At 64.8% G+C, this 57671-nt stretch carries 45 protein-coding genes and 1 tRNA gene (2 of these 46 cut by a window edge); 30 read left to right on the forward strand and 16 right to left on the reverse strand.

Annotation, left to right across the window (positions count from 1 at the left end; all coding sequences use genetic code 11):
• The 5 genes from KY379_RS01550 to KY379_RS01570 all read left to right on the forward strand — a co-directional run.
• Positions 1–1641, forward strand: the 3' portion of a protein-coding gene (locus KY379_RS01550) for a Lon protease family protein (RefSeq protein WP_261240173.1). Its footprint begins 798 nt before the window's first position; only the last 1641 of its 2439 coding nucleotides appear in the window; the start codon falls outside the window, past its left edge; its stop codon occupies positions 1639–1641.
• 157 nt (positions 1642–1798) lie between these two features.
• A complete protein-coding gene (locus tag KY379_RS01555; protein ID WP_085673987.1) occupies positions 1799–2137 on the forward strand; it encodes a hypothetical protein in 339 nt (112 codons plus the stop codon).
• Between the two features lie 81 nt (positions 2138–2218).
• Positions 2219–2707, forward strand: coding sequence for a TIGR00645 family protein (locus KY379_RS01560; protein ID WP_133331171.1), 489 nt, complete (start codon positions 2219–2221; stop codon positions 2705–2707).
• 128 nt (positions 2708–2835) lie between these two features.
• Positions 2836–3141 carry a DUF6482 family protein gene (locus KY379_RS01565; protein ID WP_133331173.1) on the forward strand — a complete coding sequence of 102 codons (306 nt, stop codon included), beginning with the start codon at positions 2836–2838 and terminating at the stop codon, positions 3139–3141.
• A gap of 86 nt (positions 3142–3227) precedes the next feature.
• On the forward strand, positions 3228–3845 hold the full coding sequence (locus tag KY379_RS01570) for an FKBP-type peptidyl-prolyl cis-trans isomerase (RefSeq protein WP_261240168.1): 618 nt from the start codon (positions 3228–3230) through the stop codon (positions 3843–3845).
• 109 nt (positions 3846–3954) lie between these two features.
• Here the strand turns inward: KY379_RS01570 and KY379_RS01575 are convergent, their stop codons facing one another.
• The 3 genes from KY379_RS01575 to KY379_RS01585 all read right to left on the reverse strand — a co-directional run bounded on the left by KY379_RS01575 (position 3955) and on the right by KY379_RS01585 (position 5753).
• A complete protein-coding gene (locus KY379_RS01575) occupies positions 3955–4200 on the reverse strand; it encodes a hypothetical protein (RefSeq protein WP_133331177.1) in 246 nt (81 codons plus the stop codon).
• 80 nt (positions 4201–4280) lie between these two features.
• On the reverse strand, positions 4281–4622 hold the full coding sequence (locus tag KY379_RS01580; protein WP_133331179.1) for a zinc ribbon domain-containing protein YjdM: 342 nt from the start codon (positions 4620–4622) through the stop codon (positions 4281–4283).
• Positions 4623–4784: 162 nt separating this feature from the next.
• Positions 4785–5753 (reverse strand): polyprenyl synthetase family protein, encoded by a 969-nt coding sequence (locus KY379_RS01585; protein WP_133331181.1) that lies wholly within the window; start codon positions 5751–5753, stop codon positions 4785–4787.
• 244 nt (positions 5754–5997) lie between these two features.
• On the opposite strand from KY379_RS01585, the gene rplU reads away from it, so the two are divergent.
• The 5 genes from rplU (at position 5998) to KY379_RS01610 (ending at position 9685) form a co-directional block, all read left to right on the forward strand.
• Positions 5998–6312: a 50S ribosomal protein L21 gene (gene rplU / locus KY379_RS01590; protein ID WP_133331183.1), complete on the forward strand. Its 315-nt coding sequence runs from the start codon at positions 5998–6000 to the stop codon at positions 6310–6312.
• Positions 6313–6350: 38 nt separating this feature from the next.
• Positions 6351–6608 carry a 50S ribosomal protein L27 gene (rpmA, locus tag KY379_RS01595; RefSeq protein ID WP_003247464.1) on the forward strand — a complete coding sequence of 86 codons (258 nt, stop codon included), beginning with the start codon at positions 6351–6353 and terminating at the stop codon, positions 6606–6608.
• 188 nt (positions 6609–6796) lie between these two features.
• Positions 6797–8023: an Obg family GTPase CgtA gene (gene cgtA, locus KY379_RS01600; protein ID WP_133331185.1), complete on the forward strand. Its 1227-nt coding sequence runs from the start codon at positions 6797–6799 to the stop codon at positions 8021–8023.
• An 85-nt stretch (positions 8024–8108) separates the two neighbouring features.
• Positions 8109–9227, forward strand: coding sequence for a glutamate 5-kinase (gene proB, locus KY379_RS01605; RefSeq protein ID WP_133331187.1), 1119 nt, complete (start codon positions 8109–8111; stop codon positions 9225–9227).
• Positions 9224–9685 (forward strand): CreA family protein, encoded by a 462-nt coding sequence (locus KY379_RS01610; RefSeq protein WP_133331189.1) that lies wholly within the window; start codon positions 9224–9226, stop codon positions 9683–9685. Before proB ends, KY379_RS01610 begins: the two co-directional genes overlap by 4 nt.
• Positions 9686–9822: 137 nt before the next feature.
• On the opposite strand, the gene mksF is transcribed toward KY379_RS01610, so the two are convergent.
• The 3 genes from mksF to mksB are packed head-to-tail and all read right to left on the reverse strand — an operon-like array spanning position 9823 to position 14625.
• Entirely contained in the window at positions 9823–12654 is a 2832-nt protein-coding gene (gene mksF, locus KY379_RS01615) for an Mks condensin complex protein MksF (protein WP_261240167.1), read from the reverse strand.
• Positions 12651–13358: an Mks condensin complex protein MksE gene (mksE, locus tag KY379_RS01620; protein WP_133331193.1), complete on the reverse strand. Its 708-nt coding sequence runs from the start codon at positions 13356–13358 to the stop codon at positions 12651–12653. The genes mksF and mksE overlap by 4 nt, the downstream gene beginning before the upstream one ends.
• Complete coding sequence (mksB, locus tag KY379_RS01625; RefSeq protein WP_133331195.1) at positions 13348–14625, reverse strand: Mks condensin complex protein MksB; 1278 nt, start codon at positions 14623–14625, stop codon at positions 13348–13350. Before mksB ends, mksE begins: the two co-directional genes overlap by 11 nt.
• A 302-nt stretch (positions 14626–14927) precedes the next feature.
• Here mksB and KY379_RS01630 point away from each other — a divergent pair, with 302 nt between their 5' ends.
• The 3 genes from KY379_RS01630 to KY379_RS01640 all read left to right on the forward strand — a co-directional run bounded on the left by KY379_RS01630 (position 14928) and on the right by KY379_RS01640 (position 16814).
• Positions 14928–15716, forward strand: a complete 789-nt coding sequence (locus tag KY379_RS01630; protein ID WP_261240164.1) for an energy transducer TonB — start codon at positions 14928–14930, stop codon at positions 15714–15716.
• A complete protein-coding gene (rimI, locus tag KY379_RS01635) occupies positions 15713–16168 on the forward strand; it encodes a ribosomal protein S18-alanine N-acetyltransferase (RefSeq protein WP_133331199.1) in 456 nt (151 codons plus the stop codon). The genes KY379_RS01630 and rimI overlap by 4 nt, the downstream gene beginning before the upstream one ends.
• Positions 16169–16232: 64 nt before the next feature.
• Complete coding sequence (locus KY379_RS01640) at positions 16233–16814, forward strand: D-Ala-D-Ala carboxypeptidase family metallohydrolase (protein ID WP_261240161.1); 582 nt, start codon at positions 16233–16235, stop codon at positions 16812–16814.
• 56 nt (positions 16815–16870) lie between these two features.
• Here the strand turns inward: KY379_RS01640 and KY379_RS01645 are convergent.
• Both KY379_RS01645 and KY379_RS01650 read right to left on the reverse strand, forming a co-directional pair.
• Positions 16871–16947 (reverse strand) — tRNA-Met (locus tag KY379_RS01645).
• Positions 16948–17042: 95 nt separating this feature from the next.
• Entirely contained in the window at positions 17043–17978 is a 936-nt protein-coding gene (locus KY379_RS01650) for a FecR family protein (protein ID WP_261240158.1), read from the reverse strand.
• Positions 17979–18156: 178 nt separating this feature from the next.
• On the opposite strand from KY379_RS01650, the gene KY379_RS01655 reads away from it, so the two are divergent.
• The 5 genes from KY379_RS01655 to KY379_RS01675 all read left to right on the forward strand — a co-directional run bounded on the left by KY379_RS01655 (position 18157) and on the right by KY379_RS01675 (position 25253).
• Positions 18157–19371 (forward strand): MFS transporter, encoded by a 1215-nt coding sequence (locus tag KY379_RS01655; RefSeq protein WP_133331203.1) that lies wholly within the window; start codon positions 18157–18159, stop codon positions 19369–19371.
• A 333-nt stretch (positions 19372–19704) separates the two neighbouring features.
• Complete coding sequence (locus KY379_RS01660) at positions 19705–20865, forward strand: MFS transporter (RefSeq protein ID WP_261240157.1); 1161 nt, start codon at positions 19705–19707, stop codon at positions 20863–20865.
• A gap of 101 nt (positions 20866–20966) precedes the next feature.
• On the forward strand, positions 20967–21593 hold the full coding sequence (locus KY379_RS01665) for a DNA-3-methyladenine glycosylase family protein (RefSeq protein ID WP_133331207.1): 627 nt from the start codon (positions 20967–20969) through the stop codon (positions 21591–21593).
• Positions 21594–21741: 148 nt separating this feature from the next.
• Positions 21742–22794, forward strand: coding sequence for a bifunctional DNA-binding transcriptional regulator/O6-methylguanine-DNA methyltransferase Ada (ada, locus tag KY379_RS01670; protein WP_261240193.1), 1053 nt, complete (start codon positions 21742–21744; stop codon positions 22792–22794).
• Positions 22795–22850: 56 nt separating this feature from the next.
• Positions 22851–25253 (forward strand): DUF3772 domain-containing protein, encoded by a 2403-nt coding sequence (locus KY379_RS01675; RefSeq protein ID WP_261240155.1) that lies wholly within the window; start codon positions 22851–22853, stop codon positions 25251–25253.
• 46 nt (positions 25254–25299) lie between these two features.
• Here the strand turns inward: KY379_RS01675 and KY379_RS01680 are convergent, their stop codons facing one another.
• The 7 genes from KY379_RS01680 to ehuB form a co-directional block, all read right to left on the reverse strand.
• A complete protein-coding gene (locus KY379_RS01680; protein ID WP_261240154.1) occupies positions 25300–26730 on the reverse strand; it encodes an aldehyde dehydrogenase family protein in 1431 nt (476 codons plus the stop codon).
• 12 nt (positions 26731–26742) lie between these two features.
• On the reverse strand, positions 26743–28242 hold the full coding sequence (locus KY379_RS01685) for a purine-cytosine permease family protein (protein ID WP_261240153.1): 1500 nt from the start codon (positions 28240–28242) through the stop codon (positions 26743–26745).
• A 94-nt stretch (positions 28243–28336) separates the two neighbouring features.
• Entirely contained in the window at positions 28337–28726 is a 390-nt protein-coding gene (locus KY379_RS01690; protein ID WP_261240152.1) for a YybH family protein, read from the reverse strand.
• A gap of 183 nt (positions 28727–28909) precedes the next feature.
• Entirely contained in the window at positions 28910–29704 is a 795-nt protein-coding gene (ehuA, locus tag KY379_RS01695; RefSeq protein ID WP_165976111.1) for an ectoine/hydroxyectoine ABC transporter ATP-binding protein EhuA, read from the reverse strand.
• Positions 29705–29760: 56 nt separating this feature from the next.
• Positions 29761–30417: an ectoine/hydroxyectoine ABC transporter permease subunit EhuD gene (gene ehuD / locus KY379_RS01700; RefSeq protein ID WP_133331219.1), complete on the reverse strand. Its 657-nt coding sequence runs from the start codon at positions 30415–30417 to the stop codon at positions 29761–29763.
• Positions 30414–31073, reverse strand: coding sequence for an ectoine/hydroxyectoine ABC transporter permease subunit EhuC (ehuC, locus tag KY379_RS01705; protein WP_133331221.1), 660 nt, complete (start codon positions 31071–31073; stop codon positions 30414–30416). Before ehuC ends, ehuD begins: the two co-directional genes overlap by 4 nt.
• A gap of 62 nt (positions 31074–31135) precedes the next feature.
• Positions 31136–31984, reverse strand: a complete 849-nt coding sequence (ehuB, locus tag KY379_RS01710) for an ectoine/hydroxyectoine ABC transporter substrate-binding protein EhuB (RefSeq protein WP_196172227.1) — start codon at positions 31982–31984, stop codon at positions 31136–31138.
• 241 nt (positions 31985–32225) lie between these two features.
• Here ehuB and KY379_RS01715 point away from each other — a divergent pair, with 241 nt between their 5' ends.
• From KY379_RS01715 to ppk2, 8 genes are all read left to right on the forward strand, one after another.
• Positions 32226–33620, forward strand: a complete 1395-nt coding sequence (locus KY379_RS01715; RefSeq protein WP_133331372.1) for a PLP-dependent aminotransferase family protein — start codon at positions 32226–32228, stop codon at positions 33618–33620.
• A gap of 132 nt (positions 33621–33752) precedes the next feature.
• Positions 33753–34724: a hydroxyectoine utilization dehydratase EutB gene (gene eutB, locus KY379_RS01720; RefSeq protein WP_133331225.1), complete on the forward strand. Its 972-nt coding sequence runs from the start codon at positions 33753–33755 to the stop codon at positions 34722–34724.
• A 32-nt stretch (positions 34725–34756) separates the two neighbouring features.
• Entirely contained in the window at positions 34757–35749 is a 993-nt protein-coding gene (eutC, locus tag KY379_RS01725) for an ectoine utilization protein EutC (RefSeq protein ID WP_133331228.1), read from the forward strand.
• Positions 35750–35785: 36 nt separating this feature from the next.
• Entirely contained in the window at positions 35786–36976 is a 1191-nt protein-coding gene (gene doeA / locus KY379_RS01730) for an ectoine hydrolase DoeA (RefSeq protein ID WP_133331230.1), read from the forward strand.
• 2 nt (positions 36977–36978) lie between these two features.
• Positions 36979–37998, forward strand: a complete 1020-nt coding sequence (gene doeB / locus KY379_RS01735) for a N(2)-acetyl-L-2,4-diaminobutanoate deacetylase DoeB (protein ID WP_133331232.1) — start codon at positions 36979–36981, stop codon at positions 37996–37998.
• A gap of 36 nt (positions 37999–38034) precedes the next feature.
• Positions 38035–39501, forward strand: a complete 1467-nt coding sequence (locus tag KY379_RS01740; protein WP_196172230.1) for an NAD-dependent succinate-semialdehyde dehydrogenase — start codon at positions 38035–38037, stop codon at positions 39499–39501.
• A 12-nt stretch (positions 39502–39513) separates the two neighbouring features.
• A complete protein-coding gene (locus KY379_RS01745; protein WP_133331236.1) occupies positions 39514–40899 on the forward strand; it encodes an aspartate aminotransferase family protein in 1386 nt (461 codons plus the stop codon).
• A gap of 74 nt (positions 40900–40973) precedes the next feature.
• The gene (ppk2, locus tag KY379_RS01750; RefSeq protein ID WP_133331238.1) at positions 40974–41792 is read left to right on the forward strand and encodes a polyphosphate kinase 2; all 819 of its coding nucleotides are present in this window, start codon (positions 40974–40976) and stop codon (positions 41790–41792) included.
• Between the two features lie 15 nt (positions 41793–41807).
• Here the strand turns inward: ppk2 and KY379_RS01755 are convergent, their stop codons facing one another.
• Positions 41808–43529, reverse strand: coding sequence for a SulP family inorganic anion transporter (locus KY379_RS01755; protein WP_261240151.1), 1722 nt, complete (start codon positions 43527–43529; stop codon positions 41808–41810).
• A gap of 169 nt (positions 43530–43698) precedes the next feature.
• Here KY379_RS01755 and KY379_RS01760 point away from each other — a divergent pair, with 169 nt between their 5' ends.
• The 4 genes from KY379_RS01760 to KY379_RS01775 form a co-directional block, all read left to right on the forward strand.
• Positions 43699–43917, forward strand: a complete 219-nt coding sequence (locus KY379_RS01760) for an MbtH family protein (protein WP_133331242.1) — start codon at positions 43699–43701, stop codon at positions 43915–43917.
• A 41-nt stretch (positions 43918–43958) separates the two neighbouring features.
• On the forward strand, positions 43959–44936 hold the full coding sequence (locus KY379_RS01765) for a TauD/TfdA family dioxygenase (RefSeq protein WP_133331244.1): 978 nt from the start codon (positions 43959–43961) through the stop codon (positions 44934–44936).
• 69 nt (positions 44937–45005) lie between these two features.
• Positions 45006–51527, forward strand: coding sequence for a non-ribosomal peptide synthetase (locus KY379_RS01770; RefSeq protein WP_261240150.1), 6522 nt, complete (start codon positions 45006–45008; stop codon positions 51525–51527).
• A protein-coding gene (locus tag KY379_RS01775) for a non-ribosomal peptide synthetase (RefSeq protein WP_261240149.1) crosses the window boundary here: on the forward strand, positions 51527–57671 show its 5' portion. Its footprint extends 287 nt past the window's final position; only the first 6145 of its 6432 coding nucleotides appear in the window; its start codon is at positions 51527–51529; its stop codon lies off the right edge, out of view. Before KY379_RS01770 ends, KY379_RS01775 begins: the two co-directional genes overlap by 1 nt.

Below are 57671 nucleotides of genomic sequence, written 5' to 3' on the forward strand. Positions count from 1 at the left end.
GTGTGCGCTTACCTGCAATCGGTGCAGTTGAACCTGCTGCGCACCGTGGTCGAACAACTGGTCGACGACAGCAAGACCGATGCCGCGGCGCGCAAGCTGCTCGAAGAGCAGTACGCCCCGAGCCTGGTGGTCGGCCACCACGCCGATGGGGGTGCCCCGGTGGTATTCGAGCCGCACCCGACCTACGACAACCTGTTCGGGCGTATCGAATACAGCACCGATCAGGGCGCGCTGTACACCTCGTACCGGCAACTGCGACCCGGCGCGCTACACCGGGCCAACGGTGGCTTCCTGATCCTCGAAGCGGAGAAGATGCTCGGCGAGCCGTTCGTCTGGGACGCGCTCAAGCGCGCCCTGCAGTCGCGCAAGTTGAAGATGGAATCACCCTTGGGCGAGCTGGGTCGTGTCGCCACGGTGAGCCTGACGCCACAAGTGATCCCGCTCAAGGTCAAGCTGGTGATCATCGGCTCGCGCCAGTTGTACTACGCCTTGCAGGACCATGATCCGGACTTCCAGGAGATGTTCCGGGTGCTGGTCGACTTCGACGAAGACATGCCGATGGTCGACGAGAACCTCGAACAATTCGCCCAGCTGTTGCGCACCCGCACCAACGAGGAGGGCATGGCGCCGCTGACCAGTGACGCCGTGGCGCGGTTGGCGACCTACAGCGCCCGCCTGGCAGAAAACCAGTCGCGGCTGTCGGCACGGATCGGCGACCTGTTCCAGCTGGTCAGCGAAGCCGATTTCATCCGTCAGCTGGCCAGCGACGAAATGACCGACGCCGGTCATATCGAGCGGGCGCTCAAGGCCAAGGCCACACGCACCGGCCGAGTCTCGCAGCGGGTGCTCGACGACATGCTCGCCGGCATCATCCTGATCGATACCGAAGGCGCGGCCATCGGCAAATGCAATGGCCTCACGGTCCTCGAAGTCGGCGACTCGGCGTTCGGCATGCCGGCGCGCATCTCGGCCACCGTCTATCCCGGCGGCAGCGGCATCGTCGACATCGAGCGCGAGGTCAACCTGGGGCAACCGATCCACTCCAAGGGGGTGATGATCCTCACCGGTTACCTGGGCAGCCGTTATGCCCAGGAATTCCCCCTGGCGATCTCGGCGAGCATCGCCTTGGAGCAGTCCTACGGCTACGTCGACGGCGACAGTGCGTCGTTGGGTGAGGTCTGCACCCTGATCTCGGCCCTGTCGCGTACCCCGCTCAAGCAATGCTTCGCCATCACCGGCTCGATCAACCAGTTTGGCGAGGTCCAGGCGGTCGGTGGGGTCAACGAGAAGATCGAAGGCTTCTTCCGCCTTTGCGAAGCACGCGGGCTGACCGGCGATCAGGGCGTGATCATTCCGCGTGCCAACGTCGCCACGCTGATGCTCGACGAACGTGTGCTGCAAGCGGTCGAGGCGGGGCAGTTCCATGTCTATGCGGTCAAGCAGGCCGATGAGGCCCTCAGCCTGCTGGTGGGCGAGGAGGCCGGTGCGCTGGACGACAAGGGCCAGTTCGCCGAAGGCAGTGTCAACGCTCGAGTGGTCGAACGGCTGCGAGAGATCGCCGAGATGATCAGCGAAGAAGAGATCAAGGAGGCGGAAAAAGAGCGCCTGGAAGAAGTCATTGCCCAGGCCAAACCTGCCTGAGTCAATAACCCGGCGCTGGCGGTCATGGCTACCGTTCAGCGCCAGTTTTCCAGCTTCTGCCGGCGGTCTTCTATGCTGGAGCGTAAGGACAGTACGGTCAGGATGAAAACAGCCTGTACGTTCAGGCTGAACATCGCTTTGTGGAGGGGACGCGGCCATGCGCAACCTCAGCCTTACCCGCCAGTGCCTTGGCCTGGTGACACGCATCGAATGCAGCATTCGTCCCTTGGCCGGCGACAATGGCATGTGGACGTTGCTGTTCGCCGCCGGCATGGCCGGTGAACAACCGTCCGCGATCAAAGCTCAGGGGCCGTTCCATGGCCCGATGGTGGCCGAGTCGGTGCTCAACGCCATCGTCGACAGCCTGACCCTGCATGGCTACCAGGTGGCCGAAGACCCGCAGATCTGGTGCCTGCACCTGCAAGCACAGCTGCGGCGGATCAATGGCGAGCGCTGCCGCAACCTCGGCGATTATCAGTTCCATCCTGAAACCTGAGGGGCCGTCGAGACTGTTGCTGACCCAGGTGGCTGGCTATACTCGCCGTCGTTTTTACCACCTGATGAGTCTCGACCCTGCATGGAACGTTTTCTCGAAAATGCGATGTATGCCTCGCGTTGGCTGCTCGCACCCATCTACTTCGGTCTGTCCCTCGGCTTGCTGGCCCTGGCGCTGAAATTCTTCCAGGAAGTGGTGCACGTGCTGCCCAACGTCTTCGCCTTGAGCGAAGCCGACCTGATCCTGGTGATCCTTTCCTTGATCGACATGTCGCTGGTCGGCGGCCTGTTGGTGATGGTGATGATCTCCGGCTATGAGAACTTCGTCTCGCAACTGGACATCGACGACAGCAAGGAAAAGCTCAACTGGCTGGGCAAGATGGACTCTTCATCGCTGAAGATGAAGGTCGCGGCGTCGATCGTTGCAATTTCGTCCATTCACCTGCTGCGCGTGTTCATGGACGCGCAGAACATCTCCACCGATTACCTGATGTGGTACGTGATCATCCACATGACCTTCGTCGTCTCGGCGTTCTGCATGGGCTACCTGGACAAGCTGACCAAGCACTGATTCCTTGTTGGCCCCTTCGCGGGCAAGCGCCGCTCAACTGACGAGCGGCGCCTGCAATGCCTTGTGTAATTCCTCGCTCTGTACAAAAAATGAACACTCATGCGTGATCCCCAGCGCGAGGTGGTTCCATGAACCTGCACCAGCTCAACACCGAGGCCCGGGCGGGCCATGTCGACGAACTGAACCTGATCGCCATCGAAGGCGGTGACTACCTGCTCGAAGCCCGGGTCAGTGGCCGTCCCCATCCCCTTGACGACAACCGTGGCAAGCGCCTGCGGGTGCACTCGATCGAAGATGCGCGGTTACTGCTGGAGTCCATTCCGCTGATGTCGATGAACCTGGTGCATTGGTCGGTTCAGGACGAGATGTGCGGGATGGGCACTCATCCGGAAGAAGACCTCAAAGTGCCGATTTCCCAGCGTTCGGCCTGGTAGCTGCTCCCAGGCGTCCCAGTGTGCTAGGCTGCTCGCCCTTTTCATCAAGGGCGCGGCTGCACTGCGCCCTGCAGTGGAGCACGACCATGTCCGATATCAACCTGTCCACCGACGAAACCCGCGTCAGCTACGGCATCGGCCGTCAGCTGGGCGGCCAGCTGCGCGACAACCCGCCACCGGGCGTCAGCCTGGAAGCCATCGTTGCCGGCCTCACCGACGCTTTCAACGGCGTCGAAAGCCGCGTCAGCGAAGCCGACCTTTCGGCCAGCTTCAAGGTCATCCGTGAAGTCATGCAGGCCGAAGCCGCTGCCAAGGCAGAAGCTGCTGCCGCTGCCGGTAAAGAATTCCTGGTCGAGAACGGCAAGCGTGAAGGCATCACCACCCTGGCTTCGGGCCTGCAATACGAAGTGATCACCGCAGGCGAGGGCGCCCAGCCGACCCGCGAAAGCAACGTGCGCACTCACTACCACGGCACCCTGATCGATGGCACCGTGTTCGATAGTTCCTACGAGCGTGGCCAGCCTGCCGAATTCCCGGTCGGTGGCGTGATCGCCGGCTGGACCGAAGCCCTGCAGCTGATGAACGCCGGCAGCAAATGGCGCCTGTACGTGCCGAGCGAGCTGGCCTACGGCGCCCAAGGCGTCGGCAGCATCCCGCCGCACAGCGTACTGGTGTTCGACGTCGAGCTGCTCGACGTTCTGTAATGCCGTCGGGGCCGCTTTGCGGCCCATTCGCGGGACTAGCCCGCTCCTACAGCGATCGTATGCCCTGTGGGAGCGGGCTTGCCCCGCGAAGAGGCCGGCCTTGCCAGCCTCAATTCCAGTCTGTTCCCCCGGGGCGCAACGCCCGCGCATAGCAGAACAGAAACAGGTTTCTCACCAGTTCCTTGAGCACGATCGGTTCACTCGAATTCAGCCCGTTGAGGTCCAGGTCACCCAGGTCGCGCAGTTCGTCCAGGGCTTCTTCCTCGAGCACCGCGCACACTTCGCCGGTTTCCCGGTGCAGGATGCGCAGGTAGGGATGGGGACGGTCCAGCCAGGCGTCGATCAGATAAGTCATGGCTATTCTCCTTGAGTAGCGCCCCAATGAGAATAATTCTTATTATCAGAATAGCAAGCGCCAATTGCCGGATTTTGTCATCAGACCTTACGCACGAACTCGGACTTCAGCTTCATGGCGCCAATGCCGTCGATCTTGCAGTCGATATCGTGGTCGCCATCGCACAGGCGGATGTTCTTGACCTTGGTGCCGACTTTGACCACCAGGGACGAGCCCTTGACCTTGAGGTCCTTGATCACGGTGACAGTGTCGCCGTCCTGCAGAACGTTACCGACCGAGTCCTTCTTCACCACATCGTCGCTGGCCGCTTCTGGCTCACCGCTGGCCGACCACTCGTGGGCGCACTCGGGGCAGATCAGCTGAGTGCCATCCTCGTAGGTGTATTCGGAGTTGCATTTGGGGCAGGGTGGCAACGTGCTCACTTCGGTTCCTTAAACTGACGGGTGGTTAAAAACCCACATTGTATAAGGTTTTGCTGTCGATGTGTTTTGTCCGGACAAAAGCATCGCGGGCAAGCCCGCTCCTACAGGGATCACGCAATCCTGTGGGAGCGGGCTTGCCCGCGAAGAATCCGGCTCGGTCTGTCAGTGTGTACGCGCGACCGCAAACTCGCTCAACTCAACCAACGCATCGCGATACTCGCTGGCTGGCAGCACTTCCAGGCAGTCGATCGCACGCTTGACGTAGTCGCGCGCCAGTTGGGCGGTGTAGGCCAGGGCGCCGGAGGTCTTGACGGCCTCGCGAATCTGCTCGAGGTCTTCCAGACCACCTTTCTGGATCGCCTGGCGCACCAGTGCGGCCTGCTCCGGTGTGCCTTCGCGCATGGTGTAGATCAGCGGCAGGGTCGGCTTGCCTTCGGCCAGATCGTCGCCGACGTTCTTGCCCAGGGCCTCGGCATCACCTTCGTAGTCGAGCAGGTCGTCGACCAGTTGGAAGGCCACGCCCAGGTGGTCGCCGAAGGTGCGCAGGGCTTCGCGCTGGGCCTCGGTGCCGCCGGCCAGGGCCGCGGCGCTGTGGGTCGAGGCCTCGAACAGCATCGCGGTCTTGCCGCGGATGACGTCCATGTAGATCTCTTCGGTAGTGCTGGCATCGCGCACGCGCGACAGCTGCAGTACTTCGCCCTCGGCGATCACCCGGGTGGCCTTGGAGAGGATCTGCATGACCGGCATCGAGCCGAGTTCTACCATCATCTCGAACGAGCGCGAGTACAGGAAGTCGCCGACCAGTACGCTGGGCGCGTTGCCCCACAGGGCATTGGCGGTGGAGCGACCGCGGCGCATGCCCGACATGTCGACCACGTCGTCGTGCAGCAGGGTGGCGGTGTGCAGGAACTCGATGGTCGCGGCCAGCAGGCGCAGATCATCGCCCTCACGGCCCAGGGCCTTGCCGCAGAGCAGTACCAGCAAGGGGCGCAGGCGCTTGCCGCCGGCGGACGTGATATAGTCGCCGATCTTCGATACCAGCGGCACGCGCGAGGTCAGCTGCTTCTTGATGATCTCGTCGACGGCGCTGAAATCGTCAGCTACCGCGCGGTAGAAGGTTTGGGGTTGCATCGGCTGCTCCATTCAGGTTGCGCGGCATGCTAGGTCGCGGGTACCGGTGTGTCAAGGCGCGCTGCCCGTGGGCCGGGGGCGCCACTTGCAAGCGAAACCCGGGTTGCGTACAATCGCGCACCCTAACTTCCTGGGCAGCACCTGCCTTACGCAATTGCACCGGGCCGTTCCAGCCCTGTGCAGCCATGCCAGCCAATACTCATCATATAAAGCGCTGGGTGAGCAGGATTATCGGAGAAATACCATGTCTTACGCAGTAATCGTTACCGGCGGCAAGCAGTACAAAGTCGCTGAAGGTGAATTCCTCAAGGTCGAGAAGCTGGAAGTCGCCACCGGCGAATCCGTGACTTTCGACCGCGTTCTGCTGGTTGCCAACGGTGACGACGTCACCATCGGTGCACCAGTCGTCGCCGGCGCTAAAGTGGTTGCCGAAGTCGTTTCGCAAGGCCGTCACGATAAAGTACGCATCATCAAGTTCCGTCGTCGTAAGCACCACATGAAGCGTATGGGCCACCGCCAGTGGTTCACCGAGATCAAAATCACCGGTATCCAGGCTTAATCCCCTAGATCCCCTGAATTTATTTGGAGAATTGAACCATGGCTCACAAAAAGGCTGGTGGTAGTACTCGTAACGGTCGCGACTCAGAATCGAAACGCCTTGGCGTGAAGATGTATGGCGGCCAGGTTATCAAGCCAGGCAACATCATCGTCCGTCAGCGCGGCACCGAATTCCACGCTGGCTACGGCGTTGGCATGGGCAAGGATCACACCTTGTTCGCCAAGATCGAAGGCGTGATCAAGTTCGAGAAAAAAGGCGAGTTCATGCGCCGTTACGTGAGCATCGTCGCCGCTTAATCGCGACGTCGCTCCAGAAGCCCCGTCATGCGACGGGGCTTTTTCGTTTGTGGTGAGCCTCTTGCAAAGCTGTTCGTATGGGCTGCCGGCGTTGGTTTCTACGGTCGTACGGGGCCGCCGCGCTCATTTTTGCAAGAGCCTCAGGGTTTGTGTCATTCAGCTCGTCGGTCGACGAGAGGCGGTTTTAGATGAAGTTTGTTGATGAAGTATCGATTCGGGTAAAGGCCGGTGACGGCGGTAACGGGTGCATGAGCTTCCGCCGCGAGAAGTTCATCGAGAACGGTGGTCCCAACGGCGGTGACGGTGGTGACGGCGGCTCGGTGTACATGGTCGCCGACGAAAACCTCAACACCCTGGTGGACTACCGCTATACCCGCCACCACGAGGCCCAGCGCGGCGCCAACGGCGGCAGCACCGACTGCACCGGCAAGAAGGGTGAAGACCTGTTCCTGCGCGTGCCGGTGGGCACCACGGTGATCGATGCCACCACCCAGGAGGTGATCGGTGACCTGATCGCCCCTGGCCAGAAGCTGATGGTCGCCCAGGGCGGCTGGCACGGGCTGGGCAACACCCGCTTCAAGTCCAGCACCAACCGCGCGCCGCGCCAGACCACCCCAGGCAAGCCGGGCGACCAGCGTGACCTGAAGATGGAGCTGAAAGTGCTGGCCGATGTCGGTCTGCTGGGCTTGCCTAACGCCGGCAAGAGCACCTTCATCCGATCGGTCTCGGCAGCCAAGCCGAAAGTCGCCGACTATCCGTTCACCACCCTGGTGCCGAACCTGGGTGTGGTCAGCGTCGACCGCTGGAAGAGCTTCGTCATTGCCGACATCCCTGGTCTGATCGAGGGTGCTTCCGACGGCGCCGGTCTGGGTATCCGCTTCCTCAAGCACTTGGCCCGTACCCGCGTGCTGTTGCACCTGGTCGACCTGGCGCCGCTGGACGACAGCGACCCGGCCGATGCCGCCGAAGTCATCATCAACGAGCTGGCGCAGTTCAGCCCGTCACTGATCGAGCGTGAGCGTTGGCTGGTGCTGAACAAGTGCGACATGCTGATGGATGACGAGCGCGACGAGCGGGCCAAGGCGGTGATCGAGCGCCTGCAGTGGGAAGGTCCTGTCTACATGATCTCGGCCATTGCCAAGCAGGGTACCGAGCAGCTCAGCCACGACCTGATGCGCTACCTCGAAGAGCGCGCCGACCGCCTGGCCAACGACCCGGCCTACGCCGAAGAACTGGCCGACCTCGACCAGCGTATCGAAGACGAAGCCCGTGCCCAGCTGCAGGCCCTGGACGACGCGCGTACCTTGCGTCGTACCGGCGTCAAGAGCGTGCACGACATCGGCGATGACGATGGTTGGGATGATGATTTCGAGGACGACGAAGACGGCCCGGAAATCATTTACGTGCGCGACTGATCGGTTGCAGTACACTAAACGCCGCTCCTCGGAGCGGCGTTTTTGTATCTACGGTATCTACAGATTCGACATAGGTTGGAAGAAGATGCGAAGCAAGGTGACAGGCGCCAAGCGCTGGGTCGTGAAGATCGGCAGCGCCCTGCTGACGGCCGATGGCAAGGGCCTCGACCGCGGCGCCATGGCCGTTTGGGTCGAGCAGATGGTGGCATTGCGGGAAGCGGGCGTGGAACTGGTGCTGGTCTCCTCCGGGGCCGTGGCCGCGGGCATGAGCCAGTTGGGCTGGACCTCGCGACCGAGCGCGATGAACGAGCTGCAGGCCGCCGCCTCGATCGGCCAGATGCGCCTGGTGCAGGCCTGGGAGTCGAGTTTCGGCGAGCACGGCAAGCACACCGCGCAGATCCTCCTGACCCATGACGATCTGTCCGACCGAAAACGTTACCTCAATGCCCGCAGCACCCTGCGCACCCTGGTCGACCTGGGCGTGGTGCCGGTGATCAACGAGAACGACACGGTGGTCACCGACGAGATCCGCTTCGGCGACAACGACACCCTCGCCGCGCTGGTGGCCAACTTGGTCGAAGCCGATCTGCTGGTGATTCTCACCGACCGCGATGGCATGTTCGATGCCGACCCGCGCAACAACCCCGAGGCCCAGTTGATCTACGAGGCCCGCGCCGACGACCCGGCGCTGGACGCCGTGGCGGGCGGCACCGGTGGTGCCCTGGGCCGTGGCGGTATGCAGACCAAGCTGCGCGCTGCGCGTCTGGCGGCCCGTTCCGGTGCCCACACCATCATCATCGGCGGGCGCATCGAGCGTGTGCTCGATCGTCTCAAGGCCGGCGAGCGCTTGGGCACCTTGCTGTCGCCCGAGCGCGGCATGCTGGCGGCGCGCAAGCAGTGGCTGGCTGGCCACCTGCAGACCCGCGGCACCTTGGTGCTCGACGCCGGTGCCGTGCAGGCCCTGCGTCAGGCCAACAAGAGCCTGCTGCCGGTTGGTGTGAAGACCGTGCAGGGCAGCTTCCGGCGTGGCGAGATGGTGGTCTGCGTCGGACCGGACGGGCTTGAGGTCGCACGCGGCCTGGCCAACTACAGTGCGCTGGAAGCGCAGAAGATCATCGGCCAGCCGTCGGACGCCATCGAGGGCGTGCTGGGCTACATTGCCGAGCCGGAGCTGGTGCACCGCGATAATCTGGTGCTGGTATGAGTGTGCTGAAGCAGGCGCTGGGTATCCTGGCGCTGGCATTGCCGATAGTCGCCGGGGCCGAGGAAATCGGCCAGGTTTCCACCGTGTTCAAGTTCCTTGGGCCGAACGATCGCATCGTCGTCGAGGCGTTCGACGATCCCAAGGTAGAAGGTGTGACCTGTTACCTGTCGCGGGCCAAGACCGGTGGCGTGAAAGGTGGGCTGGGGTTGGCCGAGGACCGGGCGGAGGCGTCGATCGCCTGTCGCCAGGTCGGACCGATCAATTTCAAGGGTGAACTCAAGGATGGCGAGGAGGTGTTCAAGGAGCGCACCTCGCTGGTGTTCAAGACCATGCAAGTGGTGCGTTTTCTCGACAAGAAGCGCAATACGCTGGTGTACCTGGTGTACAGCGACCGCATGATCGAAGGCAGCCCGCAGAATGCGGTGACGGCGATTCCGATCTTGCCTTGGGCTCAATGATCGCCTGGTAGATTGCAGGGAGGCCTTTGGCCTCCATTCGCGGGGCAAGCCCGCTCCCACAAGTACCGCGCTGCCCCGTATCTGTAGGAACGGGCTTGACCCGCGAAAGGGCCGCAAAGCGGCCCCCATACAACGAATCAGGCCAGCTCTTCGGCCTCATCCTCACGCACGATCGCCTTCACTTCATCGCGGCGGCTGATGAACTTCCAGTCCGCTTCATCGATGTAGATGCCGTTCGGCCCGCTACCCCCTTCCAGGTCGATCGCCACGCGCGCCGACACCTGCGGCTTGACGCTGGCCAGGATCGGTACGAAGCCCAGCTGCAGACTGGTTTCCAGCAACGCCGCCTGGTTGCGCTCGTCGATGTCCGCCGCCTCGTCGAGGTAGTAGGGCAGACGAATGCGCCCTGCCAGGTCGCGGTCCATCAGGTGCAGCAACAGATACATGTTGGTCAGCGCCTTGATGGTCATGGTGGTGCCGTTGGACGCGGCGCCATCGATGTCGGCATGGATCACCGGCTGGCTGTTGATCTTGGTGATCTCGAAGGCCAGCTCGAACAGGTCCTTGAGGCCCAGCTGGTTGTGGTTGGCTGCCACCAGTCGTGCCAGGTATTCCTTGGCTTCTTCGTTCTTGTGATCCTGCTCGGCGCTCTGAGTCAGGTCGAACACCGACAGTGTCTCACCTTCCTCGTACTGGCCGGCGCTGTGGATGATCTGGTCGATGTGCTTGAGCGCTTCCTTGTTCGGCGCCAGGACCACGCGGAAGCTTTCCAGGTTGGACACCTGGCGCTTGTTGATCTCGCGGTTGAACAGGGCCAGCTGGTGTTCGAGGCTGTCGTAGTCGCTGCGGATGTTGCGCAGGGTCCGGGCGATGTCGGTCACCGCAGCACGGCGTGCCTTGGCCAGGGTCAGGGCCTCGTCGGTGCGGTGCGCATAGGCGTTCACCAGCAGCTGCAGGCGGCGCTCCATGTCGTCTTCGCTGTCGAACTTGGCCACGCCCTTGAGGCGAACCTGGGCATACAGCGCCTCGATCTGGTTGTCGACCCGCTGCAGGCTCTGCCACGCATCCTGGTAATCGTTGAGTAGCGGCAGCAGGTTGTCCATCGAGTCGTCGACCGCGTCCATGAACGGCGTGCCGAACGGCAGGTCGGCCGGTAGCAACTGGCGGCGGCGCAGGGCGTCTTCGAGGGTGCGCTGCTTGGCTTCGAGGTCGGCGATCTGGCGGCCGACCAATTGCAGTTTGGCCGACAGCTGCTGGACGCGTTCGGTGAAGGCATCACTGGAGCGCTTGAGCTCGTCCTGGGCCGCCTCCAGCTGCGCCAACTGTTCCAGTTTCTCCGGCTCTTCGGCGCTCAAGGTCTCGCTGCGGCGGTAGTCTTCCAGGGCCTTCTGAGCATCCAGCACCTGCTGGTACAGCGCCTCTGTCTGCGCCTTGGAGGCGCTGCGGTCGGCGGCGACCGATTGTTGGGTCTTGAGCTGCTTGAGCTCTTTCTCCAGGCGCTCTTTCTGATCGCGCAGGGCGGCTCGGTCGGCCAGGGCCTGCAGTGCCGGTGGGTCGATGTGCGACAGGTCGATGGAGATGCCTGGCGCTTCGAAACGCTCGCCCTTGAAGCTGTCGAGCACCGCCTCGAGGGATTTCACCCACAGGTCGCAGTCGTCCAGTTCGATGCCGCGCTCACCCAGCGGCAGGCTGAACAGCGCTCCGTTGAACAGGCGCATCAGGCGGTCGACGTCCTGTTGCGAGAACTCCTCGCGCAGGCGGGCGTAGCTGTTGTTGTCGGCGTGGTCGAGCTGTTGCTTGACCTGCTTGAGGCGTTTTTCCAGATCGCGTACACGCTCGTCGAGGTCTTCGGCGGAGAACTGCCGGGACTGGGCCAGGGCGCCGGCCAATTCGTCGTGAGCATCCTTGGCCGCCAGCAATTGCTGTTCCAGCACCTTGGCGTCCTCGACCAGGGCGAAGCGGTGCTTGAGCACCGACAGCTCGCCCAGCCAGCGCTGGATGCCGGTGATCTCGCGTTCAAGGCGCATCAGCTCCTGGGTGCCGCTGCGCTGGTCGTTCTGCAGGCTGTCCTGCTCGCTGCGGTAGTGCTCGGCCTGGATCACCAGTTCTTCCTTGCGCGCCATGGCGTATTCCTGCCAGGTGCCCAGCAGGTTGTCGAGCAAAGGCGAAAGGCGGTGCAGCTTGCCGCGCAGGATGTCGCGCTGGGCTACGCCACCGGCCAGGGCTTCGACCAGCGGGCCGGCGGCGACCAGGGCGTTGTAGTCCTGCTCCATGCGGCGCACGTCGCGGAAGGCTTCTTCGCAAGCGGCGATGTAGTCGACGCTGCCCGAGCGCAGGCTGTGCTCGAAAGCGTCGAGGAACAGCTGTTTGAGCTTGGCGGCGGTGATCTCGCGCATGTGCAGCAGGTTGATGAACAGGGCGCGGAAAGTTTTCAGGCTCTGCTCGCTGGTCGAGCGCAGCGGAATCAGGGTCAGGTCCAGCGGTACCGAGGTGTGGCCACCGACCAGCAGCCGGCGTAGCTCGTCCGGTTTGAGTTCGTAGGCCTTCAGGCCCAGGCGCTCAAGGTTGGTGAACAGCTCTTTCTGGCGCAGGCAGGTGTCGTTCTTCTGGTAGTGGGCCAGGTCCAGCTCGCCCGTGTAGGCGAAGAACTGGTGGCCGAAACCACCGCCGGGACCGCGACCGACCACGCCGACCACGTGTGGGCCGTGGGGCAGGTTCAGTTCGCAGAGAATGTACGAGGTGTCGCTGGCGAAGTAGAACCGGCGCGACTGCTCCAGGCTGTATTTGCCGAAGCTCATGTCGGACATGCGTGCCAGGATCGGGAACTGCAGGGCGTTGATCGACGCCGATTTACCCAGGTTGTTGGCGCCATAGACCGACAGCGGGTGTTCCAGGGGGAACAGGCCGAGGCTGTAGCCGGCGGTGTTGAGCAGTGCGAAGCGGCGGATGCCGTAGCGTTCCTGGCTCATGCGTCAATCTCCTGTTGCTCTTCGCGGATGGCCCGGGCCAGGGCGTCCTCTTCGCTTTCCTCGCCGTCGAATGGCGTGAGGTCGAGCGGATCGTCGGTACGGTTGAGTTCTTCCGGGCTTTCTTCTTCGACCAGTACCGGGGTCGGCAGCGGCAGGTCGCTGTGCAGGCTGGCGGCCAGGTCGCGGTCCTGTTGTACCGACAGGCACACGTCGAGGAAGCGGTGCATCGGCGGCAGGAAGCGGTAGATGCCGCCTTCTTCATGGGCGAAGCCGAGCTGGGTCATGCGGCGCATGATCTTTTCTTCGAGCTCGTCGACGGTCTGCACTTCGGCCTGCAGGAACAGGTCGCGGTACTTGTCCAGCAGCGACGGCAGCTCGTCGCGGCCGATGCTGCCGCCATCGAGCACGGCCATCGGGTCACGGCCCTGGTCGGCCAAATGCTCGACCAGGATGAAGGTGAACAGCGACAGGCGCTGGGCGGTCTTGTTGACCTGCGCGGCGGCCTGTTCGGGGACGAAGTAATAGAACCCGCGGGTGTCGCACACCAGCTCGAAGCCCAGGGCTTTGAACAGGGTGCGGTACTGGTCCTGGAAGTTCGACAGCTGCGCGTACATCTCAGGGTCGCGGCGGCTGACGTGGAAGCCCTTGAACAGCTCGCGGAAGATCGGCGCGAGCTGGGACAGTTCGGAGAGATCAAGATGCATTGGCTGGGCTCGCGTTGGTGTCAGGTTGCGCTTGGCGGGTGGACGTCAGGGCGAACGAGCGCAGGCTGACCAGATGTTCCTGGGTGCTGTACTCGCGGCGCTCGAGGCGTTCGCGCTTGAAGCGTTTTTCCCGCGAAAGGCGCGAGAACCAGTACAGCAATTCGTCGGTGGCGCCTTCAGGCTCCTGCTCCAGTAGCCAGACCATGAGGTCGGGCAGCGGCAGGGCGTCCTCGCAGCGTTCGAGCATTTCCTTGACCGTGCGCGGCGCCCGCGGCAACGGTCCCTTCTGGGTCTTGTGCGCCTTGGGGAAACGAGCCGGCTTGGGCTCGAAGCGGGCCAGGGCATAGACATACGCTTCGACCTGGCTGGCACTGCCGAGGAAGGTGCTCTGGGGACGGGTGAACAGCGGCATGGCCGCTTGCGGTACGGCGTCGATGCCCTTGCGCCGGATCACCGACAGGGCCAGTGCGGCGCCGCGGGTCACGGCGTTGTGCCGGCGCGCTTCTTCTCGCAGCGGCAGCAGCAGTTCGCGGGCGTGGCGCAGGGTCAGCTGGGCGCTGGTCTGCATCTCGAGGATGCGCGCGTGGGTGCGCAGCAGCATGTCGTCGTCGACCAGATGGCCCAGGCGCGCCTGTTCGCCAAGCAGCTTCAGCAGCACGGTCTCGACCTTGCGCACACCCTGTTCGAAGGCGCCGTCGGCGTTGACCAGCTGGATCATCGGTTCGACGTATTCGTCCCAGGTCGCCAGGACTTCGGCATACCGTTGGCGCAGCGGGATCTGGCGGTTGCTGGTCTTGGCCCGTTCGGCCACGGCCACCAGTGCCTGTTCGTCGTTGTCGAGCTTCTTGAGCACGTCGCGTACACGCATGTCCAGCAAACGCAACTGGCGTGCCAGATCGTCGCTGTCGCGGTTGTCGAAGGCGTCCTGGATATGCCCGGCCAGGCGCTCCAGGTGGCGCAGGTAGGCCTCGATCTCCAGGCACAGGCCCAGGCGGTGTTCGCGGCGCAGGTAGGCGAGGAAGTCGTGGATCTGGGCATTGAGCTCGAAGCGGTTCGGGCTCTTGGCCACCGGCACGAGAATATCCAGGCGGATCCACACGTCGAGCAACTGGGTGATGTCCTGCGGGGTGCTTTCCACCTGCTGGCGGCCCAGTTGCTGGCGCAGTTCGACCAGGCTCAGGGTGCCCTGGTCGAAACGCTCGCACAGCGGCTCGATCAGGGCCCAGTGTTCGGCTAGGGCGCGCAGGACGCGCTTGGGTTCGATCATTGGCGTCGACTCGTTGCCAAGTAAAAGGGGGCGATTGTACTGCATCCTAGGGGGAGGATTTCACCCCTTGGTCTGTAATGAGGGGTAACCCTTGCTTCTGTGGGGGAATCCGCTGGCCTGTTCGCGGGTAAACCCGCTCCTACAGGATCTCCACCATTTCGAATACTGAGGGGTATCTGTAGGAGCGGGTTTACCCGCGAACGGGCCAGGCGAGGCAACAATTTTCTGCCGACCTGTTGAGGCGCCGGACGCCCAACGGCGTTAGAATGCCCGACTGACTTCACCCCCCGGATACCCGAGCCTTGCTGACCGAGCCCCGCCGCCGCGCCTACCTTTCCGCCATGCAAGTGGTGCATTGGCTGCCGCGCGCCGAACTGCCGTTCGCTGCGCCGTCGCGCCCAGAGCTGCTCCTGCCACAGGCGCCAGTGGACGAGCTCGAATTCGAGCCCCGGACCGCGGCGGCTGTCGCCAGCGAGGCGGCGGTCGCGCCGCAAGCACGTAACGTGGAACGCCCGAAGATCGAAGTGCCACGCCCAGGCAGCACGCCCAAGCCTTCGGCCAAGATGGCCGAAGCCGAGCCGCCGGCGCCGGCCCCGCGTCCGCTACCGGTGCCGCCGCCACGCTTTGCCCTGCAGCTGCTGCGAGCCGGCAGTTGCCTGCTGCTGGTGGAGCTCGCCACTGGCCAGCCGTTCCAGAGCCGCGACCCATCCTACCTGCTGCTCAAAGACATGCTGCGTGCTGCCGGATTGCCCGATGCGCCGCAGATCATCGGTGAGCCGGTGCGCTGGCCGTTGCTGGTGCGCGGCAACATGGATCAAGGCCCGGACGCGGCGCGCGATTTCGTCCAGGGCTTCATCCAGGCTCGCCTGGAAGAGGCGCCCAGTGCCTGTCTGTGGCTGATCGGCCTGCCGGCTCTGCGCTTCGCAGCCCATGCCGAGGCCGAAGCTTACTACCAAGTACTCAAGATTGACGGCCTGGGCGAGGCCTGGGCCTTGCCCGGTCTTGAACTGTTGATGGACGAGCCGCAGCGCAAGGCGGACGTCTGGAAAGCCATGCGCCAGCTCATGGCGCGCTGGAAGAGCGTTGAATGAGTGACTCGATCAGCTTCCGCCCGATGACCGAGGCGGATCTGGATGCCGTGCTTAAGATCGAATATGCCGCGTTCAGTCACCCTTGGACCCGAGGGATTTTCCTGGACGCGCTGAAGTCCTACGAGGTCTGGTTGATGTTCGATGGTCAGCAACAGGTGGGCCATGGCGTGATCAACGTGATCATCGACGAGGCCCATCTGCTCAACATCACCGTCAAGCCCGAGAACCAGGGCCGCGGCCTGGGATTGCGTCTGCTTGAGCACTTGATGGCGCGTGCCTATCAGCTCAATGGCCGCGAATGCTTCCTCGAAGTGCGCGCCAGCAACCAGTCGGCCTATCGCCTGTACGAGCGCTACGGTTTCAATGAGATCGGCCGCCGCCGCGACTACTATCCGGTTGCCGGAGGGCGCGAAGATGCCTTGGTAATGGCTTGCACCCTGCTCGAAGAGTGACTTGACTGCATGGCAGTACCCGCGCGCGTGACGCGGGTGTGCCCGGTGCGGCAGGGGAGGGGCGATGCGCAGGCTGGTGCTGGCGGCGATGTTCATGGTGGGTGCTGTCCACGCCGATGATCGCGACCTATGGATGTTCGCCCAATGGGCCGGGGATCACCAGACCCGGCCATTTCGCGAGATGTTGGTCGAGGCCCGGCTCTACGGCGTGGTACCGATCCATCAGCTGCTGCGCTCGGCTTCGGACTGGAGGCAATGCCACGCCTCGCCGTTCGCGGTTCCGCCGGTCAGCAACTGGGCGGCGGTGCGTTCTACCCTGGCGTTGCTCCACACCCTCGACCAGCAAGGCCTCTTGCGTCAGTTCGAGGTGGTGTCGGCCTACCGTGAGCCGGTATTGAACCGCTGTGCCGGTGGCGCCGTGGCCAGTGCCCATACCCGCGCCTTCGCCGTCGACATCCTGCTGCCTGCCTGGGCCGATCCCAATCCGTTGTGCGTCTTCTGGCAGCAGCATGGCCAGGCCTGGAACATGGGGCTGGGTCGCTATCCCACCGGCCGCATCCATATCGACACTGCCGGTTACCGGACCTGGGGTGGGGATGGGGGGCCCGGATCGTCGTACTGCGCCAAGCTGGCGGCTGGCAGCTAGGGTTTTCTGCAGACAAAGAAAAAGGGCTTACCTTGCGGTAAGCCCTTTGACTTGTTTGGTGGCTACACAGGGACTTGAACCCCGGACCCCAGCATTATGAATGCTATGCTCTAACCAACTGAGCTATGTAGCCGATGGCGCGCATTATTCTCTTGCGCAGGCCTGCTGTCAACACTGATTTGAAAAAAAATTTGCACGCTTTCAAAAACTTAGCCGTCAGGCCCAGCTTCAGTACGCAATCAGCCATTGACCTAGCACGCCATGCACACGCAGGTGCTGTTGCTCCGCCAGTCTGTCCAAGGCTTCTTCGCTGCGGTCGAGGTTGTAGGTGCCGGTCACACGCCGATAGGCGGCGTGATCATTCCACAACACGAGTCGTTGGCCTTGATGGGCGGCCAAGCGCTCCAACACGTCGGCCAGTGGCATATCGGTGGCACGCAGGTAGCCGGTTCGCCAGGCCGTTGAGGCGTTGGCATCGACTTTTTGTACTGCGTCGATCCGGGCATCGTTGAAGGTGACCCGTTCACCGCTCGCCACCATGCGCTGATCGCCGCCCTGGATGACCATGGCTTTGCCACTCAAGACCGTAAGTTCGCTCTGGTCGGCACGGCGGGCCAGCGTCAACCGGGTGCCGAACACCTGGATGCGTGCATCGGCGACTTCGATTTCCATCGCCCGACCATCGAGCATCACCTCCACGTCGACCTGGCCTTGCACCAGCTGCAGCACCCGCGTGCGTCCACGCAGATCGACATTCATGGCGCTGGCGCTGTCCAGGTGCAGGGTGCTGCCATCGTTCAGGCGCACGCTGCGCCGCTCGCCGACGTCGGTGTGCAACTCGCTGCCCAAACGCTGCAGCAAAGGCCAATACAGGTAGGCCAACGCTCCGAGCAGCAGCAGGAACGATAACCCCAGGTACTTGCCCGTCACGCTGCGACGCGTCTTGATCAACTGCGGGCGAGGGCGGCTAGGTAGCGCTGGGTGCAGCTGTTGCCAACAGGCTTCGAGTTCGGCGTAGGCGTGGGCATTGAGTGGGTCCTGGCACCACAGGGCAAAGGCCTGGCGGGTCTGTACGTCGCAACCTGGCTGGCGCAATAGCGAAAACCAACGCAGTGCCTCCTGTTGAGGATCGGATTGGGTCTGCGCGGCGGACATAGGGCTCATGGCGGCTGCTCGCTGGAAGTGGGCGTTTCGCCCAGCGATAACGGGGTGACAGGTCGAGGATGCTAAATATATTGAGAACCATTTGCAAGTATGCGGGTGCCGCTGAGAAATAAAGGTAGCTATGTATCTATTTGTTTCCCGATAATCGGATCCCAACCTGCGGACGGAGATCAGGCCAATGGCCATCAGTAGCGCTTCCTCGGCTACCACCAGCGGCACGGCAAACCCAGCCAACCCGCTGGTGATGCGCATCATCACCTTCTGTGCCTTGGCGCATCTGATCAACGACTTGATCCAGTCGGTGCTGCCGGCGATCTACCCGATGCTCAAGACCAGCTACGGGCTCAGCTTCGCCCAGATCGGCATGATCACCCTGACGTTCCAGATCACCGCCTCGCTGTTGCAGCCGTGGGTCGGCTTCTTCACCGACCGTCGACCGACGCCCAACCTGCTGCCGTTGGGCACCTTGTGCACCTTGGTCGGTATCGTGATGCTGGCGTTCGTTGGTAGCTTCCCGATGATCCTGCTGGCCTCGGCGCTGGTGGGCATCGGCTCGTCGACCTTCCACCCGGAAACCTCGCGCATCGCCCGCCTGGCCTCCGGGGGGCGCTTCGGCCTGGCCCAGTCGACCTTCCAGGTCGGCGGCAACACCGGCTCGGCCTTGGGCCCGCTGCTGGCGGCGGCCATCGTCATTCCGTTCGGCCAGGGCCACGTGGCCTGGTTCGGCGTCGCCGGCCTGGCGTTCTTCGGCGTGACCCTGATGCTGCGCCGTTGGTACAAGGAACATCTCAACCAGGCCAAGACACGCAAGGCGGTGCAGGCCAGCCATGGCATCTCCCGCCAGCGGGTGATCGCCGCCTTGATCGTGCTGGGCCTGTTGGTGTTCTCCAAATACTTCTACATGGCCAGCTTCACCAGCTATTTCACCTTCTACCTGATCGAGAAGTTCGACCTCTCGGTGGCCAGCTCGCAACTGCACCTGTTCCTGTTCCTCGGCGCGGTGGCGGCCGGTACCTTCTTCGGTGGGCCGATCGGCGACCGTATCGGGCGCAAGGCGGTGATTTGGTTCTCGATTCTGGGCGTGGCGCCGTTCACTCTGGCGCTGCCCTATGCCGACCTGTTCTGGACCACCGTGCTGAGCGTGGTGATCGGCTTCATCCTGGCATCGGCGTTCTCCGCCATCGTGGTGTATGCCCAGGAACTGGTGCCTGGAAGCGTAGGCATGATCGCCGGGATTTTCTTCGGTTTGATGTTCGGTTTTGGTGGCATCGGTGCTGCGCTGCTGGGCTATCTGGCAGATCTGCGTGGTATCGAATACGTCTATGGGCTTTGCTCGTTCCTGCCCTTGTTCGGTTTGCTGGCGGTGTTCCTGCCCAGCACCGGTAAGCGTTGAGACTGCTTGGGCTGCATTGCAGCCCATTCGCGGGCAATTGACGATGCGGCCCGCCATCGCCTAGAGTGCCGCCTCTCTCCACCCTTCCACGTAGTCGTTACCGTAATGCGCCGTAGCCAATGTCTCCCTCGCACCCGTCAGCCTGCCTTGCAGGCGATGCGCCGTGCGTGGCCGAGCGATACGGTGCTCAAGCGGCGGCGCAGCGTGCTGTTTGCCTTCACCTTCTCGCCACACCTCGCCCTGAACTGAACTGCGCCCCTGCATCGCCTGGCATTCTGGCGTGCTCGCGGGCGCCTGCATTTGCGCGTCTTTTCAGTTTGCGAGGAGTGGTACATGAACATGCGTTTGCTGGCCGGCCTGTTGTTCGCCGTGTCGGTCGTCGGTTTCAGCCTGGGAGCCAGCCTGCCGCTGGTGTCGTTGCGCCTGCACGAGGCAGGAGCCGGTACCCTGGAAATCGGCATCATTGCGGCCATACCCGCGGCGGGGATGATGCTTTCGGCGTTCATGGTCGACGCCTGTTGCCGGCACCTGACCCGGCGCACCATCTACCTGTTGTGCTTCAGCTTATGCACCGTGAGCATCGCCCTGCTCGAAACGGCCTTCGCTTCGCTGTGGCTGCTGGCTGTGCTGCGCCTGGGGCTGGGCATCGGCATGGGCATTGCGATCATCCTTGGCGAATCCTGGGTCAACGAACTCTGCCCGGACCACAATCGCGGCAAGATCATGGCCTTGTACGCCACCAGCTTCACCGGATTCCAGGTACTGGGCCCGGCACTGCTGGCGCTGCTCGGCGCCGACAGCCCGTGGATCATCGGTGTGGTGACCCTCGGTTACGGCCTGGCGCTGCTGTGCATCCTGCTGACCGTGCCCAACGACCACGTCGAGCATGGTGAGGAGGGTGAGAAGAGCTTCGGCCTGGCCGGGTTCTTCCGCGTGGCCCCGGCATTGTGCGTGGCGGTGTTGTTCTTCTCGTTCTTCGATGCCGTGGTGCTGTCGTTGTTGCCGGTGTATGCCAGCAGCCATGGCTTCGCCGTGGGTGTGGCGGCGCTGATGGTGACAGTGGTGTTCGCTGGCGACATGGTGTTCCAACTGCCGCTGGGCTGGTTGGCCGACCGCGTCGAGCGCACCGGGCTGCATCTGCTGTGCGGGCTGGTGGCGATGGCCATCGGCATCGCCTTGCCCTGGTTGCTGGACATGACCTGGCTGCTGTGGCCGATGCTGGTGCTGTTGGGCGCGGTGGCGGGGGCGATCTACACCTTGGCGTTGGTGCTGATCGGTCAGCGTTTCAAGGGCCAGGACCTGGTCACGGCCAATGCCAGTGTGGGCTTGCTGTGGGGTGTCGGTAGCCTGGTCGGGCCGCTGCTCAGCGGCGCGGCGATGGACGTGGCGCCCCATGGGCTGCCGATGGCCCTGGCGCTGATGGCGGGGTTGTTCGTGTGTTTCGCTCGGCAATCGTATCGGCGGACGGGGCGGTTGCGGGCAGTGGTGGACTGAGGCGCTCGATTGCATGCCAGGAATTACCGCGCAAGAACCGGCGTTTCGCCGTCCCATCACTGAGCTAAGATGGAGCTGGCCTGAACCCACTGGAGGCTTGCATGACCCTCGCCGACCCGGTGCCCGATGACTACCGTGCGGCCATCGACTACCTGAGCGCGCTGGACGCTGACTGGGCGCGGCATATCGCTGCGGTGGGGCCGTGCCTGCACCAGGCCAAGCCAGCGCAGGAGCCCTACGAGGCACTGGTGCGGGCGATCGCCTACCAGCAATTGCATGGGCGTGCCGCCGAGGCCATTCTGGGGCGGATGCTGGCGTTGTTTCCCGAGGTGGCGTTTCCGCGCCCTGAGCAATTGTTGGCAGTGGAACCGCAGACGCTGCGCGCTTGTGGTTTTTCGGCGAGCAAGCTGGCGACGATCCAGGGCATCGCCCAGGCGCGTCTGGAGGGGCGGGTCCCTAGCCGCGCCGAGGCGCTGGTGATGGACGATGAAGCCCTGATCGAGCGTCTGGTGGCGTTGCGTGGCGTAGGGCGCTGGACCGTGGAGATGTTGCTGATCTATTGCCTGGAGCGCCCGGATATCCTGCCGGTGGACGATTTCGGCGTGCGCGCCGGGTATCGCCGGCTCAAAGGCCTGGACAAAGCGCCGACACCGGCGCAGTTGCGGGCCCTGGGGATGGCGTGGAGCCCGTTTCGTACAGTGGCGGCCTGGTACCTGTGGCGGGCCTGATGGACGCTCAGTGGCATGTCCGGCCTTTTCGCGGGCAAGCCCGCTCCCACAGGTACAGCACAGCCCTCGGGACCTCACCAATCCCTGTGGGAGCGGGCTTGCCCGCGAAGGGGCCGGACCGGACGATGCAAACATGAGAACTTCCCAGATGACGCCCTACACCACCGAGATCCAACGCTGGCAAGCCGTGGAGTCGCGCGACGCCGGCGCCGTCGGCCACTTCGTCTATGCCGTGCGCACCACCGGCATCTACTGCCATCCAGGTTGCAGATCACGCATGGCCAAGCGCGAGAACGTCGAGTTCTTCGACACCCCGACCAGCGCCGAATCCGCAGGCTACCGCGCCTGCCGCCGCTGCCAGGGCAAGTCGGCCGATAACCGCCGCAGCGCGCTGATCACCCAGGCCTGCCGCCTGCTCGAAGAGCACCACAGCCCCCTCAGTCTCGACCAGCTCGGCGCACGTCTGGCGGTAAGCCCGTTTCATCTGCATCGTCTGTTCAAGGCCGAAACCGGCCTCACTCCCAAGGCCTACGCCATGGCCTTCCGCGCCCGGCGGCTGCGCGAGCGGCTGGGCGAAGGGCAGGGCTCGGTCACCGACGCGATCTACGACGCAGGTTACAATTCCAACAGCCGTTTCTACGCCAGCGCCGACCAACGCCTGGGCATGCAGCCGCGGATTTACCGGGCTGGCGGTGTCGGCGCCGCCATCCATTTCGCTGTCGGGCAGTGCACGTTGGGCGCGATCCTGGTGGCGCAAAGCGCCAAGGGCATCTGCGCGATCTCGCTCGGTGACGATCCTCAAGCCCTGCTCGAAGCGCTGCAGGACCAATTTCCCAAGGCTGAGCTGATCGGTGCCGATGCCGCATACGAACGTCTGGTCGCCGAAGTCGTAGGTTTCGTCGAAGCCCCGGCGCTCGGCCTCGACCTGCCCCTGGATGTGCAGGGCACAGCGTTCCAGGAGCGCGTCTGGCAGGCCCTGCGTGAAGTGCCGGTGGGCAGTCAAGCCAGCTACAGCGACATCGCCGAGCGCATTGGCGCGCCGCGGGCCGTGCGCGCGGTGGCCATGGCTTGCGCGGCCAATCGCATCGCCGTAGCCATTCCTTGCCATCGGGTGGTACGCCGCGACGGCGACATCAGTGGTTACCGCTGGGGCGTGGAACGCAAGCGGCAGCTGCTGGATCGAGAAGCGGCACTCTCCTGATTGCCTGAAGCCGCGTAGAATCTGCCGCCAGATCGGAATGTAAAGAGGAACATTCGATGGGGCGTGTCAGCCTTGCTCGTTTCTACCTGGGTGTGTTGGCCCTGATGCTGGCGCTGGCCAGCCCCGCCTGGGCGGCACCAGCCACACCGCTGTCGAACCTGAGCGTGGGTGACATGCCTGCGCTCGATGAAAATGCCAGCCTCGAGCAGCTCAGCGATCGGCTCGACGTGATCCGACAAGGGGTCACCAGCGACGCCAACGACGATGTGCTGGCACAGTTGCGCCTGGCCACTATCCAGGTCCAGCGCCAGGCCGATGCGCTCAGCGCCGAGCGCACTGCCGACGTCAGCAAGCTGGATGACAAGCTCAATGTGCTGGGCCCGGTGCAGCCGGACGAGGCCGCTGCCCTGACCCAGCAACGCAAACAGCTCGCCGCCGAGAAGAAGGCGCTGGTGGCTCAGCAGGAGCAGGCGACCAAGCTGACCCAGTCGGCACGCGACCTGTCGACCCAGATCGTCAACCTGCGGCGCAGTCAGTTCAACTCGCAGATCACCAGTCGCGCCGCTTCGCCGCTGAGCCCGAGCTTCTGGCGCAGCATCATCCGCCCCACCCAGGATGACGTGGCGCGCCTGCGCGACCTGCAAGGCGAGGCCACCGATGCCATCGCCAGTGCGTTCGATGCCGTCCATCGCTGGCTGTTCATCGGCAGCCTGGTCGCTGCGATCCTGGTGTGGACCGTGCTACGCGGCCTGATCGAACGCGGCCTGGCCCACGCCATGGTGCGCTGGTTGCCGGAAGGGCGCTTGCGCCGTAGTGCCCTGGCCGTCGGTGTGAGCCTGGCGACGCTGGGGACCATCGCCGGTTCGGTATCGTTGGTGCGTTGGGGCTTGGAGAGCAGTGCCGAGCTGGGCGCGGATATCGCCAGCGTGACCAACCATGTGCTGACCCTGGTGGTGTTCAGCGCATTCATCACCGGGCTGGGGCGCGCCATGCTGATGCTGCAGAGGCCGTCCTGGCGTCTGCCGCCGATTCACGATGAAGTGGCCAGTGCACTGGGATGGTTCCCCAAGTTGCTGGCCCTGGCGTTGATGGTCATGGTGACCTTGGAGCGCATCAACAGCGTGATCGGCGCCAGTCTGGCGCTCACGGTCGCGGTCAATGGACTGACCGCGCTGGTCGTGGCAGTGATCTTCTCCACCGCCCTGATGCGCTATCGCCGCACCCTGCGCGAGCATGATCTGGAGCGCCCGAGCGGCATCGCCGGGCTGATTCCCTTCGTAATGGTGGTGTGGCTGGCGGCGATTCTGTTGTCACTGCTGGCAGGCTACCTGACCCTGGCCTACTACCTGACCGCCAAGTTGCTGTGGGTCAGCCTGGTCACCACCTGCGCCTACCTGCTGACCACCTTCCTCGGCGATCTCTGCGAGACGCTGCTGTCGCCGCGGCAACCGGGCGGCCTGGCCCTGGCCGCGTCGCTCGGCCTGGCGCCTCGGCACCAGGCCCAGGCCAGTACCATCCTGGCCGGTATCGGCCGCACCAGCTTGCTGTTCCTCGCCCTGCTGCTGGTGCTGATGCCTTCAGGCACCAGCCCCGCCGAACTGATGGCCAGCCTGGGCGATTGGGACGGCACCGGCGGCAAGATACTGGGTAACCTGAACATCGTGCCCCAGGATATCCTGATGGCGTTGGTGCTGTTCTTCGGCGGCCTTTTCGGCCTGCGCGTGATCAAGCGCTGGCTCAGTGAACGGCTGTTGCCGGAAACCGACATGGACGCCGGCATGCGTGCCTCGCTGGTGACCTTGGTCGGTTACCTGGGCTTCATCTTCCTGGCCATGCTGGTGATGACGACCCTGCACATCAATCTGACCAGCTTGACCTGGGTGGTCAGTGCGCTGTCGGTAGGTATCGGTTTTGGCTTGCAGCAAATCGTGCAGAACTTCATTTCTGGCCTGATCCTGCTCACCGAGCGGCCGGTCAAGGTGGGCGACTGGGTGAGCCTGGCCGGGGTGGAGGGTGATATCCGGCGGATCAACGTGCGCGCTACCGAAATCCAGATGTCCGACCGTTCGACGGTGATCGTGCCCAACTCCCAGTTCATCTCCCAGAACGTGCGTAACGTGACCATGGGCAATGCCCTGGGGGTGGTCGGCATTACCTTGACCTTGCCCTTGGAGACTGATGCCAACCGCGTGCGCGAGTTGCTGCTGTCGGCGTTCCAGGCGCATGAGAGCATTCTCGATGCGCCTGCCTGCTCGGTGTCGTTCAAGGACCTGACAACCAGCGGCATGGTAATCAGCGTCAGTGGTTACGTGGCGGGACCCCGGCAGGTGTCGGGGACCCGCAGTGATTTGCTGTTCACCATCCTCGGGCGGCTGCGGGACGAGGGGATTGCCTTGTCTTCGCCACAGAGCATGGTGTTGGTGCAGGAAGGGGGGCGCTCGGCGCAAGAGTCGGTTTAGGGGGAGTGGTGGGCGTGGAGCGAGGAGCCTTGGCCAGCTCCCTGGATCACCCCAAGCACCGCGTCACATGCTTGACCGACTGATACGCCGCCAAGCCCCAGGGCCCAAGCTCGCGGCCAATGCCGCTGCCCTTGGTGCCACCCCACGACGTTTCGACGAACACCGCCTGGATCGAGTTGATCCACACATGCCCGACCTCCAGCGCATCGGCCACCCGCTCGGCACGCATCAGGTCGGCCGAGCAAACGGTGGCGACCAGCCCGAAGCGGCTGTCGTTGGCCTCGGCGATGGCCTGCGCCTCGCTGGCGAAGCGGCGGGCGCAGAGCACCGGGCCGAAGATCTCCTCGGTCCACAGGCGACTGTCGTTGGGGACGTCTGTATACAGCGTGGGGCTGACGAACCAGCCGTCGCGCTCCAACGTCTTGCCGCCGGCCAGGCAACGCAGGCCTTCCTCGCGTGCAGTAGCGAAGTAGCCGGCGACCTTGAGCCACTGCGCCTGGCTGGTCAGCGGCCCCATGTCGACCTCCTCGCTCAGCGGGTTGCCCACGCGCAGCCCTTGCAGCGCCTGTTGCAAGCGCGGCAGCAGGGCATCGGCGATGCCGTCCTGCACCAGCAGGCGTGAAGTCGCCGAGCACATCTGCCCGGCGTTCCAGGTGATCCCGGCGACGATCCATTCCACTGCCTGTTCGACATCGCAGTCGTCGAACACCACGATCGCCGACTTGCCGCCCAACTCCAGGGTCACTGGCCGGCAGTGGGCCGCGCTGCTGCGCATCACCTGGCTTCCGACACTGTTGCTACCGGTGAACGAGAGCTTGTCCAGGCCCGCGTGATTGCTCAGCGCAGCTCCGACCTCGGCCTTGCCGTTGACGATGTTCAGCACCCCGACGGGCAGCCCGATCGCCTCGGCGATCTGGCCGTAAGCCAGTTCGACCAGCGGAGTGATCTCCGAAGGCTTGAGCACTACGGTGCAACCGGCCGCCAGGGCCGGGGCAATCTTCCAGGCGCTGGTCACCAGGGGGAAGTTCCATGGCACGATCAGCCCCACCACGCCGACCGGTTCGAGCCGGGTGCGGGCGCTGAAACCGGGAGCCGCCAGGGCCACGTCGCGGTTCTGCAAGGGCAACTGCTCGGCCAGGTCGGCGTAGTAGCTGAAGGTCGCCAGCGCATCCTCCAGGTCGATTTCCGCTTCGTGCCGAGGCTTGCCGTTGTTACGCATCTGCAGCTCGATGAGGGCTTCGCGACGTTGCCCAAGCTGCTCTGCGAACCCCCGCAAGTAGGTGGCCCGCGCCGAGGGCTCGACCTGCTTCCAGGCCGGCAGGGCCTGGCGCGCGGCAGCCACCGCCTGGTCGACCTGGGCTACGCTGGCGGCCATCAGTTCGGCGAACGGCAACCCAAGGGAGGGATCGTTGACGCTGATGCAGTCGCTGCCCTGGCCTTCGACCCAATGGCCGGCGATGTAGTGGGAAGTGGTCATGTGAATATCCAGTCAGGCCGGGTCGGCAAAGGTTACGGGCGCGTGCGCGGTGCTTTTGCAACGCACCCAGCGCGGGCCGTTGGGGCCGTACACGCCAGCAGGTTCGGGGAACAGGTTGAGCAGTAGCAGGTACAGCAGGCCAGCTACGTCAAGGGTCACCGGCAGGCTCAGGTCGATGCCACCGGCCAGATCCCCCAACGGGCCGACGAACTGCCCCGGCAGGTTGACGAAGCACAGGCCGATCACCGCGCTGGGGATCCAGGCTCCCATGCCGCGCCAGTTCCAGCCGTGCAGGAACCAGTAGTGGCCGCCGCGCTGGCCGCGGGTGAACACCTGCAGGTCGTCGGCATGGTAGAAGCCGCGACGGGTGATCAGGCCGAGGATCATGATCACCATCCACGGGCTGGTGCAGGTGATGATCAACACAGCGAAGGTCGACACGCTCTGCACCAGGTTGAAGGTGAAGCGGCCGATGAAGATGAAGGCGATGGCCAGCACGCCAATCAGCAGGGTGGCGCCGGCGCGGCTGAGCAGGCGCGGGAACACGCTGGACATGTCCAGCCCCGTGCCATACAGCGCGGTGGTGCCGGTGGACATGCCGCCGATCACCGCGATCAGGCACACCGGCAGGAAGAACCAGCTCGGCGATACCGCCAACAGGCCGCCGACGTAGTTGTTGGCAGCGATGTAGTCCGGTGCCTGGCTGGCCACCAGGGTGGCGGTGCACAGGCCGAACAGGAACGGGATCAGCGTCGCGACCTGGGCGGCGATCACCGCCAGCATGATGCGCGCCTTCGGCGTTTGCCGTGGGATATAGCGCGACCAGTCGCCAAGGAACGCGCCGAACGACACCGGATTGCTCATCGCCAGGATCGCCGCACCGACGAACGCAGCCCAGAAGCCGGCCTGGCCGAGGCTGACGCTGCCGGCGTAACCGGCATCGAACGGCCCGGCAAAGGCGAAGATGCCGAGCAGGAACAGCAGGCTCGAGGCCCACACGGCGATCTTGTTCACCCACAGCATGAAGCGGAAGCCGAAGATGCACACCACCAGTACCAGCACCGCGAACAGACCATAGGCCAGGCCCAGGGTCAGGTCGGTTTCCGGCAGGCCGACCAGGCGCTTGGCGCCGCCGACCAGGGCATCGCCCGAACTCCACACCGACAGCGAGAAGAATGCCACGGCGGTCAGCAGCGACAGGAATGAGCCGACGATACGCCCGTGCACGCCAAAGTGCGCGCCCGAGGACACCGCATTGTTGGTCCCGTTGAGAGCGCCGAACAGGCCCATGGGGGCAAGGATCAGTGCGCCCACCCCAACGCCGAGCAGAATTGCCCAGGCACCCGCCTGGAACGACAGGCCGAACAGCACCGGGAAGCTGCCCAGTACGGCGGTGGCGAAAGTGTTGGCGCCGCCGAAGATCAGGCGGAACAGGTCCAGCGGGGAGGCGTCGCGTTGATCGTCAGGGATCTGTTCGACGCCGTTGGTCTCGATACCGGTCGAGTGGCTCATGGTGATGCTCCAGCGCGGTTGTTGTAGACGCGGTGCGTTGCACGGGTCGTTTTTGTGGTGCGATGGCAGGGCGGCAAGGCCGCAGGAAATCGAATCAGGCCGGGGTCACGACCGACAGGTGCTCATGACACGCCAACCAGCGTTCGCCGTGGCGACGGAAAACAATGGTCTCACGCTCGGCCAGCCGATGTTCCTCGTCAGCGCTGCGAATGTGCGTGGCCACATCGTGCATGAAGACCGCGACATCGCCCTGCAGGCTGACCTGCGCATTGCTCGACTGGCAGCCGAGCACGGCGAAGCCCTCGGCCTGCCATTGGGCCCAGAGGTCTTCATAGGCACGGCGCGACAGCAGCGGCTGCGGCAGGGTGTGGAAGAGGAACGTGGCGTCTTCGCTGAAGCAGGCGAAGTAGCGAGCGGTGTCGTTGCTGGCGAAGGCGTCGACGAGGGCGTCGGCGGCTTGTCGTACCCGAAGGGTCTGGTCCACGGGAGTGGCCTCACGTTTATTGTGATTGTGTTGAGGCGATTCTGGTGGGGGAGGGCGAAGGGAAAAATCGGTGGGAGGAAATAATTAGTTCAGGAATTCGTGAAGTGATTGCCCTCCGGGCTGCCGGCATGGCGTGTGCTCACAGGCGCCGAGGGGCGGCCAGGCCACCCCTGGGAGCTTCAATCAGTTCGCATCGCGCACCGCGCTGAGGAATGTCCGGGTACGTTCCTGCTGCGGATTCTCGAAAATCTGCGCCGGGGTGCCTTGTTCATGGATCTGCCCCTTGTAGAAGAAGCACACCCGGTCAGCGAACTCGCGGGCAAACCCCATCTGGTGCGTGACCATCAGCATGGTCAGGTTGTGTTCGCTGCCCAAGCGGCGAATCACGTTGAGCACCTCGCCGCACAGCTCCGGGTCCAGTGCCGAGGTCACCTCATCGAACAGCATCACCTTGGGCCGCATCGCCAGTGCCCTGGCAATCGCCACGCGCTGTTGCTGGCCGCCGGACAGTTGCGATGGGTAGTGTTCGAACTTGTTACCCAGGCCGACCATCTCCAACAGCTCGGCAGCGCGCTCGCGTGCTTCGGCTGGCTTGACGCCCAGTACCTGCACCGGGGCCTCGATGACGTTCTGCAAGGCGCTCATGTGAGGGAACAGGTTGAAGCTCTGGAACACCATGCCGATCTTCGCCCGCACCCTGCGCACATGGCGTTCGTTGGCCGCGACCAGTGCGCCGTTGCGCCCCGGCATATGGGTCAGCGATTCGCCGTCGACGTCGATTACGCCCTGATCGATGCCTTCGAGGGTCATCAGCACCCGCAGCAAGGTCGACTTGCCCGAGCCGCTGGGGCCGATGATCGCCACCTTTTCGCCGGGGGCGACATTCAGGTTCAGGCCATCGAGCACGGTAAAGCTGCCGTAGCGTTTGGTCACGTCCTTGAAACTGACGAGGGGTTGGGCAATGGCCGCTGTGGGCATGCTGGTATCCCGGGGCAAGGGGGTGGCAGTGGCGAGTGGGGTCACAGGCGCGATCATCAGCGGAGCTCCAGGCGCACTTCGAGGCGCCGAACGAGATAGGCCAGAGCGATGCTCAAGGCCAGGAAGAACAGGCCGACCAGGGTGATCGGCTCCAGGTAGCGGAAGCTCTCGGAACCGATGTTCTTGGCCTGCTGCATGATTTCCACCACGGTGATGGCCGACAGCACCGGAGTGTCCTTGAGCATGGCGATCAGGTAGTTGCCCAGCGGCGGCAGGATCGGTCGGATCGCCTGGGGCAGGATGATCGTCCGGTAGGCGGTCCAGGGCGCGAAGTTCAGCGCCACCACCGCTTCCCATTGGCTGCGTGCCACCGAATCGAGGCCGCCGCGGTACACCTCGGCCAGGTAGCAGGCGTAGTGCACGCCGATACCGATGATGCCCGCCTGCAGGGCGGTCATGCTGACCCCGTAGTTGGGCAGCACGTAGTACAGGAAATACACCTGGATGAGCAGCGGCGTACTGCGGATGAATTCGATCAGCAATGCCACCGGCCACGACAGCCAGGCATGGCGGCTGCGCCGGGCGATGGCCAGGAACAGGCCCAGCACCACGGCGATCAGGAAGCCTACCAGGGTGATGCCGAGGGTTTTCAGCGACGCCTGCAACAAGCCCGGCAGGATCTGTGCGACGTAATTCCAGTCCCAGAGGTTCATGACAGGCTCCCCCGCAGGCGACCACGGCTCAGGCGTCGTTCGACCCGGCGCATGAGGAAGTTGATGACCTGTGCCAGGAAGAAGTACAGCAACAGGGTCAGGCTGAAGATCTCCAGAGTCTGGAAGGTCGCCTGGTCGAGCTGGCGGGCACGAAAGCTCAGGTCCGACAGGGTGATCAACGACACCAGCGACGTGTTTTTCAGCAACTCGATCAGCAGGTTGGTGCCTGGGGCGATGGCTGCCAGCAAGGCCTGGGGCAGGATCACCCGGCGAAAGCGTGTGGCGGCGGGCATGTTCAGTGCGGTGCAGGCTTCGTATTGCCCCTTGGCCACCGAGCTGATCGCCCCGCGCATCACCTCGGCACCATAGGCACCGATATGCAGCCCGAGGCCGACGATGGCCACGGTATAGGCGCTCAGTTCGAGGTTGAACGGTGGCAACGGCAGCACGAAGAACAGCCAGAACAACTGCACCAGCAACGAGGTGCCACGGAACACCTCGATGTAGGCCACGCAGAACCAGCTCAAAGGCCGCCAGGAAGAGCGCCGGCCCAGTGCGGCGAGGATCGCCGCGACGATGGCCAGCAACGAGCCGAAGACGGTGACCTGGACCGTGATCCAGACCCCTTGCAGTAACAACGGTATCAATTCACCCATGATTCGACCTGACTAATCGGATGACACAGGGAATGGCACGGCAAGCACCATGCCACCTCGACTCACGGCTGGGCACAGAGCTCGGCGGCGGTCTTGTCGGTCACGTTGGAGCGGTCGAAACCGAACGGTGCGACGGCCTTGAGATGCTCCTCGCTGCCCAGCCACTTCTTCAGTTCGGCGTTGACCGCATCGCGCAAGTCCTTGTCTTCGGGGCGGAAGGCCAAGGCGCCGTAGCCGGTGTGGGCCGGATCGTCGCTGAAGTCGCTGATCGCCTCGACCTTGTCGCCGCCTTTCTTGGCCAGGCCCTTCATGGTCAGCTGGGTGCCCACGGCGGCATCGGCGCGACCGGCGCGCACGGCCTGCAATTGCGCGGTGGTGTCGGGAACCTGGAGTATCTGCGCATCGCTGACGCCCGAATCGCGGGCATAGGCAAGGTTGACCGTGCCCGCCATGATCGCCAGCTTTGCGTCGGGATTCTTGGCGATATCGGCATAGCTGTGCAGGTTCTTCGGGTTGCCTCGGGCTACCAGCAGGGTGTCGGGCAAGGCGTATTGCGGGTCGGTGAAGATCACCTGCTTGCAGCGGGCCGGGGTGATGTACATGCCAGCGGCAATCACATCGAAGCGTCCCGCGCGCAGCCCAGGGATCAACGACCCCCACTCGGTGAGGACACCATCGACCTGCTTGATGCCCATCTTCTCGAAGATGATCCGGGCGATTTCCGGCGACTCGCCGGTGACCCGGCCATCGGTCTCGGTGTAGGCGAACGGCGTTTCATTGGCGTAGCCGATGCGCAGGCGGCTGTTTTCCTTGATCTCCTGCAGGCTGGCGGCCTGTGCGCTGGCGAGCAGGCCGAGGGTGGCACAGGCCACCAGCAGGCGGTGGAACGGACGGTTGGAAGGCTGGCTCATCAATGAATCTCCTGTTTGTTATAAAAACCGTCGACGACGGCTCTGTGTTAGGAGGCAGTGGAGCAAAACAGCGAAAGCAGGACCGGTCGTTTGTTCGAGGCTGCCAGGCAGCGTGGGTGTCGACCTTGGGCCGAGCATACAAAAGCTGCAACCGCGATGGCATTGCACTAGGACAATTGCCCGGGCCCGTTCTACAGGTGATGCTGTGTCCCTGGCCCCGGCAAGTGAAGCGAACATCATGATGCACAGTTGGAAGGCAGCCCTGGACGCCGCCCGCATCGGCGAGTCCAAGTACAAGATTCTGGTCCAGGCCGTCACCGGCGAGATCGAGCGTGGCGTGCTGGTGCACGATCAACGCCTGCCACCGCAGCGCCAGGTCGCCGATGCCCTGGGGATCAGCGTGCAGACCGTGACCAATGCCTACAAGGAACTGGAACGCCAGGGCTTGGTGCGCTGCGAGATCGGTCGAGGCAGTTTCGTCAGTCGACGCATGAGCGACCGTGTGTCGGATGACATCATCGACCTGCCCGAGCGCACCCTGGTCGATTTCTCCATCACCCGCATTCTTCATACCCAGGTGCACGAGCGCATCTGGCGCGAGACCTGCGCCGAACTGGCCGTGGAAGAGGAGCAGCCGTGGATCCATGCCTACCGGCCGATCGCCGGTTTCCAGAGCCATCGCGAGGCGGCGGTACGCTGGCTGGATGGCCTGGGCATGCAGGTCGAACATGACGACGTGCTGGTGACCAATGGCGCCGCCCACGCCATCTTCCTGGCCTTGGCTTCCCTGGCCGGGCCCGATGACGTGGTGCTGTGCGAGGGGCTGACCGACCATGGCGTGATCGGTAATTCGCAGGTGTTGGGTTTCACCCTCAAGGGCCTGGAGATGGACCGCGAGGGCATCGACCCGGAGCATTTCGAAGACATCTGCAGCAATGAGCGGGTGACCGCGCTGGTGTGCACACCCAATCTCAACAATCCGACGGTCAGCCTCATGCCCGACGCCCGGCGCCAGGAAATCGCTGCGATCGCCCGGCGTTTTGGTGTGCACATCATCGAAGATGACGTCTACGGGCCGTTGCTCGGTGGCCGCCAGGCACGGCCGCTCAGTTCGTATGCGCCGGAACTGTCGTTCTACTGCACGAGCCTGACCAAGTCGGTGCTGACCGGACTGCGCGTGGGCTACCTGGCCATGCCCAAGCGCCTGGCACTGCGCACCGAGAGCATTCTGCGGGTCAACAGCTGGATGGCGACGCCCCTGGTGGCGGAGATCGCTTCACGCTGGATCAATGATGGGCGAGCGCTGCAACTGGTCGAGTTGCAGCGCAAGTTGCTGAGCGAGCGTCAGGCACTGCTGCGTGAGTACCTGGGTGAATATCTGCGTGGTCAGCACGAGCATGCCCTGGGGGCGTGGCTGAACATACCCGAGCGCTGGGAAGTCGACAGCCTGGTGCGCGCCTTGCGTCGTCGGCAGATCGCAGTGACCCCGCCGGAGCCGTTCCTGGTACGCGGCACGCCGCGGCCGCGGGCCGTGCGTCTATGCGTGGGCGCCGAATGTTCCGAGGCGAAACTGCGCCAGGCCCTGGGTGACATGCGCGAGTTGTTCGGCCAGTACCCGCAGATCCACGAGCTCTGATTCGCCGGCCAGAACACCGTCCGGCGCCCTGGTCCGGTCAAATTCTCAGGCAAATTGCCCTAGTACATTCATCGCGACAATTTTCGCCTCATACACTCGGCCCAACATCAGGTCACTCGTTGGGTCCCGGTCATGTCAGCGCTTTCGCTTCACGATCTCTATGTCGCCCGCCAGCGCATCCAAGGCCTGGTGCGTCATACCCCGCTGGAGTTGTCAGCCAGCCTGAGCCGGCGCCTGGGCGTGCCGGTCTACCTGAAACTCGAAGCCTTGCAGACCACCGGCAGCTTCAAGCTGCGCGGCGCCAGCAATGCCATCGCCGCGCTCGATCCGCAGCAGCGCTCGCGAGGTGTGGTCACCGCATCCACGGGTAACCATGGTCGGGCAGTGGCACATGCCGCCGCGCAACTGGGCGTCAAGGCCACCGTGTTCCTTTCGCATCTGGTGCCAGACAACAAGGTGCAGGCCATTCGCGACCTGGGTGCGCAGGTGTGCATCGTCGGCCAGTCCCAGGACGATGCCCAGCACGCCGCGCAACAGCTTGCCGAAGACCACGGCGCAGCGCTGATACCTCCCTTTGACCATCGGCATGTCATCGCTGGGCAGGGCACCCTCGGCCTGGAAATCATCGAGCAGTTGCCCGAGGTCGATCAGGTGCTGATCCCACTCTCTGGTGGCGGCCTGTTCGCCGGCGTGGCCTTGGCCCTGAAGAGCATCAATCCAGCGATCGCCACCCATGGCATCAGCATGCAGCGCGGCGCGGCGATGCACGCCAGCCTGCAGGCCGGCTGCCCGGTCGAGGTGGAAGAACTGACGACCCTGGCCGACTCGCTCGGCGGCGGTATCGGCCTGGACAACCAGCACACCCTGGCCATGACCCGGCGCCTGCTCGACCACCTGCACCTGCTCCCCGAGGCCTCGATCGCCAACGGCATGCGCCACGCCTACCAGCAGGAGCGCCTGGTGCTCGAAGGCGCCGGCGCGGTCGGTATCGCCGCGCTGCTCGACGGCCTGGTGGCTCCCCGGGGGCCGGTCGTGGTGGTGGTCAGTGGGCGCAATGTCGACAGCGCTCAGCATCAACGCGTCATCAACGGCGGCGACGCCTGAGACATCACGTTCCTTCAACTGGAGGTATTCGAATGCCGGCCATCACCTTGCTCAGCGAAGCCGACCTGCGTAGCTGCATCACCCTTGACCGCGATGCCCTCGACGCCATCGAACAGGCCTTTGCCGCGCTTGCCACCACCTCGGTCGCGATGCCACCGATCCTGCGCCTGGACGTGCCCGAGCACAACGGCGAAGTGGACGTGAAAACCGCCTACCTGCCGGGTCTGGCGCGCTTCGCCATCAAGGTCAGCCCGGGCTTCTTCGACAACCCCTCGCTGGGCCTTCCCAGCCTCAACGGCATGATGATGCTGTTGTCGGCACGCACCGGCTTGCTCGATGCCTTGTTGCTCGACAACGGCTACCTCACTGCCGTGCGCACCGCCGCCGCAGGTGCGGTGGCCGCGCGTTGGCTGTCGCGTGCCGACAGCCGCCGGGTGGCGCTGATCGGCAACGGGGAGCAGGCCCGTCTACAACTGCAGGCACTGCGCCTGGTGCGTCCGATCGAGCAGGTCAAGGTCTGGGGGCGCGATGCCGAGAAGACCGCCGCGTTGTGCGATGAGCTCGGTCGCGACGGGTGCCTGCAGGTGCAGGCGTGTCTGGACGTCGACCAGGCCATGCAGGCGGTCGACATCGCCATCACCTGCACACCCAGCCGCGAGCCTCTGATCCAACCGCATCACCTGCAGCCCGGCCTGCACATCACCGCCATGGGGTCGGACGCCGAACACAAGAACGAGATCGCCCCCCAGGCCCTGGCCCAGCTCGATCGCTATGTCGCCGACCGTCTGAGCCAGACCCGCGTGCTGGGCGAGTTGCACCACGCCTTGCGTGCCGGGGCGGTCAGCGCGGATGCCGAGTTTTCCGAGCTCGGCCAGATCGTCGCCGGCCTTCGCCCCGCCCGCCAGACCGACGCCGAGGTCACCCTCTGCGATCTGACCGGCACCGGGGTCCAGGACACCGCCATCGCCAACCTCGCCTTCGAGCGTGCAGTCGCCGCCGGCAAAGGCCTGGCGTTTCTCAGCTGAAGACTTTCGCAACCCACTCACAAGAAGGGCATCCGTATGTCACAGACCGTGGTCAACCTGCCGTTCAGCCGGCAAGAGTACGCCCAGCGCCTGGCCAAGACCCGCAGCGCCATGCAGGCGCAGGGCCTGGAACTGTTGCTGGTAACCGATCCATCGAACATGGCCTGGCTGACCGGCTATGACGGCTGGTCATTCTACGTGCACCAGTGCGTGTTGCTGGCGCTCGATGGCGAGCCGATCTGGTTCGGCCGTGGACAGGATGCCAACGGGGCCAAGCGCACGGTGTTCATGGACCACGACAACATCGTCGGCTACCCGGACATCTATGTGCAGTCGCGCGAGCGTCACCCGATGGACTACCTGTGCCAGGAAGTGATCCTGGCCAAGGGCTGGGGTGGCCTGAGCATCGGCGTGGAAATGGACAACTATTACTTCAGCGCTGCGGCCTACCTGGCCCTGTGCAAGCACCTGCCCCAGGCGCGCCTGACCGATGCCGCAGGCCTGGTCAACTGGCAGCGAGCTATCAAGTCGCCCCAGGAAATCGAGTACATGCGCATTGCCGCGCGCATCGTCGAGCAGATGCATGGATGCATCCTCGAACGCATCGAGCCCGGCATGCGCAAGAACGAGCTGGTGGCCGAGATCTACCGCAGCGGTATCCTCGGTGCCGACGGCCACGGTGGTGACTACCCGGCCATCGTGCCACTGCTGCCCACCGGCGCCGACGCCAGCGCGCCGCACCTGACCTGGGACGATTCGCCGTTCGTCCGCGGCGCCGGCACCTTCTTCGAGATCGCCGGCTGCTATAAGCGCTATCACTGCCCACTGTCGCGCACGGTGTATTTGGGCAAGCCACCGCAGCACTTCCTGGACGGCGAAAAAGCCGTGGTCGAAGGCATCGCCGCCGGCCTGGAGGCCGCCCGACCCGGCAATACCACCGGCGACATCGCCCGGGCGTTCTTCGCCGTACTGGAGAAGTTCGGCATCCACAAGGACAGCCGCTGCGGCTATCCGATCGGTATCAGCTACCCGCCTGACTGGGGCGAACGCACCATGAGCCTGCGCCCGAGCGACACCAGCGTGCTGCAACCGGGCATGACCTTCCACTTCATGCCGGGGCTGTGGATGGACGACTGGGGCCTGGAGATCACCGAAAGCATCCTCATCACCGAGACCGGGGTCCAGACCCTGTGCAACGTGCCGCGCCAGCTGTTCGTGAAGGACTGACCATGAATGCAATCGCACAGGCCAGCGCCACCCCGGCCAACCCGATCAGTTGCACCCTGGACTTCGAGTGCGACGGCGTGCAGCACGGCTTTCTCAAGCTGCCGTACTCCCGTGACGACTCGGCCTGGGGCGCGGTGATGATCCCGCTGACCGTGGTCAAGAACGGCAGCGGCCCAACGGCCCTGCTCACCGGTGGCAACCATGGCGACGAGTACGAAGGGCCGGTGGCGCTGAGCAAGCTGGCCCAGCAGCTGCAAGCCGAGCAGGTCAGCGGGCGGGTGATCATCGTGCCGTTCATGAACACTCCGGCGTTCCAGGCAGGCACCCGCACCTCGCCGATCGACAAGGGCAACCTCAACCGCAGCTTTCCCGGTCGACCCGACGGCAGCGTGACGGAGAAGATCGCCGACTACTTCCGCCGCACCTTGCTGCCACTGGCCGATATCGTCCTGGATATCCATTCCGGTGGTCGCACCCTTGATTTCCTGCCGTTCGCGGCCTGTCATGTGCTGCCCGACAAGGCCCAGCAGGCACGCTGCGAAGCGGGCATGCAGGCCTTCGCCGCGCCCTACGGCATGCGCATGCTGGAGCTCGACGCCCAGGCGATGTACGACACCGCCGCGGAGGAGCAGGGCAAGGTGTTCGTCACCACCGAGCTTGGCGGCGGCGGCACTTCCACGGCCAAGAGCGTGGCCCTGGCCGAGCGCGGGGTGCGCAACCTGCTGATCCACGCCGGCATCCTCGCCGGCGACATGCAGCGCGGCGAAACCATCCTGCTCGACATGCCCGATGGCGATTGCTTCATCGCCAGCGAACACGACGGCCTGCTGGAAATGTGCCGCGACCTGGGCGAGACGGTCAGCCAGGGCGAGGTGATCGCGCGCATCCATGATATCCGCCGCACCGGCAGCGCCCCGCTCGAATACCGCGCCAAACGCAACGGCCTGCTCGCCGCCCGGCACTTCCCGGGGCTGGTGAAGTGTGGCGACACCCTGGCGGTGATCGCCGACGTGCTGGCCTGACCCCGGCGCCACGATAACGAGGTATGGAGAACAGTCATGTCACACCAATACCCTTTCAATAGCCTGTGCCACGTCGACGGTCAGTGGCTGGACAGTCGCAGCGGAACGCGCATTGCCGTGCACGATCCGGCCAATCAACAGCTGATCGACCAAGTACCGTTGCTCGACCAAGACCAGATCGTCGCTGCCGTCGATGCCGCCCAGCGGGCCTTTCCGGCCTGGCGCCGGCAGAGCCTGGATCAGCGTGCGAGCTTGTTGCGCCGCTGGGCCGAATTGATGCTCGAGCACCAGGAGGCGTTGGCACGCATCCTCAGCCAGGAGCAGGGCAAACCGCTGGCCGAAGCGCGGGGCGAAATCGCCTATGCCGCGAGCTTCATCCCCTGGTTCGCCGAAGAGGCCCGGCGCCTCAATGGCCAGACCCTGCCCAGCCATATTCCGGGGGCGCAGCTGAGCACGCTGAAAGAACCCGTCGGCGTCTGCGCATTGCTCACGCCGTGGAACTTCCCCAGCGCCATGATCACCCGCAAGGCCGCCGCAGCATTGGCCGCCGGCTGTACGGTAGTGGTCAAGCCGGCGCATGAGACGCCCTTCTCGGCCTTGGCCCTGGCGCAACTGGCGGCGGATGCCGGGTTCCCGGCCGGTGTGTTCAATGTGGTGATCGGCGAACCGCAGATGACCATGCAGACCTTGGTCGGCGACAGTCGCGTGCGCGCGGTCAGCTTCACCGGCTCGACCCGGGTCGGCAAGCTGGTGCTGCAGGCTGCGGCCCAGGACGTCAAGAAGGTGGCCCTTGAGCTGGGCGGCAATGCTCCGTTCATCGTCTGCGCCGATGCCGATCTCGAACTCGCTGTGCAGGTGGCCGTGGCGGCCAAGTTCCAGACCTCCGGGCAGGACTGCTGCGCAGCCAACCGCATTCTGGTGCAACGGCCATTGTACGAAGCTTTCCTGGCCCGTTTCGCCGAGGCTGTGCGGGCGCTGCAGGTCGGTCCCGCGATGGTCGAGGGCAATGAGACGGCAGCGCAGGTCGGCCCGCTGATGCACCAGGGCGCGTTCGATGCCACCCAGGCGCGGGTCGAAGACGCGCTGGCCAAGGGCGCCCGGCGCCTGGTCGGCGGCGAGGGACATGCTTTGGGGGGCTGGTTCTTCCAGCCCACGGTGCTGGCCGATGTCACGCCGGCGATGCGCATTTACCAAGAGGAAAATTTCGCACCGATTGCCGGTGTCATGCCCTTCGACACCCTGGAGCAGGCCATCGCCCTGGCCAACGACACCGAGTATGGCCTTGCCGCCTACATCGTCGGCAATCGCCTGGACGTCGTGCATCCGTTGGTCCGCCGGCTGGACCACGCGATGGTGGCGATCAATGGCGTCAAGTTCACCGGCCATCCCATTCCATTCGGCGGCATGAAGGCCTCGGGCCTGGGCCGCGAAGGCGGCAGCGAGGGCTTCGAGCCCTTCGTCGAAACCAAATACGTTTGCCTGCACCATCACGGTCAGATCTAAGGAGTGTTTGCCATGAGCCACGATTTCAGCCAGCTGTTCGAACAGGACCGCGCCCACTTCATGCACCCTTCGACCCACGCCCATGACCACGCCAGCGGCGCGCTCAAGGGGCGGATCATCACCGCCGCCGAAGGCATTCGCCTGCGCGACCACGAAGGCCGCGAACTGATCGACGCCTTCGCCGGCCTGTACTGCGTGAACATCGGCTATGGCCGTACCGAGGTCGCCGACGCCATCCATCGCCAGGCCAAGGAGCTGGCGTACTACCACACCTACGTCGGCCACTCGACCGAAGCGATCATCGAGTTGTCCAGCCGCATCATCGACTGGGCGCCGGCCGGCATGAAAAAGGTCTACTACGGCTTGTCGGGCTCCGATGCCAACGAGACCCAGGTCAAGCTGGTGCGCTACTACAACAACATCCTCGGACGCCCAGGCAAGAAGAAGATCATCTCCCGCGATCGTGGCTACCATGGCTCGGGCATCATGACCGGTAGCCTGACCGGCCTGCCGAGCTTCCATCAGCATTTCGACTTGCCGGTCGAAGGCGTCAAGCACACGGTCTGCCCCCACTGGTATCGCCAGGCCCCGGCGGGCATGGACCCACAGGCCTTCGTCCAGTATTGCGCCGACCAACTGGAGCAGATGATTCTTGCCGAAGGCCCCGACACCGTCGCCGCGTTCATTGGCGAACCGTTGATGGGGACCGGAGGCATCATCGTTCCGCCCAAGGGCTACTGGAAAGCCATTCAGGCCGTGCTCGACCGCTACGACGTACTGCTGATCGCCGATGAAGTGGTGTGCGCGTTCGGGCGCCTGGGTTCGAAGATGGGCAGCCAGCGCTACGACATCCGCCCCGACCTGATCACCACGGCCAAGGGTTTGACCAGCGCCTATGCGCCGCTGTCGGCGGTGATCGTCGGCGAGAAGGTGTGGAACGTCATCGAAGAAGGCTCGCAGAAGGCCGGCCCGATGGGGCATGGCTGGACCTACTCGGGGCATCCGATCTGCGCCGCGGCGGCGCTGGCCAACCTGGACATTCTCGAACGCGAGAACCTGACCGAAAATGCCGACGTGGTCGGCGCCTACCTCAACCGACGCATGCGCGAAACCTTCGAGGGTCACCCCCTGGTCGGCGAGGTACGCGGCGATGGCATGCTCTGCGCGGTGGAGTTCATGGCCGACCGCGATGCCCGTACGGCGTTCGACCCGGCGCTCAAGGTCGGCCCGCAAGTGTCGGCGGCTTGTCTCGAGCGCGGGATGATCGCCCGGGCCATGCCCCATGGCGACATTCTGGGCTTTGCCCCGCCGCTGGTGTTGAACCAGGAAGATGCCGACACGATCGTTGCCATCACCCGGCAAGCGGTCGACGAGGTGGCCGGCAAGGTGCTCGGCTGAGTGGATCAAGCGAAGCGGCAAACCGCCATGGATCGACCATACTGATTCTTCATTCGCCTTCTCTGGAGAGTGCCATGGCCAAGTCGTCCAGCAACAAAGACGTGAAACACCAGGCGCAAAAGCTGGGCGGCAAGGCCTATGAGAAGGAACTTCGCAAACTGCACGTGGAGCTGGTCAAGCTGCAGGAGTGGGTGGTCGCCAAAGGCCTGAAGGTGTGCATCGTCTTCGAAGGCCGAGATGGTGCTGGCAAGGGCGGCACCATCAAGGCCATCACCGAGCGCGTCAGCCCGCGGGTATTTCGGGTGGTGGCGCTGCCGGCGCCGACCGAGCGGGAAAAGACCCAGATGTACGCCCAGCGCTACCTCGGCCACATGCCTTCTGCCGGCGAAGTAGTGATCTTCGATCGCAGCTGGTACAACCGCGCCGGCGTCGAGCGGGTGATGGGTTTCTGCACCGAGGAGCAAGCCGACAAGTTCCTCGCCGTGGTGCCGCTGTTCGAGAAGATGATGGTCGACTCGGGCATCCTGCTCCTCAAGTACTGGCTCGAAGTCAGCCCCGAAGAGCAGACCCGCCGCCTGCAAGATCGTATCAACGATGGTCGCAAGCTGTGGAAGCTGTCGCCCATGGACCTCAAGTCCTACACCCGCTGGGACGACTACACCCGCGCTCGCGATGCCATGTTCGTCGCCTCCGATTCGTCCTGGGCGCCCTGGTTCATGGCCCATTCCAATGACAAGCGGCGTGCCCGGCTGAACATCATCAGCCACCTGCTGAAGCATATCCCTTACCAGGACATCACCGGCGAACAGGTCGCCAAACTGCCCAAGCGCGGCAAGATCGGCAAGTACAAGGCGGTGGCCTATCCCTTCAAGATGGTCGACGAACGGTTCTGAGGCTTTCAGGGCGATCTAAGGCCGCCAGTCGATCCCGGTATCCTCCAGGTATGCGTCCACCGCCGCCCCCACGGTTGGATGAAACGCCCTTTCGCCAATCCGCTCGAACAGCTCGAAACGCTTCATTTTGTCCTTCACCGGGTCCTTCATCTCGGCGAACTGCAATTCCACGCCGCGTGCCTCCAGCGCGCGGTCCAGTTCTCCGAGCATGTCCGCCGAGGTGATGTCGATGCTGGTCACCGGCTCGGCTGCGATGACCAGCCGTTGCACCGGCGTGGGCGTGTCGTCCACCGCCGCCAGCACCGTGCTCTGGAATTGCTCGGCATTGGCGAAGAACAGCGGGGCGTCCCAACGCAGCAGCACCAGCCCCGGTATGCGCCGGGCCTGTGGATAACGTTTCACGTCATGGTAGCCACGGGTGCCGTCGACTCGCCCGAGCACTGCGTAGTGCGGGCGCCAACCGTCCCACAGGAACTCGATCACCGAGATCACCACCGCGATGCCGATACCGGGAATGGCGCCGAATACCGCGACCCCGACGAAGCAGGTGCACGACAGCCAGAACTCCCATTGCTGCATGCGGAAGATGCGCCTGAGGTCGGCGAACTCGAACAGGCTCAAGGCAGCTGCGATCACCACCGCCGCCAGTGCGCTGCTGGGCAGGTCGTGCATCAGGCTGGGTGCCGTCAGCAACAACACGGTGACCGCCAGCGCGCCGATCACGCCGGTGAGCTGGGTCCTGGCGCCGGCCGCCTCGGCCACCGGCGTACGCGAGGCGCTGCTGCTGATCGGGATGCCCTGGAACAGCCCGGACGCCAGGTTGGCCACGCCCAGGCCGAACATCTCCTGGTTCGGATTGACCGGGCTTTTCAGACGCGCGGCGTACGAGCGCGAAAGCACGCTGGTATCGGCGAACGACACCAGCGCCACGGCGATCCCGCCGAGGATCACTTCGACCAGGTCGATGTCGCTCACCCACGGCAGGGTCAGGCTGGGCAGGCCTTGGGGCAATTCACCGAGCACCTTGACGCCGCGCTGGTCGAGGTCGAACAGGCTCACCGCCAGCGTCGCCAGGACCACGGCGATGAGAATCCCGGGCAGACGCTTGAACGGTTTGAGCGAGAGGATCAACACCAGGCTGCCGGCGCCGACGGCGAAGCTGGGCCAGTGGCCATGGCCCGCGAGCAATGCCTGCGCCAGTTGCCACAGGTCGCGCAACGGCCCCTGGCTGTCGAAGGAGATACCCCACAGCTTGGGCAGTTGGCTGATCAGCACGGTGAGGGCGATGCCGTTCATGTAGCCGTAGCGGATCGGTTTGGACAACAGCTCGGTGATGAAGCCCAGGCGCAGCAAACCTGTGATCACGCAGAAAGCGCCGGCCACCAGTGCCATCAGGCTGGCGATGGCGATTGCCCGTTGCGGGTCGTTGGCAGCGTATTGCACCACCACGGCCAGGATCGGTGCCGCCAGCGCCGAGTCGGGGCCGAGCACGAGGATGCGGCTGGGGCCGAACAGGGCGTAGGCCAGCAGCGGGACGATGGTCGCGTACAGGCCGTAGATTCCCGGCACGCCGGAGGCTTGGGCGTAGGCGATGCCCACCGGCACCAACAGGCTGGTGAGCACCAGGCCGGCGGCGATGTCCTTGACCAGCCAGGCGGGCTGGTAGTGCAGCAATGTGGCGAGCCCCGGCAGCCAGCGTTGCCAGTCGACGCGTGAGCGCGGGGAAGTGTCGGGCATGCTCGGGGCTCCAACTGGGCGGACAAAAATCACTGGGGCCATCGCAACAACAGCTTAGCCGCACCGGCCAGGGCCAGAAGCCACCTGGCGCTAATTATTCGCCAAGGTCGTTCGTCGTTTATGAGAGGCACACCAATGGGTGCGCTCCACAGATCTGAAGAGGTGTGAAATGGCATTCGATCGCGAAGACGCAGTGTTCAAGGTTCTGATCAACCACGAAGAGCAGTACTCCTTGTGGCCCGCCTACAAGACCGTACCGCAGGGCTGGCGGGAAACCGGCACCCAAGGGCAGAAGGCCGAGTGCCTGGCCTATATCGAGCAAGTCTGGACCGACATGCGTCCGCTGAGCCTGCGCCAGAAGATGGAGCAGGACGCCCTGGCCCGCTGACCGCCCATTCTCTCGTCGCCGCCTTGCTGGAGATACTGCCCATGAGCGCTGTACTGACCCTCGAAACTCGCCCGCTGCCGGGCGTAAAGGGCAACCTGCCCCTGCTGGTCCAGGCCCCCGAGCCGAACATCAACCTGTTCGAGGCGCTGGACCACCTGCGTCCGCTGGTGGACGAGCACCTGTTGCGCAGCGGCGGTCTGTTGTTCCGCGGCTTCGCCCTGGACGGCGCCGAGCAGTTCCGGCAATTCGCGGCGGGCTTCGGCGATCCGTTGCTGACCTACGAGTTCGGTTCCACCCCGCGCAGCAACGTCACCGCTGGCGTCTATACCTCCACCGAATACCCGCAGCACCAGCATATCCCGCTGCACAACGAGCAGGCTTATACCAACGAATGGCCGCGGCGCATCTGGTTCTACAGCATGATCGCGGCCCAGCAGGGCGGTGAAACACCGATCGCCGACAGCCGCGCGATCTACCGCGCCATGCCTGCCAGCATCCGTACGCGCTGGGAGGAAAAGGGCCTGATGTATGTGCGCAACTATGGCAATGGCCTGGACGTTGCCTGGGAAGATGTCTTCAACACCGATGACCGGGCCACGGTCGAGGCCTACTGCCGGGCGCGCAACATCCAGTGCCAATGGAAGGACGACGGCGAGCTGCGTACCCGCCAGGTGTGCCAGGTGACCGCGCGTCATCCGCTGACCGGCGACAATGTGTGGTTCAACCAGGCGCACCTGTTCCACATCTCCAACCTGCAGCCGGAAGTACGCGAGACGCTGCTCGATATCGTCGACGAGGAAGACTTGCCGCGTAACGTCTACTACGCCGATGGCAGCCCGCTCGAAGACGACCTGCTGGATGAAGTGCGCGGCGTGCTGGAGGCGCACAAGGTCAGCTTCCCCTGGCTCGCCGGCGACGTGTTGATGCTCGACAACATGCTTACCGCACACGCCCGTGCGCCCTTCACCGGTCCGCGCAAGGTCGTGGTCGCCATGGCCGGTGCGCACCGCGCCGAGTGACCCTGCCGCTCCCCCCCGAATCAACTCCGCAGGTGTCCGGGCGACACCTGCGTCATTACAGGTGATGCCATGAATTCCCGTTTCGATGCCGCTGCCACGCTGGTGGAGATTCTGTCGCTGCGCGCCAGTGAATCGCCGCAGACGGTTGCCCTGCGGTTTCTCGCCGAAGGCAGTGAAACCCCGCTGACGTACCAGGCGCTCGACCGCCAGGCGCGCGCCGTTGCCGCCACCCTGGCGGACCAGGCCCGCCCAGGCGATCGTGCCCTGTTGTTGCTGCCCAGCGGCATCGATTATGTGGCGGCGTTCTTCGGTTGCCTGTACGCCGGCGTGATCGCCGTGCCGGCCTATCCACCGGAGTCCACCCGTGACCAGCATCTGCAGCGTCTGCAGTCCATCCTCCAGGACGCCGCACCACGGGTGGTGCTCAGCGAGCAGGCGCTGCTGCCGGCCTTGGCCACGGTCTGCGCAGGTCGCGACCTCGAACTGTTGGCCGTCGATGGCATCGATCCTGGGTGCGCCGATGCCTGGCAAGCGGTGCTGCCATCGCCAGATGACATTGCCTTCCTGCAGTACACCTCCGGTTCCACCTCGACGCCCAAGGGCGTCGAGGTCAGCCACGGCAACCTGCTGGCCAACGAGAAACTGATCCGGCATGGCTTTTCCATCGGCGACGGCGACGTGATCGTCAGCTGGTTGCCGTTGTTCCACGACATGGGCCTGATCGGCGGCTTGCTGCAGCCCATCTACAGTGGCGTGCCCTGTGTGCTGATGTCGCCCAAGTATTTCCTCGAGCGCCCGCTGCGCTGGCTGGAAGCCATCGACCGTTATGCCGGCACCATCAGTGGCGGGCCCGATTTCGCCTACCGGCTGTGCTGCGAGCGCATCACCGAGGCGGCGTGCCAGGGGCTGGACCTGAGCCGTTGGCGGGTGGCCTATTCCGGCTCCGAGCCGATCCGGGCGCAAACCCTGGCACGGTTTGCCGAGCAGTTCGCCGGGCAGGGCTTCGATCCGCAGTCCTATTTCGCCAGCTATGGACTGGCCGAGGCCACCTTGTTCGTTGCCGGTGGCCAGGCGGGGCAGGGCATTCGCCAGTTGCGCGGTTCGGCGCAGGCGTTGGCGGCCAATCGCTTCGAAGCCGGCGAGGAAATCGCCCTGATCAGCTGTGGGCGCAGCCAGCCCGAGCACCGCGTACAGGTGATCGACACCCGCACCCTGCAAGCGCTGCCGGTTGGCCAGGTCGGCGAACTCTGGACCAGTGGTCCGAGCATCGCCCGGGGCTACTGGAACAACCCGCAGGCCACCGCCAGCACCTTCGTCGAGCGCGACGGTTGCACCTGGCTGCGTACCGGCGACCTGGCCTTCATGCATGAAGACGAGGTGTTCATCACCGGACGTTTGAAAGACATGCTGATCATCCGCGGCCAGAACCTCTACCCGCAAGACATCGAAAGCCACCTTGAGCTTTCCCTGGACGTGTTGCGCAAGGGGCGCATCGCTGCCTTCCCCTTCACTCACCAGGGCAGCGAAGCCATTGGCATCGCCGTGGAGATCGGCCGTGGCACACGCAAGCTGGTCAGCGCCCAAGCGCTGGTCCAGGGCATTGCCGAATGCGTGGCAGAGGTGTGCCAGCAGGCCCCGGCCCTGGTCATTCTGCTCGAGCCCGGCGCATTGCCGAAAACCTCCAGCGGCAAGCTGCAGCGCTCGGCGTGTCACGCGCAATGGCAGGCCGGTAGCCTGGCCAGCTATCACGTCTATCTGGCTGGCGCGGCGCCCCAGGCGCAGAGCGAGCCGGCATCGGCGCTGGATGCACGGCAGCAGCAAGTGGCCGCGTTGTGGGGCGAAGTGCTCGAACAGGTGCCCACCGAGCGGGACGCGCACTTCTTCGCCTTGGGCGGCAACTCGATCAGTGCGGTGCAGTTGCTGGCGCGCCTGCGTGACCAGTTGGGCATCGAGGTGGCGTTGGCCACCCTGTTCGAAGCGCCCACCCTCGGCGCATTCGTCGAGCGTCTGCCGGCCTTCGCCCCAGGCAAGGCCGGCGGCGCAGCGGCAGCGATAGCCGCGCTGCCCGAGCAGGCGCCGCGACCGCTGTCGCCGGCCCAGCAGCGTATGTGGTTCATGTGGAAGCTGGACCCGCACAACAGCGCCTATACCATTTCCGGTGCGCTGCGCCTGCGCGGTGAGCTGGACGTGGCGCGCATGGCCCAGGCCCTGACGGCCCTGGTCGAGCGTCACCAGGTGCTGCGTAGCCGCTTCACCGAAACCGAACAGGGCCTGCAGCAACACCTTGCACCGCTGGCCCCGGTAGCGCTGCCGGTGGTGGATCTGCGCGGTCTGGCGGGCGATGCCCTGCAACAGCAATTGGCACACTGGGACCAAGTGCAGGCGCAGACGCCTTTCGACCTGGAACATGGCCCACTGCTACGGGCTCGTCTGTTGCAACTGGACGACCAGCGCCATCAACTGTTGCTGAGCATCCAGCACATCGTCGCCGACGGCTGGTCGATGAACATCCTCAGCGCCGAAATCGCCGAGCTGTACCGCGCCGCCGCCCAGCAGCAGGCGCCGCGCCTGAAACCGTTGCGCATTCAGTACGCCGATTTCGCCGCCTGGCAGCAACAATGGCTGCAGGGCGAAGAATGTGCCCGCCAGTTGCGCTACTGGCGCCAGCGCCTGGGCAGCGAACAACCGCTGCTGGCCCTGCCCAGCGACCGTCCCCGTCCAGTGCGGCCAAGCGGCAAGGGTGGCCAGGTGACGTTGCAACTGCCTGCGGCGCTCAGCGCCGCGCTGAAGGACCTGGGCGAGCGCTGCCAACTGACCCTGCCGATGGTGCTGCTGGCCAGCTTCCAGGTGCTGCTCGCACGCTACAGCGGCCAGACCGACATCCGCGTCGGCAGCACCGTGGCCAACCGTAACCGGGTGGAAACCGAGGGCTTGATCGGCTTCTTCGTCAACATGCTGGTGCTGCGCGCCGACCTGTCCGTTAGCCCTCGTTTCATCGATTTCCTCGCCCAGGTGCGTGATGTCGCCCTGCAAGCCCAGGCCCACCAGGACCTGCCGTTCGAGCGTCTGGTGGAAGTCCTGCAGCCAGGCCGTGACCTGGGTTACAACCCGTTGTTCCAGGTGGCCTACGATCATCAATGGCAACGCCTGGAAGGCTTCGAGTCGTTGCCGGGCCTGAGCCTGGAGCAGGTCAGCCACAGCCAGCAGGCCAGCCAATTCGACCTGATCCTGCACACCACTCAAGCCCAGGGGCAGTTGACCGCCGGCTTCAGCTACAGCGCCGACCTGTTCGATGCCAGCACCATCGAGCGTATGGCCCAGCATTGGTTGACCCTGCTGCAGGCTGCGGTGGACCAGCCCCATACTGCGGTCGACCAACTGCCCTTGCTCGACCCGGTCGCGCAACAGGCGCTGGTGCAGGCCTGGAACCCCCAGTGTGGCGAATTCCCGGTACAGCACTGCCTGCACCGGTTGATCGAGGCCCAGGCGGCCCGCGACCCACAGGCCATCGCTGTGGTCGACGGTCGCGAGCGGTTCACCTATGGCCAGGTCAATGCCCGCGCCAACAGCCTGGCGCGCCTGTTGCAGAGCCGCGGGGTCAAGCCGCAGATGTTGGTGGGCATCGCCGCCGAGCGCTCTTGCGAGTTGATCGTCGGTCTGCTGGCCATCCTCAAGGCTGGCGCCGCCTACCTGCCGCTGGACCCTGCCTACCCGGCGGAACGCCTGGCGTACATGCAGCAGGACAGCGGCATCGAACTGCTGCTGACCCAGCGCGCATTGGTCGGCCAGTTAGCGGTGCAACCGGGCCTGCAGGTGGTGTGCCTGGACGACACCCAGGCTTGCAAGGCATTCGCCGACAGCAACCTGGAAGATCTCGCCAGCCCGGCAGACCTGGCCTATTGCATCTATACCTCCGGCTCCACCGGCAACCCCAAGGGCGTGCCGGTGACCCATGCCAACGTGGTGCGCCTGCTGCAGGCCAGCCAGGGCGAATTCCAGTTCGGCCCGCGTGACGTCTGGACCCTGTTCCACTCCTATGCCTTCGATTTCTCGGTGTGGGAAATCTTCGGTGCACTGGCCCTGGGCGGGCGCCTGCTGCTGGTGCCCTACCTCACCAGCCGAGAGCCGCAGGCGTTCTACCAGTTGTTGTGCGACGAGGGTGTCACGGTGCTCAACCAGACGCCGTCGGCCTTCCGCCAGCTCATCCCCCATGCACTGGCGGCGCCGGCCCAGGCGCTGAGCCTGCGCTGGGTGATCTTCGGTGGCGAGGCCCTGGACCTGGAAACCCTGACGCCCTGGTTCAATCACTTCGGTGATCAGCGTCCGCGCCTGGTCAACATGTACGGCATCACCGAGACCACCGTGCACGTCACCTGGCGGGCGCTGAGCCGTGCTGACCTGGAGCGGCCTGGAAGCCCCATCGGCCAGCCACTGGCCGACCTGCAGTGGTACTTCCTGGACGCGCAGATGAACCCGGTGCCACCAGGGGTGATCGGCGAGCTGTACATCGGTGGTGCCGGCCTGGCTCGCGGCTACTGGCGCCGCCCGGGGCTCAGTGCCGAGCGCTTCGTCGCCAACCCGTTCGGCGCGCCTGGCAGTCGCCTGTACCGCAGCGGTGACCTGGCCCGTTACCTGGCCAATGGTGAGGTGCAGTACCTCGGACGCGCCGACCAGCAGGTCAAGCTACGCGGGTTCCGTATCGAGCTCGGCGAGATCGAGGCGCGCCTGCGCGATGCCGTGCAGGTCACCGATGCCGTGGTGCTGGTCAGCGAAGACGCCAGTGGCGACAAGCGCCTGCAAGCCTACGTGGTACCTGACCAGACACGCCTTGCCGACGAGCAGGCCGCCACCGAGAACGCCCTGCTCGATCAGTGGCAGACCGTGTTCGATGCGACCTACGAGATGCCCGAGCAGGTGCGCGGACCGAGCTTCACCGGTTGGAACGACAGCTATCACGACCAGCCCATCGCCCACGAGCAGATGCAGGAGTGGCTCGACACCACGGTGCAGCGCATCCTCGCCCTCAAGCCTGAGCGACTGCTGGAAATCGGTTGTGGCGTGGGCTTGCTAACCCAGCACCTAGCGCCGGTGTGCGAGGTGTACCAGGGCTGCGATTTCTCGGCCTCGGCCATCGCCGAACTGGGAGCCTGGGCCAAGACCCAGCCGACCCTGCAGCATGTGCAACTGTCGCACCGCCAGGCCACCGATTTTCGTGGTGTGGCGCCGGGCAGTTTCGACACCGTGGTGATCAACTCGGTGGCCCAGTATTTCCCTGACGTGGAGTATCTGGTGCAGGTACTCAAGGGCGCCATCAGCGCGGTGGCGCCCGGCGGCCACATCTTCGTCGGTGACGTTCGCCACCTCGGTCTGCTTCCGCTGTTCCATGCCTCGCTGGAACTGGCGCGAGCCCCGGCCCAGATGTCCCTCAAGCAATTGAAAAGCCGCGTGCGCAAAGCCATCGCCGAAGACAACGAATTGCTCCTGGCACCGGCTTTCTTCACTCAGTTGGCCGAGCAGGTCGAGGGCCTTGGCGGTATCAGAATCCAGCTGCGCCGGGGCGCCTGGCACAACGAGCTGAGCGCCTATCGCTACGATGCCGTGCTGCAGGTCGGGCAGGGCCAGGGTAACGACAACCCTGTGCTGGACAGCCGGCGGCTGGGCGATCAGCCGTTGGCCGAGTTGCGTGCCTTGCTGGCCGCCGAGCATCCGCCGGCGCTGCGCCTCGACGGCCTGGCCAACCCGCGCCTGGCCCGTGACCTGTTGGCCTGGCAGCGTATCGACAGTGCAAGCGAGACCCTCGATGCAGGCCAGCTGCGTGCACAACTCCAGCAAATGGCGTTGCCCGACAGCGACCCGCAGGCCTTCTGCGAGCTGGGCGAGGCCCATGGCTACGAGGTGCGTCTGCAGTGGAGCGAGCAGGGCGCGCCGGGACACTTCGATGTGCTGCTGATCGACCCCCAGCGCTCGGCACTGCACGCCATGGCCCCGGTCACCCAGGTGCGCGCCCCCGGTCAGCACCGCCCCTGGTTGACCCACAGCAGCAACCCGTTGCTGGCGCGGCGCAGGCAGCAACTGCCGACGCTGTTGCGCGAGCGACTCAAGCAAAGCCTGCCGGCGCACATGCTGCCGGCGCAGATCGTGGTGCTCGATGCCCTGCCGCTGACTGCCAACGGCAAGCTCGATCGCCAGGTACTGGCCGGGCACGACAGTCAGGTACAGCCGACCCAGGCCCTGTACCGCGCCGCCGAGACCGAGCTGCAGCAAGCGGTGGCGGCCATCTGGCAGGAAGTGCTCGGGATCAAGCGGGTAGGCCTGGACGACAACTTCTTCGAACTCGGCGGCCACTCGCTGCTGGCCACCCAGGTGGTGTCGCGGATCAATCAGGAATTGCAGGTCAAGTTGTCGGTTCGCAGCCTGTTCGAGACCCGCCACTTGGGAGCCCTGGTCGAGGTGGTCGAGCAACTGGGCGGCCAGCGGTTGTCCAGCGAGCACCTCAGCGCCGAGGTGGCCGCCGCCTTGCAAGCCCTGCAAGGGCTGTCCGAGGAAGACTTGATGCAGTTGGCCGAGAGCGCCACGCAAGGAACGAACTGATGAACGCACTCCTGGATTCACTCAAGGGCTTGTCGCCCATCCAGCGCAAAGCCTTGATCGCGGTGCTGGCCAAGAAGGGCATCGATTTGCACGCCCAGCTGCCGATTCCGACGCTCGATCGCGAGCAGCCTCTGGCGCTCTCGTTCGCCCAGCAGCGGCTGTGGTTCCTCTGGCAGCTCGACCCGGATGGCAGCGCCTACAACATCCCCGGTGCGCTGCGTATCCAGGGCCCGCTGGACACCGCCCTGGTGCAACGCACCTTCGACTACCTGGTGGCGCGCCACGAAGCCCTGCGTACCACCTTCGACCACCGCGACGAGGCCGATGTCCAGGTCATTCACCCGCACCTGCAGGTACCCATGGCGCTCGTCGACCTCAGCCATCTGGCGCTGGACGATGCCGAACCCCAGGCTGCCGGGTTAGCCGAGCGCGAGGCACTGGCGCCGTTCGACCTGCGTCACGGCCCGCTGCTGCGCCTGCAGCTGGTGCGTTTCAACGACAATGACCACCTGCTGCTGGTGACACTGCATCACATCATCGCCGATGGTTGGTCGGTGGACGTCTTCCTCAAGGAATTCGCCCGCGTCTACGATGCCTTCAACGCCGAGGCCGAGCCCGCCTTGGCAGCATTGCCGATCCAGTACGCCGACTATGCCCACTGGCAGCGCGAATGGCTGGATGCCGGCGAGAGCGACCGTCAGCTGGCCTACTGGCGCCAGCAACTGGGCGACCAGCATCCGTTGCTGCAACTGCCCTTGGACCACCCGCGTCCAGCCCAGCTCAGCGCCCGTGGCGGCAGTGTCGACATCGCTCTGGATGCCGACCTGAGCAACCGCTTGAAGACCTTGGCCAAGGCCGAGGACGTGACCCTGTTCGTGATCCTGCTGGCGGCGTTCAACTTGCTGTTGTACCGCTACAGCGGTCAGCACGACCTGCGCATCGGGGTTCCGGTGGCCAACCGCAACCGCCTGGAAACCGAAGGCGTGGTGGGCTTTTTCGTCAACACCCTGGTGCTGCGTACCCAGATCGACAGCCGGCAGACGTTCCGTCAGTTGCTGCAGCAGGTGCACCAGGCTTCCGTGGCGTCCCAGGCCAATCAGGACCTACCGTTCGAACGCCTGGTCGAAGCCCTGCAACCTGAGCGCAGCCTGAGTCACAACCCGCTGTTCCAGGTGAAGTTCAACTACGGTTTCGATGTGTCCAGCCTGCCGGCGCCCCAAGGCCTGAGCATGACCCGCTGGCCCAGCCAGCACCTGGGCGCGCACTTCGACCTGGCTTTGGACCTCACCGATACCGCCCAAGGTGTGCAGGGCGCATTCACCTATGCCCGCGACCTGTTCGAGGTGGGCAGCATCGAAAGCCTGGCCTGCGAGTTCGTGGCGCTGCTTGGCGATCTCGTGCGCCAGCCTGCCGAGCCGCTGTGGGCCATGGCCGAGCATCGGCCCAGTGACGAAGGCCTGGTCGGCCCGGCGCTGACCCCGGACTACAGCCATGTTCTGCAAGCCTGGGATGCGCAGTGCCAGCAACGCGCTCAGGCAGTGGCGGTGAAATGCAGCGAGCAGACGTTGAGCTTCGCCGAGCTCGATGCCCAGGCCAATCGCCTGGCGTACTACCTGCAAACCCAGGGAGTGGACGCGGACGAACCGGTGCTGATCGCTCTGCCGCGCTCCTCGCGTTGGGTCATGGCCCTGCTTGGCGTGCTCAAGAGCGGCGCGGCCTACGTACCCTTGGACCCGCAATTGCCCGCCGCGCGTCTGGCCCAGGTCGCCGGGCAGAGTGCCGCACGCTGGTTGCTGGTGGACACCGACGCGGTTGCCGATGTCCCTGGCGTCCAGCGTATCGACCTGCGCAGCGATACCTGGCGCCAGGCCGGCGAACATCCCGCTGTCGGCGTGCGGCACCCGCAGCAGGCCGCCTACGCCATCTTCACCTCCGGTTCGACCGGCCAGCCGAAGGGCGTGCGGGTCAGCCACCGGGCCCTGAACAACTATGTGCAGGCGCTGCTGCAGCGCACGGCCCTGGCGCCCGAGGCGAGCATGGCAATGGTCTCCAGCGTGGCCGCCGACCTTGGCCACACGGTGCTGTTCGGCGCGCTCTGCAGCGGGCGTACCTTGCACCTGCTCGATGACCGCCAATGCGCCGACGCCGAAGCCTTCGCTGAGTACATGAGCCGCGAGAGGGTGGGCGTGCTGAAGATCGTACCCAGCCACCTGCGTGGCCTGCTGCAGGCCACCGACAACCCGGCCGTACTGCCCTGGCACGCGCTCATCAGCGGCGGCGAAGCCTGCGATTGGGAACTGGTGGCGCAGATTCGCCGGCTGGCACCAGGCTGCCGCCTGATCAACCACTACGGCCCGAGCGAAACCACGGTCGGCGTACTGGTGGGCGAGGTGGGCGAGCGCCAGACCGATAGCGCCACCGCCTTGCTCGGTCTGCCGCTGGCCAACTGCCGGGCCAAGGTGCTCGACGACGATCTCAACGCGGTGCCGGTCAATGCCATCGGTGAGCTGTACATCGGCGGCGCGGGGCTTGCCGATGGTTACCTCGGCCAGCCGGGCCTCACCGCCGAGCGTTTCATTGCCGACCCCGGCGGCAATGGCCAGCGCCTGTACCGCACCGGCGACCGCGTGCGCAATCGTCGCGACGGCCTGCTGGAGTTCCTCGGACGTAGCGACGACCAGGTCAAGATCCGTGGCTATCGCGTCGAGCTCAACGACATCACTCAGGCCCTCAAGGGCGTAGCGGGCGTGCTCGACGCCGTGGTCCTGGCGTGTCCTGGCAGTACCGGCAGCCTGCAGTTGGTGGCCTGGTGCGTGCTGGCCGACGACACCCGTCTGGCCAGCGTGCAACAGGCGTTGCAGGCGCAGCTGCCGGATTATCAGCAGCCGGCCCTGTGGCAACAGCTGGAGGCCATGCCGCTGACGGCCAACGGCAAACTCGACCGCCGCGCCTTGCCCGCGCCGGAGCAGGCCCAGGCGCAGTTCGTCGAACCCCGCAATCCGGTCGAGGCGAGCATGGCCGAGGTCTGGGCGAACGTGCTCAAGCTGCCGCGGGTGGGGGTCACCGACAACTTCTTCGAACTGGGTGGCGACTCCATTCTCAGCCTGCAGATCATTGCCCGCTCGCGCAAACTGGGCTTCAAGCTTTCGCCCAAGCAGCTGTTCGAGAAGCAGACCATCGAGCAATTGGCCCTGCTGTTCAGCCAGCCAACAGCCGCGCCGGTGGTGAGCATCGCCGCGCATACCGGTGACCGTCAGCAAGGGCCGTTGTCGCTGGGCCAGCAACGCCTGTGGTTCCTGTGGAAGATGGCGCCGACCAGCAGCGCGTACAATATCGCCGCAGCGCTGCGCCTACGCGGGCCACTCGATCGGCAGGCATTGCATGGCGCCTTCGCCCACCTGGTGGCACGCCATGAAGGGCTGCGTACCACCTTCCGCGAGGTAGAAGGCCAGCCCCGACAGTTCATCGGCGAGCCCCAGGTGCCGCAGCTCGACGTCGACACCCTGAGCGATCCGCAGGCCTTGCAGCAACGCCTGCAGGCCTACGCCGCGCAGCCGTTCGACCTGGCCAGCGGCCCGCTGTTGCGCCTGAACCTGCTGGCCTGCGGCGAGCAGGAACACGTGCTGTCGATCGTCATCCACCACATCGTCGCCGATGGCTGGACCATGAACCTGCTGACCGAGGAGTTCAGCCACTGCTACGCCCGTCTTAGCCAAGGCCAGGCGCCGCAACTGCCAGCGCTGGCGCTGCAGTACCAGGACTTCGTCGCCTGGCAGCGCGATACCCTCGGCAGCGACGAGGCGCAACGCCAATTGCGCTACTGGCAGGACACCCTGGCCGGCGAGCAGCCGGTGTTGCAACTGCCCTGCGACCACCCGCGTCCGGCGCAGCAGAGCTACCGTGGCGCCCAGCACCGGGTGCACCTCGCGCCGGCGATGGTCGAAGGCCTGCGCAGCCTGGCCCAGGCACGGGGCGACAGCCTGTTCATGTTGCTCCTGGCAGCGTTCGAGCTGCTGCTGTTCCGCTGCACTGGCCAGCACGACCTGCGCATCGGTGTACCAGTGGCCAACCGCAATCGGGTCGAGCTCGAAGGCGTGCTGGGCTTTTTCGTCAACACCCAGGTGTTGCGCGGGCAGTTGCAGGGCGAGCAATCGTTCGAACAATTGCTGGCCCAGGTGAAGACCAGCGTGCTGGCCGCCCAGGAGCACCAGGACCTGTCCTTCGAACAACTGGTCGAAGCGCTCAACCCGCAGCGCAGCCTCAGTCACAATCCGCTGTTCCAGGCCATGTACAACCACACGCGCCTGCGCTCCCAAGCCTTGCAGGGTATCGAAGGGCTGGACGTCGAGGTACTCGAGCCGCACAGCCAGACCACCCAGTTCGATCTCATGCTGCACAGCGAAGAGCGCGCCGACGGAGGCCTGCGCCTGACCTTCGGCTACGCTTGCGACCTGTTCGAAGCCGCCAGCATCGAGCGCCTGGCCGGGCATTTCGTCGAGTTGCTCAACCAGGTGCTGAGCCGCCCGAGCCAAGCCCTGGATGACTTCCAACTGGCCGACCCGGCTCAACGCGAGCGTTTGCTGGCGCTGGCTTGCGGCCCGCAGCGCGAAGCGCCGCAACCGTTGTACGTGCACCATGCCATCGCTGCCCAGGCCCGTCGCAGTCCCGATGCCACCGCATTGCTCATGGGCGAGCAGCGCATGAGCTATGGCGAACTCGAGCGGCGCGCCAACCAGTTGGCCCGGCGTTTGGTGCGTCTTGGCGCCGGGCCGGAGGTGGTGGTCGGCATCGCTGCACAGCGCTCGCTGGAAATGGTGGTCGGCCTGTTGGCGATCCTCAAGGCTGGCGCCGCCTATCTGCCGCTCGACCCGGACTACCCAGCCCAGCGCCTGGCTTACATGGTCGCCGACAGCGGGATTCGACTGCTCCTGGCGCAGCCCGCACTGCTGGCCGATTTGCCGCTGCCCGACGGCGTGCAAGTGCTCGACCTCGGCCAGCCTTGCGACGATGAAGCGGTCGATGCCCCGGCGCCGGCGATGGCTCCGGAGCAATTGGCCTACGTGATCTACACCTCCGGCTCCACCGGCCAGCCCAAGGGCGCGGGCAACAGCCATGCAGCTTTGGCCAACCGCCTGGCCTGGATGCAGGCGGCCTACCGACTGGGCGTCGACGACTGCGTGTTGCAGAAGACTCCGTTCGGCTTCGATGTCTCGGTGTGGGAGTTCTTCTGGCCGTTGATGACCGGCGCTCGGCTGGCCCTGGCCGGCCCGGGCGAGCACCAGGACCCCGAGTGCCTGGCCCGGCGCATTCGCCAATACGACGTGACCACCTTGCACTTCGTGCCTTCGATGCTGCAGGCGTTCATGGCTCAGGCGCAGTTGCCGGCGCTGCCGAGCCTGACGCGCATCGTCTGCAGTGGCGAGGCGCTGGCAGCGGGGCTGCAGGACCAGGTACTGGCGCGCCTGCCCCAGGCCCAGCTGTACAACCTGTATGGCCCCACCGAGGCAGCGATCGACGTCAGCCACTGGACCTGCCGCAGCGACGGCCGCGACAGCGTTCCGATCGGCCGCCCGATCGACAACACCCAGCTCTACGTGCTCGACGCGCGGCTGCAGCCCCAGCCGCTCAACGTCATTGGCGAACTGTACATCGGCGGTGACAACCTGGCGCGTGGCTACCTCGGTCGCCCAGGCCTGACCGCCGAACGCTTCGTCGCCAACCCCTTCGGCGCACCTGGTTCGCGGCTCTACCGCACCGGTGACCTGGCCCGCTACCGCGCCGACGGCGCCATCGAGTACGCCGGACGTTGCGACCACCAGGTCAAGCTGCGCGGCTTGCGCATCGAACTGGGCGAGATCGAGGCGCAACTGCGGCGCTGCGAGGGCATTGAAGATGCCGTCGTGCTGGCTCTGCAAGGCCCTACCGGACAACACCTGGTGGCATACGTGGTCACCGGCCTGGACGAGCAGGGCCTGGGCCAGGCGTTGCGCAGCCAACTGCGCGAGCACCTGCCCGAGTACATGCTGCCCAGCGTGTTCGTCGCCCTGGCGCAGTTACCCCTCAGCGCCAACGGCAAGCTCGAACGCCGCGCCTTGCCGACGCCGCAGTGGCATAGCGAAGCGCGCTACCAGGCACCGGAAACCC

The sequence above is a fragment of the Pseudomonas sp. HD6422 genome (assembly GCF_025377065.1).
Taxonomy (GTDB): Bacteria; Pseudomonadota; Gammaproteobacteria; order Pseudomonadales; family Pseudomonadaceae; genus Aquipseudomonas; species Aquipseudomonas putida_U.

What these genes read in the sequence shown, in the direction of transcription:
- doeB (WP_133331232.1), top strand. Translation starts at nt 36,979, where the DNA reads ATGAATGCAATCGCACAGGCCAGCGCCACCCCGGCCAACCCGATCAGT.
- doeA (WP_133331230.1), top strand. Translation starts at nt 35,786, where the DNA reads ATGTCACAGACCGTGGTCAACCTGCCGTTCAGCCGGCAAGAGTACGCC.
- KY379_RS01680 (WP_261240154.1), bottom strand. Translation starts at nt 26,730, where the DNA reads ATGACCACTTCCCACTACATCGCCGGCCATTGGGTCGAAGGCCAGGGC.
- ehuC (WP_133331221.1), bottom strand. Translation starts at nt 31,073, where the DNA reads ATGGGTGAATTGATACCGTTGTTACTGCAAGGGGTCTGGATCACGGTC.
- KY379_RS01770 (WP_261240150.1), top strand. Translation starts at nt 45,006, where the DNA reads ATGAATTCCCGTTTCGATGCCGCTGCCACGCTGGTGGAGATTCTGTCG.
- KY379_RS01610 (WP_133331189.1), top strand. Translation starts at nt 9,224, where the DNA reads ATGAGTGTGCTGAAGCAGGCGCTGGGTATCCTGGCGCTGGCATTGCCG.
- eutB (WP_133331225.1), top strand. Translation starts at nt 33,753, where the DNA reads ATGTCAGCGCTTTCGCTTCACGATCTCTATGTCGCCCGCCAGCGCATC.
- KY379_RS01650 (WP_261240158.1), bottom strand. Translation starts at nt 17,978, where the DNA reads ATGAGCCCTATGTCCGCCGCGCAGACCCAATCCGATCCTCAACAGGAG.
- KY379_RS01660 (WP_261240157.1), top strand. Translation starts at nt 19,705, where the DNA reads ATGAACATGCGTTTGCTGGCCGGCCTGTTGTTCGCCGTGTCGGTCGTC.
- ehuB (WP_196172227.1), bottom strand. Translation starts at nt 31,984, where the DNA reads ATGAGCCAGCCTTCCAACCGTCCGTTCCACCGCCTGCTGGTGGCCTGT.
- KY379_RS01565 (WP_133331173.1), top strand. Translation starts at nt 2,836, where the DNA reads ATGAACCTGCACCAGCTCAACACCGAGGCCCGGGCGGGCCATGTCGAC.
- KY379_RS01685 (WP_261240153.1), bottom strand. Translation starts at nt 28,242, where the DNA reads ATGAGCCACTCGACCGGTATCGAGACCAACGGCGTCGAACAGATCCCT.
- KY379_RS01715 (WP_133331372.1), top strand. Translation starts at nt 32,226, where the DNA reads ATGCACAGTTGGAAGGCAGCCCTGGACGCCGCCCGCATCGGCGAGTCC.
- KY379_RS01675 (WP_261240155.1), top strand. Translation starts at nt 22,851, where the DNA reads ATGGGGCGTGTCAGCCTTGCTCGTTTCTACCTGGGTGTGTTGGCCCTG.
- ehuD (WP_133331219.1), bottom strand. Translation starts at nt 30,417, where the DNA reads ATGAACCTCTGGGACTGGAATTACGTCGCACAGATCCTGCCGGGCTTG.
- KY379_RS01765 (WP_133331244.1), top strand. Translation starts at nt 43,959, where the DNA reads ATGAGCGCTGTACTGACCCTCGAAACTCGCCCGCTGCCGGGCGTAAAG.
- mksE (WP_133331193.1), bottom strand. Translation starts at nt 13,358, where the DNA reads ATGCATCTTGATCTCTCCGAACTGTCCCAGCTCGCGCCGATCTTCCGC.
- KY379_RS01575 (WP_133331177.1), bottom strand. Translation starts at nt 4,200, where the DNA reads ATGACTTATCTGATCGACGCCTGGCTGGACCGTCCCCATCCCTACCTG.
- ehuA (WP_165976111.1), bottom strand. Translation starts at nt 29,704, where the DNA reads ATGCCCACAGCGGCCATTGCCCAACCCCTCGTCAGTTTCAAGGACGTG.
- cgtA (WP_133331185.1), top strand. Translation starts at nt 6,797, where the DNA reads ATGAAGTTTGTTGATGAAGTATCGATTCGGGTAAAGGCCGGTGACGGC.
- KY379_RS01560 (WP_133331171.1), top strand. Translation starts at nt 2,219, where the DNA reads ATGGAACGTTTTCTCGAAAATGCGATGTATGCCTCGCGTTGGCTGCTC.
- proB (WP_133331187.1), top strand. Translation starts at nt 8,109, where the DNA reads ATGCGAAGCAAGGTGACAGGCGCCAAGCGCTGGGTCGTGAAGATCGGC.
- KY379_RS01585 (WP_133331181.1), bottom strand. Translation starts at nt 5,753, where the DNA reads ATGCAACCCCAAACCTTCTACCGCGCGGTAGCTGACGATTTCAGCGCC.
- eutC (WP_133331228.1), top strand. Translation starts at nt 34,757, where the DNA reads ATGCCGGCCATCACCTTGCTCAGCGAAGCCGACCTGCGTAGCTGCATC.
- ada (WP_261240193.1), top strand. Translation starts at nt 21,742, where the DNA reads ATGACGCCCTACACCACCGAGATCCAACGCTGGCAAGCCGTGGAGTCG.
- KY379_RS01760 (WP_133331242.1), top strand. Translation starts at nt 43,699, where the DNA reads ATGGCATTCGATCGCGAAGACGCAGTGTTCAAGGTTCTGATCAACCAC.
- rimI (WP_133331199.1), top strand. Translation starts at nt 15,713, where the DNA reads ATGAGTGACTCGATCAGCTTCCGCCCGATGACCGAGGCGGATCTGGAT.
- KY379_RS01745 (WP_133331236.1), top strand. Translation starts at nt 39,514, where the DNA reads ATGAGCCACGATTTCAGCCAGCTGTTCGAACAGGACCGCGCCCACTTC.
- KY379_RS01570 (WP_261240168.1), top strand. Translation starts at nt 3,228, where the DNA reads ATGTCCGATATCAACCTGTCCACCGACGAAACCCGCGTCAGCTACGGC.
- KY379_RS01655 (WP_133331203.1), top strand. Translation starts at nt 18,157, where the DNA reads ATGGCCATCAGTAGCGCTTCCTCGGCTACCACCAGCGGCACGGCAAAC.
- KY379_RS01755 (WP_261240151.1), bottom strand. Translation starts at nt 43,529, where the DNA reads ATGCCCGACACTTCCCCGCGCTCACGCGTCGACTGGCAACGCTGGCTG.
- KY379_RS01740 (WP_196172230.1), top strand. Translation starts at nt 38,035, where the DNA reads ATGTCACACCAATACCCTTTCAATAGCCTGTGCCACGTCGACGGTCAG.
- rpmA (WP_003247464.1), top strand. Translation starts at nt 6,351, where the DNA reads ATGGCTCACAAAAAGGCTGGTGGTAGTACTCGTAACGGTCGCGACTCA.
- mksB (WP_133331195.1), bottom strand. Translation starts at nt 14,625, where the DNA reads ATGATCGAACCCAAGCGCGTCCTGCGCGCCCTAGCCGAACACTGGGCC.
- KY379_RS01555 (WP_085673987.1), top strand. Translation starts at nt 1,799, where the DNA reads ATGCGCAACCTCAGCCTTACCCGCCAGTGCCTTGGCCTGGTGACACGC.
- KY379_RS01665 (WP_133331207.1), top strand. Translation starts at nt 20,967, where the DNA reads ATGACCCTCGCCGACCCGGTGCCCGATGACTACCGTGCGGCCATCGAC.
- KY379_RS01640 (WP_261240161.1), top strand. Translation starts at nt 16,233, where the DNA reads ATGCGCAGGCTGGTGCTGGCGGCGATGTTCATGGTGGGTGCTGTCCAC.
- ppk2 (WP_133331238.1), top strand. Translation starts at nt 40,974, where the DNA reads ATGGCCAAGTCGTCCAGCAACAAAGACGTGAAACACCAGGCGCAAAAG.
- rplU (WP_133331183.1), top strand. Translation starts at nt 5,998, where the DNA reads ATGTCTTACGCAGTAATCGTTACCGGCGGCAAGCAGTACAAAGTCGCT.
- mksF (WP_261240167.1), bottom strand. Translation starts at nt 12,654, where the DNA reads ATGAGCCAGGAACGCTACGGCATCCGCCGCTTCGCACTGCTCAACACC.